Genomic DNA, 57,671 nt, shown 5'->3' on the forward strand with positions numbered 1-57,671 from the left:
AACGGTCCGATGGCTCCTTCACCGTAACCAAGCAGGATCGTGTCCACGATACCCTGACGGTCAATCAGCGCATCCAGCGCACGACGAACATTGAGGTCCTTCATACTTTCCCGCTGCATGTTCATCGTTAGCTGATGCACGCGGAACGTCGATGTAGACTCAACCGTCATGCCATCTATCGCTTTGAGCGATTCGAGACTCTCCACTTCTGGGCGGTATACGATATCTACCTGTCCAGATTTGAGTGCAAGTGTGCGGGCATTGGCATCTTCATTGAATGAGAACGTGATGGAATCCAGTGGCGATGCTCCGTCCCAGTATTCATCATATCGATCCAATTCCAGCTTGCTGCCTGGGGTAAAAGAAGTCAGTTTGAACGGGCCCGTACCAATCGGCTTTTTCACAACGTCCGGCTCACTTACGTCGATGATCGCCGTGTTGGGGTTCACCAGTTCCGAAGCGAACTCCGGGAACGGCTGCGTTGTGGTGATCTCCAGCTTGTCGCCCTCGGCTTCAATTGTATCGATCTTCAGCGCGTTCTGGATGGCTACATTCTCTTCCAGTGCACGTTCAAGGGATGCCTTAACGGATTCGCCCGTCATTGGCTTGCCGTTCTGGAAGGTCACATCATCTCGCAAGTCGATCGTCCAGTGCTGTCCGTCTTCGCTCTCCCAGCTCTCGGCGAGCCATGGAGCCACTGTCAGATTCTCCTCATCGAGACGCACCAAAGTCTCTGTAATGCCCGCACGCAGCGGCACGTAGCTGGAATCCACATGTGGATCTAGTGAACTGGTGGAGAAGTTATATAGGAAGTGAACATTTTTATTATCCGTGGATGGTTGCGCAGCGGGACTGGACTCAGATGATCCGCAGGCGCTCAACAGTCCAGCGCTCAAGGCCAAGGAGACCAGCGCTAACAGTGGCGTCTTTTTATTCAAGGTAATGCCCCTCTCTTAATCGTAATCATTATCATTTGAACAATGAGTATTATCATATCGTAATGATTACGTTTTGACAAGAGTTATGTTGGACGTGAAACGAGAAAAAATCCGACTCTCGGATGAGAGCGGATTCTTCATGTTTTTTGTTACATATGAGGACTTTATTATGGTTTATTTCCTTTGCGATCCGGGACTGTTTACAGGTGATACCATGCAAGATTTTCTCGAAGAGTTACAACCCAGTTTCGTAGTTTTCCAGCATATGTGACCAGTAAGCTTCGACATTATTCATTGCTATCGGATCAATCTTCTCAAAATAACCACGAAGTGCTCTAGCATACTCATCTGAGGTATATGTACCTTCCAGTCTCATTTTAGTTGCCAGTTCATTTCTAATTAGATGAAACAAAAAGAAGGTTCCCAAATTCTTATTGAGTATATATACGTTGGATTTATCCAATGATGATGTTGTGAAAAACATATCGCTCCCTTGTTTTAGATAGAGACCATACGAGTCACGCATACCATAACTTGCAAAGTGACCAATCTGAATATATTCCTCTCCTTCAATAACTTTCACTTGGAAAGCTCCAGACTCATAAAAGGAAAAATCATCATATTGTTCTGGAACTCCTATGTCGACTAAAAAATGAGCATTCTCTTCACTTATTCCCAAATCTTTTAGATTAGTAAAGTCATAATTAATTATTTCCGTGTCATAGTAGTCCTTTATCTCAACGATATCAAAATTCATGCTCTCACTCCTCTAACCTTTTTAATGCTTGAGCTAGAGCTATACGACTTATCTAAGAAATCACTGGTGCGACCAGGCCTCCAGTCCCTCATCACTTATATCAATTGGTGCCTGTTTAGACATGTATTCGGCATTTGCTAGAGGAAAAGCATAACCACCTGTAATAATCTCACCATGCTTTCTTCTAATGGTTCCTCCCCTTTCGATTAAAAGAATCAAAGGTTCATACAAATCATGAAACTCCAGCGCAATTTCATTCCCGGAATCAACTAATAACAGCCATTCCAAATATGATTCACACATTCCTTTTAGGAAACTGTTTTTCAATTCCTTTAACTGAGGACATTTTTCAGTTATATCCAGATCAACCTCATATCCGAACGCACGGGAAGCGTTGAAGAAGGGATACGATGTTTTCAAATGGTATGTAGTGGTCAAGATTGCTGCTCTTCTAATATACTCCTGTAATAATGCCATGTTTGAGGGCTCATCTGTTCCACCGGAAGTACTCCAATTGATGCTGTTTATCCTTTCTATACCTTTATATAATTGATTCATTAATACCTCCCCCTATAGAGACAACTACTCAATTCTAATAAATTCCCACATCAAGCTATCACCCTCAGAACATATACAGAATTGTACTTTCACTAATAAATGCGCTAGGCAATATATCTAGTAAATTTTCAATTCTACCTGTCATATAATCTAACTCACTCCCGTTTAAATGTTCCTTTGCCCACTCACTTAATCGTTTTAACTCAACCACAGCAGCTTCTAATTGGTGAAAATATATTTTAGATCCATCCCGAATCAGGATTATTCCTAATTCATGTATTGCTGCCTCCCAGTACTCATCATAAAATTTCTGAGTAGCAATATTCTCACTGAGTGTAAGCTCACTATTCCGGTCTTCTATATCACCGTTATATCTATATAGACCTACGGACAATATTCTCCCCCCTTTGATCAACATGATCCTATTCGATGTCGCTAATATCTTGCACTGAAATGTTTAAATGTCTCCAATACTTAAGAGGATAAGCTGAACTACCTACAACCATTTCACCTTGTCTTATGATGAAACTCCAACCTCGTTCAAAGAGTTTTAGCATTGGTTCGTAGAGGTCGAGGTATTGAATTGCTTCGTCCACTCCCTGATCTGCTAATTCGGAGACTTCTAAATAACCGCAGCAAATTACCTTCACATAGGGGTTTTGTATTGTGTCCAGTTTGGAACAGGCTCGATATACTTTTTCATCAATGTCTTTTCCAAGAATTTTAGCAAAACTAAATAGGGGATATTGATCTATTGAAATATCCATCTCATTTAATAATTGATTAACGCGTCTAAGATATTCTTCAACCAGAACATGAGACGATTCTAGTGAACTATTTTCGGTATTCTCAAATGAAATAGATGACAAACGTTCAATAGCTGTGGTTAGTAGATGCCCCATGTTTTTCTCCCCTCTCGATCGATTATTAAATCTACTCAAAGTTCCTTAAAAGGTAACGACTAAATAACGCAGCCCTATCAGCTGCGTTATCGTTTGAATTTATGTTCCATGATCTCAATCAGTCGTATTCAATATACGCGCTACTACCGTTCGTTTTGGCTAATTCTAAAAATGTTGATATCTGATGTGCTACTTCTGGGAGAGTAGGAACAATATTCTTAACGTTCTCTATTTGCTCACCAGTTACTTTACTTACATTGAAGGATTTAAATAAATGAATAGCTGAATCTAGGTCCTGTATTTCCCATGGACTTTCCTCATACCAACCTTCATGGGCATAGTATTCTTGTAGAATACCATTGTCAGTAGACTCATACTGGCACATAAAATCCAATAATGTCTCAAAATATCCATTCCACATTTTTAGAATATTTTTCTCCGTAGAGTTTTCAAATAAAATTAGTATTTCCGGTTGTCCCTCGTATCCCACATAATAAACGTCATTAACTTTTTCTTCTTTCATCGTATTACTCCTTCCAATGTCCTTGATCTAAAATCCGGACTTGTTCCGGTGTGGCAGTACCTGTTTTTCTTGCAGCAATTGCATCATACCACTTGTATCCCTCAACCCACTCGTTCTCTCCAATCTTGTAAAAAGACTGTGGCTTACTACCTCCACTACCTGGAATTGTCCTTTGAATTACCCAGGTGTTTCCTTGATCAATAGGAGCACCAGATGTCCTAGTGTGCCACCTAACCTCATACTTATATGTCCCATCATTCCATTTGTATGTTATCTGTTCGTAACCATCATTCATTGATTTAGCTTTCATATTCGCACTTTCAGGAATCTCTATTGGAGCAGTTTGTGCATATCTTTTCGAAATAGCTAATTGTTCATCTGAATTCATATCAGAGAATTTCTTATTAGTTTCACTTTTTCCATTAGAAGTTCCGACATGGCTTTTACCTGATTTAGCCTTAGCAGCCTCAATATGCTGCTTAATCTTCGCCACAGCAGGATTAGAAGAAGGCAATCGAAACGGACCTTTGCCGCCCGGCATGCTCCCACGAACCATCTGAATCCCCATGAAAATCTGACTGAACTTCAGAGACGCAACCATCATCTGAGCATATTTATCTGATACAGGCTCTCCCGTCGTAGGATGAATGCCCATCTCAAACGCCTTGATCTGTAACGCAAAAATATCTTCTCCAGGCGGTTCAACGTTCACAGCTTGCATACGATTAAAGTCCAGATGTCCCTGATCCCTCTGATAAGCCTGAAGAGCAGCCTGATCCGCAACACCATTCTCGTTGACAGGCATCCAGACCAGTTTATTGAACATATTGATTTGCGCCATCCGATAGCCCTTGTCACCCGAACCGGAATCACCCGTTGATTTGGTCATCATAGCTGGGGCACCGACTGCTCCAAACGCACCACCCAGACTTCCCTTCTGAGCATCTGCATCTTGGAAACGAGTGGCGATATCCTTCAATTCCTTGGATGTGTTCACCATACTCTCCAGCGCTTTATCCAGTATAGGTCGTGACTGCTCGAACTCATAGTAAAATCGCTCCTGCGTCGCGCCCATCCACATCATCTGAACGAACATGATCTGTCTCGTCAGATCACTTCGTATACTCTCTAACTGCTGTCTGGCTTGATCCACCTGATTCGATACGTGATGTAGTTGTTCAGGGGTAACTTTGATTGTACTCATAATGTTTCTCCGCTCATTCAAAATAGGATTATCCTATGTTAGCAGAAGTGTAATATGTAAACTATCCGGCTAACATCCTGATTTCACCATGGTAAAAACACAAGCTGTGCTCCTCCTCGGTGCTATGGTCCTATATGCATATACCCACTTCAAGGCATATCCTACCAGTTTCAGTAAATGCCCCTCCTACTTCATTTCCTCCAACATCACCCGATATCGTCCAATCTGCTCCGCCGTCGCCTCTTCCCGCGATGATTCCAACAATGCCGTGCACCTTATAAAATACCGATCCATCCCAAGCTTATCCGCTAACCGAATTGCCTGCAAAATGAACTCCACGGACTCCTGTGGTCTTCCCATCCACTGTTCATACAAAGCCCGCTGATAACAGTAATGGCACATATCATCGTTGTTTGAAGAATCCATTTCTTTGCCAACACTCTGTATCTGATCCTCGAACACATGTAAAACCCGATCAATCTGCCATCTATGCCGCACTGCTGCTTCCGTAATCACTTTCAGACCTACCAACCATTCCTCCGGATGCTCAAGCAAAAAGTTCACAAACTCCTCCAGCAGCTGCACCTGCCCGGCTTCAATCTCAAGAGCATACCGATTCACCTGCGCCTTATGCCTGAATTCCTGCACCACCTGCATACCTACCTCATCTAGATCCTCCATCCATCCCAAATCTGCATATTGATCGATACATGCTCGCGCCTGATCTACCTGTCCCATCTTCTGGTGAGCCATACCCCGCATTAGGTGACTGAACCCATAATAGTAGACCAAGGGCCGCTCGATGTTTATATATGGTGCAGGCACTCCCTTTGACCGATACTCCTGCCGCTCTTCATGGATGGACTGCACACATTGATATAACATGTCCGCCCTCTCCATCACCTTGTTCCAATTTTCAAAAGCCACAGCCATGTCCAACATTTCAACAATGATGTCCGGTTTGAGTGATCTTAGGATAGATTTCCGCAAAGATAATCCTCCTTCTATGTAGGTTTAGGGATATTAAAACAAGCCAATTTTACGGTAACACAAAACATTATGTTCGATTTGCTTTTAGAAACTCCAAAGAAGTAGTACAATAAAATAAACATAATACTTAATCGCAGTTTTTTCAATATATTTTACCGCCTTTATGTCCCTGCTAAATACATCAATACTCTCCTAACCTTTAGGAGAGGTGGTTAATATGACAAAATTACGGAATTCGATTGGAGAACGGATTAGAGCAATCCGTAAGGCGAAAGGCTTGACACAACAACAACTTGCTGAACTTTCAGGGTTAGATGATGCATATATAGGGTCTGTAGAGCGTGGGGAGAGGAACTTTTCAGTTGATACGTTAGAGAAAATTACTATAGGATTAAAAGTCTCAGTTTACCAACTTTTTTTTGATACCAGTAATATCAATAAAGAAGATTTAGATCACCATAATGCTATCGCTGAGTACACTAGTATTATCAGTGATATTAAACCCGAACAACTTAAGATTCTGAGAAATATCATAAATGAGTTAAAAGCGGCGTTTCATTAATCTTTCTTTTATCTGAAGCTAGCGAAATAGGCCCTTTCGGGCCAACCGCTGCCGCATAGGCACTGTTATTTTTAATTGTTTTACTCTAGTACTTTTTTCCAATATGCATTTTTAGCCTGAACGCTTATAATCTCATTCTTTAAATATATCGATTACCGTGGAGGTGAATGTTTACTATCAGTTATAGAAGACAAAATCCTCGACATGTAACTGGATTTCTTTGGTTTAAATGCACTCACAAAAAGTTCTTTCAATTCATCAGACTGAGAATCAAAACTACAATTATTCATATCAATATTATCTAGAGATACAATATTTGTTATAAATGAATATTTAAAATAACAACTCACAAAAGATATATGTGCCCCCTCTCCTTCTCTCCACTCCAATCTTCTCATTGTACAATCAGCAAATACCGAATTCTCAAAAATGATTTTTTCAAAAAGACACCCCTGGAAAGATGTTTTACTAATGTTTATATTTTTCCAATTACCACCAATAGTTACTTTATTTAATTCGCATTCATAAATATTAGTTTTTTCCACTTTCATTCCGTAAAGACGTGCTTGGGCCCAAGTACATTTTTTTATAAAAACATTTTCTAAAAAAGCACCATTAAATCGAATATCAATTCCTCTACACTCACTAAAAGTCGACTGAACTAGGGATGATTTAGAGTAATTCGTTCGGTCAATTCTGCAATTATTCAATTCAACTTTGTTACTATGGGAATTTGTAAAATTAGAGTCAGTTAGATCACAATTAATAAATTTCACATTATTTAATATGCTTTCTTTAAAAGAAGAGTGGTGAAAAATACATTCCTCGAAAACAACATTATCTAATCTCATCCTCTCGAGTTTTATACCCGGTAAATATGCAGAATGAATAATTATATTATTTTTTGTTCTCTCTTCTAAACTAGAAGTACAAGCATTTATTAATTTTTCCATGGCTTGAACTAATTCCTTAATAGCTTGGTGACATCTCTTCCATTCACCAATAATATGTTTTTTATCTCTTTTCTTGACAGAATATTCGCTTAAGCTTTCAGTATACTGTTCAATACGCCATTGATTTTCTTTATCTTCTTTGAAATTTAAAAACGAATTTTTATGCCAATTTATCCACTCATGCTTATCTAGCATAAAAAGATTAATAAGTCTTTCTCGATCACCTTCATGTATATAATGACTAGCTGCCAACATTATTTGGTTTTCATGTAAATGGCGACTCTCCTCAGCGAGTAATGGAATAGCTAGCTCAGGAAACCTCTGGAGAGCAATGACGGCTGCTTCCCTTACAGCAGGAATTGGATCGAATTTAAGAACGTTAATTATATACCTAAGAGAAATCTCATATTCCCCTAGTGCTTGAACTGCACCTATCCTTACAGGAATACTCCCACTTCCTAATTCCTTCAACATTGCTGAAATTCTATCTTTCTCATTTTTCTCAGTTTGGATGTTCATACTATTTATTGTATTCTTATGAGCATTTCTTGTAGCATAATAAGTTATAAGTAATGAGACAATCGCAATTAATGAAGTAATCATTTGTAACATCGGATTCCAGTAAATTGCTCCCTTTTCACGTTTGATTTTTTCAGTTTCCTCTCGGAGCTTTTCACTCTCAATTTTCAGTTTACTAGTTTCTTGATTTAATTTCTGAATCTCACTTAAGTTTTTTTCTTCAACATTTGATACTTTTAAATTCGTAGCATGTATGTAAGAAGAACTAGGGAAAAGAAGGAACAATAATATTATGAATAATGAAATCCTATAAAAAAAAGTACAACGCAATTTGACCATTAATAAAATCCTCCATTCATCATTATTAATACCTTTTATCGTAACTAGAATATTATAGATAAGATTTTTTATCTTTACTATAATAATATAGAAGGACTGGAGGAGTTCACTTGGCTATTAGAAGAATAAAAATTAATAACTTTAAATCGTTACGCAGTGTTGATATTACTCTGAACAACATCAGCTGTTTATTAGGTGAAAATGGATCAGGAAAATCTAACTTTCTCAAAGCCGTTCATTATTTCTATTTGAATATGACAGCATCTAATTTCCAGACAAACTTACACGATAAACATAATCCCTATGTCGAAGATATGGAGATCACCATCTGGTTTGACTTCAAGAGAATTATTTCAATAGCTAAAAGCCATCGAAGCGCACATCGTATATACAATCATGAGTTTAAACCATTCTTCCGTAAGATTTTATCTATGCACAAGTCAATTGGAGATGACAATGAATTAATTTCATTAACTTTAACACAAAGAAAACGTGAAGGGATAATTTGGAGTTTACCTTATGAATCCCGGGTGATTCTAAAAAACTTGTTTCCAGTTTATTTTGTTAACGCTCGGCACATCAATCTTACAAATTGGGACGAGCTATGGGAGACAATCGGTGATCTTGGTACATTGGAAATCAAGGACAGACCTATTTTAAAAATAAAACAAGCATTAGAGGAATGCCTTGGGACACAATACAAGAAAATTGCTGGGCAACTAGAAAACGAGTTAAACACTGCAAACTTAGAGTTAGATTCCTTCCGACCTAAATTGATGTTTTCACACTTATATCAGCTCCAGTTAGGCGGGCATTCATTTCGATATCGAAATGAGGAACTAGATTACTACTCAGATGGTTTAAATTCATATAACTACATCAAGCTTTTATCTAGGATGGTCATTCAATTATCTGAGCTTCGGCTAAAGGAACCTCTAATTATTTTAGACGAACCAGAGACTGGATTACACCCACGGTTTTTAGACGATCTTAGTAAAACAATTTCACAAGATATAGGCTTTACTGGATTTTTAATTGCGACCCACTCGCCTAGAATAATAAGAAACTTACTAAATATTAAAGATGATAAAAGCACTTTGTATCACATTCAATTGAAGGATCAATACACTTCAATTGGTCAAATGAAAGGCTTTACGGATAATAGAGAAATCCAAACGTTCACCGAACAAGAAGCAAGCTTTTACTTTGCAAAAGCTATTTTATTTGTTGAGGGTGTAACCGAGTTGGAGCTTTTTTCAAATACCGAATTAATTAATCTTTTTCCAAAAATGAAAGATATAGACATTTTTCCTTTTAGCGGGAATTCTGTCAGACTTAAATCTATACATCCTGCCGAAAAAAATATCAGCATACCCTACTTAATCCTTACGGATATGGACAAAATAATGCAATTTGAACCTACTTCAAACCATTTTAGCCCATGCAATGATACACCATTTCTTAATCCTCTTAAAAATGTGTTAGCACACAAAAAAGAAATGTTCTACTACTCAAATAGGAAAATACAAACTTATGGAAAGAGGAAGCAAATCGAAGGTTTAATGAGAAACTGTGAATATTATCCAGATCCACACTGGGGAACTATTGAAAGTCCTTATTTTCACAAACTCAGAAATTCAATAAAAGAATACTGCATACTACATCATGTTTTTCCAGTTTCGACAACTGTTGAAGGGCTTCTGATAAATTCAAATAATTACTCTTATGTATGGGAATATATCTGTCATTCAGAGAAAAACCCTCAAAAACTAAATGATTTAAATACTATTTTTAATTACTCAGAGAAACCTTCTTATAAAACAACAATTCTCCGAATGTTGTATGGAGGAAAAGCGGATCATAACTTAACTAATAGGCAGAGATACGGAGAATCAAAATCTCCTAAATTCGAACCTGCAAAGGAAATTTACGAGAAAATAAGTAAGTATAGCTACGGAAAGACTAGTGGGTGGGTAACAACATTCTTAAATTATGTATTCTTAAACGTCATCAACAAAGCTTCAGGTAATGAACGGGAACAGCTCTTTAAAGCTATTTTCCCAGAGCTATACAATTTAATCTCAATTATGATAAAATTGAAGAAGGATTAGGAAGATTGGGTAGTAAGCGTGAATATATATATGTATTCCGCTCCTTGTTGTTATGAAACCAAGGGTTAATTGCTACAAATATAAAGTCTGAGTTTGCAGATATAATCTATCTCAAGTGTATAAATCAATGACACACGACTCGCCTAGAATATAATTTCGCTACGCGAGGCATTGGGCAGGTACCCATCTTCCTATCTCCTAGTTAGAAAGGTGATTCTAATTCATATTTTCAAAGAAAGCTTTTTTTTCGGACATATCCTTAAAACAAGGGAGCACTTAATAGAATCCTGTATAAGTAATAAAAGTGATTTCTATTACAAGAAAGTTATTGCTAAAAAACGGAGTGGATTTAGGACTCTGCATTGCTTAAGGGAAGGTTCAGATTTACATAAGCTACAAACAGAACTTACTCAAAATTTCTTAAATAAGATACCTCTTCCAAACTATGTTTGTGGTTTCGTTTCGGGGAAATCTTATCGGGATTACTTATCCCCACATATAAGACAAGCAGATGAAAAAAAACGTTACTACCTTCGACTGGACATTAAAGACTTTTTTTCAAGTCTGTATAAGGAAAATATTCTTTCTATGTTAAAGTCATATTTTCGTCTTGATCCATCTAGAAATGAACAACTATTAGAATATATAGCCGAACTATCGACTTTGGACGGAGTTTTACCACAAGGTGCCATCAGCTCTCCAGCTCTATCTAATGTTCTATTTCGGAAAATGGATATTAGAATAAATAAGTATTGTAAACAAAAGGGCTACACTTATACTCGATATGGTGATGATCTTCTATTTTCGTCTCTTACAGAAGATCTTCATAGCCAATCTACAATATTTTTAATATCTTCCATCTTAGAATCTGGAGGATTTATTCTAAATAAGAAGAAAATTCGTAAAGGAATAAATGAAATTTCTCTTAACGGCTTTGTAGTAGGGTCCAATTTACGTGTTTCTCGTAGCAAGCGAGTAGATATTGGTAATATATTGTATTTATATGCCACCCACAATCCTACTGACACTAAGCAATTAATTGATATTTTAAATTCAGATTCTTTTAAGTACCGCTCCAAAGACACTGATGATGATTTATATTTTAGCAGTGAAAATGCCCTTATTCATTATCTTTCAGGGTACAGAGCAATGTTAATTGGTTGGTTACCAGAAAACAGGAACCACATGCACTATATAGAAGCCTCTCGAACAATTACACAATTAGAAGACCTTCTTATTAAAATACACAATATGAAGTAGCTCCCTTATCAGGAGCTACTTTTCTCATTATTTAATAAGAATTTGTTACTTATAACTACAGCACTTATCCGCTCAACCCGCATTGGCTACCTCTAACATGGCTCGAATTTATATTTTGGTCGCTGAAATAATTTTTAGTGAATTTACCCATAATCTATTTAATTAAATACTTTTGACCATATATCCGATTCAAACAACCCCCCGCTCAAACTCCGCAAACTCCACTCTGTTCCGCCCATTCTGCTTCGCCTGATACAGTGCCTTATCCACCGCAGCGAATAGCTGAGTCAAATACCCCTCCGGATTGTCCGGCACATGCTCCACTTCAAAGTCCTCAAAGGACAGAATCCCAATACTAATCGTAATGGATACCTGCATAATCTCGTGATCCACCGTAATGTGGTTGGACTCCACAGCTAATCTCACGCGCTCCGCGATTTGATTTGCCAGATCATGCTCCGTGTGCGGAAGGTAGATCATGAACTCTTCCCCGCCATAACGCGTCAGGATATCGGTGCTGCGAATGGATTGTTTGACCGCCTCTGCCGTGTGGACGAGCACTTCATCACCGATGACATGTCCATAGCGATCATTGATCGCTTTGAAGTAGTCGATATCGAGCAGCAGGAGTGAAAATGGTGTTTTGTATTGAATATTGGTAATGACCTCATGATTCAGGTGTTGCGTCAGATAACGACGGTTGTAACAGTTGGTTAAACTGTCCGTCAGCGCGAGTTCCTCCAGTTTGCGATTGGCCTCAGATAACTCCTGACGGATCAAGTCTAGCGCCTGATTACGCTCCTGAAGCGTCTCGTTCTGGCGATTCATCTCTTTCACATAGAAACGCTCCTGTGAGACATCCTGGAACGTAAGGATATGACCGATCGGCACAAGAGCCGAATCCACAATCGGAGACGATTGCAGGATAAAGTGCCGGATGTTGTTGTCCCGCTCCACGATCACTTCAACCTGAGAGAGGGTATTTTCTTTTTTCTTATAATGATTCACGAACTCCCGACAGCTGCCCACAACTTGAACAGACTCCAGAAATACCTCCATATCAAAAGAATCCCCCACATGCAGATCCATAAAGGATCGTGAGGCTTTGTTCGCTTCAACTATGACTTCATTCTCATCCAGTACCAGGATGCCATATGGAATCGTATTGATCACGTCCTCATGCGCGATGGAGACCAGATCGAACACATTGTATCTTTTGATCACATAGACGAAGAACAGGTCCGACAGAAAGATCCCCAGCGAAGTCATGCCAGGAATGATGGGCAACCAGCGGGCTAGAACCACATTCAGGATCGCATCAATCGTTGCAAACACAGCCAAGACCAAGATGCCCCATAGGGTGATCCGCACCTGTTTTTTGATCATGGCAGACGTCTGCGATGAATACACCGCCCGGAACAGAACGACGAGAGACGTCAAGAAATAGCTCACCAGAATAACCATCACAACCCAGAACCAAGGGCCGTAAGCACGCTCGATGTACCCGCCCTCCAATGGAATGACGAATTCGTTCCATGGGTTGGCGACCACACCTATAGCCCCGATTACCGCAGGGACAAATAGCATAAAGGTTCCTTTTGCACTCAAACGCTCCGCGTAACCGGTAATAAAGATCGTCAGTAGAAGCCACCCGCTCCCAAGCAGAGAGACCGCAACGAAAGACAACGTAACATAGAACAACTGCAGACCAGAATCATCCGTAAGCGTACTGGCAAATTGACAGAAAGGCCAGAGCATCATCAACCCGTGAAACAAAAAGTACACCTTATGTAAGTTCGTAATTCTAACCGTAGCAAACACATATACACCTACACCGAACAATAGGACGAATAAAAAGAGATCATACCATACTAATGGGTTCACGAATCTTCTCCTTCTTAGATGCTACAATGACAACGTGATTGCTCATAATTCTATGTGATACCTATATAAAACTTCAATAAACACCTATACAATACCGCTACGTCAAACATTGGTTAATTTAACCATATCTTATCACACCACCATAAGGGTGAGTAGCCCATACACTGGAAGTCTGACCAACCTCTGATCGAAATCCTGATCTATTTTGCGTTTTTGTGAAGGAATCTGACTGTTCCACAAAAAAACCGCCCATATCCAAACGAGCGGCCGGCCAGCAATTGGTTTGATTCAAATGACCCATATCTTTAGCGGAGTTCATCTCTCCGGCAGTAGTACTTCACCTTCTGATCAGGAACATCTACTCTTCCCGTATCTTGGCTATGGCTTGTTCATGATCAAGTCAACGTTCGCCTTCAACGATCTGCTTCTCAGCGATCAACAGCTCCAATTGTTGCTTATAACGTGCCTCGTTTCTGAGATATGCTTCATGACTCATTCCGACCAGATCAGCTTCATATTTAGGGGAATAAAAGGGTTCATTGTCTGAGAATAAGTCTGGATTTTCCTTCAGCAACTCCGTAATTACCTCTGACGTCTTAACCGCATCGCACACTCTAACAACGGCATCCCCAAGTTGTCCTTTATGCATCGCACCTTCGCGAACCAGTACCTCATCTATTTTCCAGAAATGCTCCGACCATGGCAACCCACTATGTCTGCGGGACGGTACTGAAATCTGGCTTCCATCCGGTAAAACCGTATACAGCATCTCATGCTCGTCCGTCATTCTGCCAGGGATGTCCACCCACTCTTCGACGCCATGGATAAATGTATTGCGCTTCAAGTCAACGCCTACTAACAAGATTGTCGCTTTCCGATCGAGCAGTTTCCCCCATGCTGAACCTCTCGCACACGGTGTATCGAAGAGATGATCATCCTTCGTAAATACTTCTGCGTCCCTTCCCAGTGCTGCTACCGAGTGTGTAGGATGCCACGAACGAACCACGCCCGGACGTTTACGGAAAAGCTCAGGCAGAATGCCTACGCAGCATACAGAATTTTCCACGTGGAACATTGGGTTATCCGCATTAATGGTAGACCACGTATGAGTGGGAAGCACCAACAATCCGTCTTCCATGTAATCGCTAACGGCATCCAACACCGTATCTGCTCCACCTTCAACCTCGCCCAAACTCTTCATTGAAGAGTGCATAAGCAACGTACCTTGGCGATCCAAACCAAGCTGCTCCAGTTGCTGCATCAAGCTTTCTTTTGTGTACATATCCTTTCCTTACCTCCTTCATTTCTTATCCCTTTTCGATGGAAAATTAAACACATGTTCAGCTCATTATCATGCTTCTCAGCATAACAAACAAAGGGCCGAGGGTTAACCCCCGGCCACAGAGAAAAAATTGTATACGTTCAGGGCAGTAGCTGCCAATCCACTTTTACTTAATAATAACGTACTCCAGATTCACCAGCTTCGCATATGTCACGATCTGATCTGTCGTCAGGTTCAAGGATACAACCGTATGGTGACCGCCACCATTTTCGATCCATGCTTTAACGCCATCCTGGAAGTTCGGCTTCACGCTCCACAATACACGCGCTACCGGCAGGTTAGGTGCTGGAACGGTAGGCTCGAATGCAGATACTTCATTAATCAGCAATTTGTAGTGGGTACCGAAGTCTGCCATGGATACTACTACACCCTCGCCTGCTTTACCGTCGAATACAAGGCGTGCCGGATCTTCGCGATCGCCAATCCCCAGTGGGGACACGATGATTCTCGGTTTCGTGCTGGCCAGTGTAGGATCTACTTCAAGCATGTGGGATTGCAGGATTGCTTCCTGTCCAGCAGCCATCTCGTAGGTGTAATCTTCCATGAAGCCTGTGTTCTCGTTATGGGCCATGATTTTCAGCAAACGATCCAGTGCAGCCGTTTTCCAGTCACCCTCACCGGCAAATCCATACCCTTGCGCCATCAGGCGTTGCACTGCCAGACCCGGAAGCTGTTTCATGCCATGCAGATCTTCGAAGTTCGTCGTGAAGGCACTGTAACCACCTTCGTCCAGGAAACGTTTGATCGCAATCTCATAGCTTGCTTGCACACGTACACTGGCTTCCCAAGCTTCCTTGCTGTTCGTACCATAATCGAATTCGTAGAGGTCTTTATACTGAGCAATCAGATCATCGATTTCCTGCTCCGTTACGGCGTTCACGTATTGCACGAGGTCGCCAATGCCGAAGTAATCAACCGTCCATCCGAATTGGATCTGTGCTTCCACTTTATCGCCTTCGGTCACGCCAACGTTGCGCATGTTATCTCCGAAGCGAGCGACTTTGAGGTTGAAGCCTTCGTTAAAGGCAACCGCTACGTCCATCCAGTCTGCAACCTGTTGTTGCACTTCCGGGCGCTCCCAGTAGCCAACAACGATTTTGTTTTGTTTTTTCAAACGAGCATTAATAAAGCCATATTCGCGGTCACCATGTGCCGCTTGGTTCAAGTTCATGAAATCCATATCGATGGTTGCCCACGGAATGCTTTCGTTGAATTGGGTTGCCAAGTGCAGCAAAGGTTTTTGCAGCAATTTTGTACCACGAATCCACATTTTCGCCGGGGAGAAGGTATGCATCCATGTGATGACACCTGCTACTTCGTCGCGATAGTTGACTTCTTTCATGATGCTCGTGATTTTATCTGCGGTTACCGCCAGATCCTGCAATACAAGCGGGTACGGCAGTACGCCGCTGGCATTAAGGGCATCCGTGATTTTCTGTGCGTTGGCCTTTACTTCGCCCAGTGCTTCTTCTCCGTACAAGTGCTGTGAACCGACCACAAACCAGAATTCTTTTGCTGCTGACATATAATCATCCTCATTTCATTATTTTATAGTTGAACAATATGGGTTTACACTTTGCCACTCCGATTACATTACCATCTTCCGATCGCTGGTTATCCCCGGATTTATTTGATTCCCTTTTCTAAAGGAAAAATCTGGGGATAAAAGTGAACACTCCGATTCTCCAGCTTTCTTCTGTCTTCTCCGTTATCGTGTAAAAGTTTTATACAACTTCGTTGGCAGTAGTAGCATAAGACCTATTCGATTGGATTAGTGTCCTCCGATCGATACATAATCAGATTACTTCTGTCCGTAATACGCGTCTTTGCCGTGTTTGCGCAGATAGTGTTTATCCAGGATGCCTTGTGGCAGTTCCTTCGCGAAGTTGTTCAACTGCCGCGCGTACAGGTTCATTTTGCACACTTCCTCCAGTACAACGCTGTTCACCACCGCTGACTTGGCATCTTTCCCCCACGTAAACGGTGCGTGACCATGGAGCAACACTGCCGGAACCGCCATCACATCAATTCCACGCTGTTCGAACGTTTCAATAATGACACGTCCTGTCTCCGCTTCGTATCCGCGATCCACCTCTTCCTGGTTCAGGAAACGTGCGCAAGGCACCGCTCCATAGAACGTGTCCGCATGTGTGGTTCCCATTACAGGAACATCAAGTCCGGCTTGCGCCCAGATGGTCGCCCACGTGGAGTGTGTATGCACAATGCCACCAATCTCCGAGTAATGCTTATATAGTACGGCATGTGTTGCAGTGTCCGAGGAAGGTCTCATCTCACCCTCCACCACGTTACCGTCCAGATCAACCACAACCATGTCGCTTGCTTTCATCACATCGTAGCTAACGCCACTTGGTTTAATGACGAACAGACCGCTTTCCCGATCGATTGCGCTAACGTTACCCCAAGTGAATTTTACAAGTCCATGCTTGGGCAGTTCCAGATTCGCCTGGAATACCTCTTCTTTCAGTTGTTCTAACATGTTATTCCCTCCCGTTCTCTACCAGATGGTTTACAGCTGCATGCTCAATTGCGAGCCCACTCCGGTAGCGTTCGATAAATGCTTCAAACCCTTTCACATCCGATGCATCTGGCGCCACTTCGACTCCCTCAACATCGTTGAAGACCTTCTGCTCCAGGAACACATCCAGGCTCTCCTCTTGATCCTTGTTAATCATGTACGAAGCCAGAAGTGCCATGCCCCATGCGCCGCCTTCACCAGCGGTAGACATTACCGAGACCGGTACGTTCATCGCAGCAGCTACAATCCGTTGTCCGACGACAGGGGTCTTGAACAGACCACCGTGAGCCAAAATACTATCAATGGCTACATTCTCTTCCTCTGTCAAAATGTCCATACCTAGCTTGAGTGCACCGAATGCACTGAACAGATGTGTCCGCATGAAGTTCGCCAGATTGAAGTTGCTTTCCGGCGAGCGGACGAATAATGGACGGCCTTTCTCAAGTCCCGTAATGTTCTCACCGGAGTAGTAACCGTAGCTGAGCAAGCCACCACCATCTGGGTCTGCCTCCAAGGCTTTGTTAAACAACACGCTGAACAACTTGCCGTTATCCACTTCGTATCCCATCGCTTGAGAAAACTCACGGAACAGTCCCACCCAGGCGTTGATATCACTGGAACAGTTGTTGGCATGTACCATCCCTACTGGACTGCCATCCGGCGTGGTGACCATATCGATCTCCGGATACACTTTGGATAGTTCCTTCTCCAGTACGATCATGGCAAATACCGAGGTGCCGACCGAGATGTTCCCCGTGCGTTTCTTCACGCTATTCGTTGCCACCATACCCGTTCCGGCATCGCCCTCTGGCGGGCAGAGCAGAATGCCTGCTTGCAGATCTTGCGAAGGGTCAAGCAACTTGGCTCCCGCTTCTGTCAATGCACCTGCATTCTCACCAGCGAGATATACCTTCGGAAGCAGGTCCTCGACCTTCCACGGATAACCTTTGCCTGCGATCCGTTCATCGAACTGTTGGATCATGGATGGTTGGTAATTATGTGTAGCCTCGTCAATTGGGAAAATGCCTGAAGCATCGCCGATGCCAATCGCCTTATTGCCTGTCAGCAACCAATGGATGTACCCAGCCAAAGTAGTCAGATGATCGATCTGAGGTACGTGTACCTCTTCGTTTAAGATGGCTTGGTACAAGTGGGCAATGCTCCAGCGTTCAGGAATATTGAATTGCAGAAGTTCCGTCAGCTCCCTAGCAGCTGCTCCCGTCGTTGCGTTACGCCAGGTGCGGAAAGGTACCAGCAGTTCGCCCGCGCTATCCAATGCCACATATCCGTGCATCATGGCCGAGAACCCGATCGAACCGACCGTTCGCAGCGTAATTCCATATTTCTGTTCCACATCTTGCTTCATCTCACGATAAGCCGTCTGCAGACCTGTGATGATATCTTCCTGGTTGTACGTCCAATATCCGTCTTTCAGAAGGTTCTCCCATTCATAACTGCCTGACGCGATGGTCTCAAAACGCTCGTCAATCAACACCGCCTTAATCCGCGTGGATCCAAATTCAATTCCGAGCGAAGTAGCGCCATTAGTAATGGCTTCTTTCAAGTCCAATTGACTCATAATCACGTGTATCCCCTCTCCGGTTGTGATTTCACATCCCTAAGGATGCATATATAAGGTGAAGCTTCTACTTATGCAGTAACTACTCATGAATTTTGTATAAGAGGTTGTTCAAAAATCTGTGTTTTCAAAGAATGCGCTTTCCTTTTCTGACAGCCTTAGTATATTTTTTGTACGTACATTTGTCAATAATATATAATAGTTATACTTACAAAGGACACATATTGTACTCTAACTGACCATTCAAAGGTCTTATACAGCTATAAAGTGGCTATGCTGTAAGGTACACCTCTTTGCAAAAAGGCCGGATATGTACGGTTTATTTCGAAAAATATGCTGTTTTATATGCATTCAAAGTGAATCATGCTAAAATATGTACGTACAACTATTTGAACAACAACGTTGATATAGATGAGTAACGATGAAAGAAGTGGACTACGTGAAGCCAAAATACCAGGTCATCATTGATGATATAAAGAGTCATATCCTCTCGGGGGCATATAGCATAGGCGAACAGATTCCAACCGAGCTGGCATTACAGGAAAGCTACAATGTAAGTCGCCAGACGGTGCGGAAGGCCATTTTGGAGTTATCAAACGAAGGATTTTTACGAAGCGAAAAGGGTTCAGGAACTTACGTTAGTAATCAGTATCGATCACGATCAGGCGGCAATACGTCAAAGAAAACCATTGGCGTAATCACAACATACATCTCGGATTACATCTTTCCTTCCATTATCCGCGGTATTGAGAGTCGTCTGAATGAGGACAACTACTCGCTACTGCTCGCCAGCACCAATAATGATGTGTCACAGGAGAAAAAAGCACTCGAAATGATGCTCTCCTACGGTGTGGATGGCCTGATTGTCGAACCGACCAAAAGTAATCTGTATAATCCCAATATTGCATACTACCTGTCATTCAAGGAGCAGGATGTACCGTTTACGATGATTAATGCCTTTTATGAAGAGCTGGAGGTTCCGTTCTTCTGTCTGGATGACGTGCAATCCAGTTATCTCGCCACACGTGAATTGATCGCCAAAGGTCATACCCAGATCGGCATTATTGCGAAAATGGATGATTTGCAGGGTAAGTACAGGATGAAGGGGTATATCAAAGCACTTGGTGAAGCGAAGTTACGGTTCCATCCTGATCAAGTGCTTTCCTTTGATACCGCATCGAAACCGGAGTTATCCTCCAATGTAGCAACGTATCTGGATGAAAACAGAGATTCGCTGACCGCAATCGTCTGTTACAACGATGAAGTAGGTCTTGAAGTTGTGCACGCCTGTAGGCAACTGGGCATCTCGATCCCGGATGAGTTATCCATCATTGGACAGGACAATTCGTATATCGCCAAGAACGCCAACATCCGGCTCACCACACTAACTCATCCGCAAGAGCAGATGGGCCGTGATGCTGCCGACTGGGTAATCAAGAATCTGCAAGGCAAAAAGGATCTGCCAACGAACACCTACTATCAGCCGGTGCTGGTTGAGGGGGAGACGGTGAAGGAGATCGAAGTGGAGTAATATTGGTGGGCAAATGGAAAAGCGAGAAAGTTGTTACCGAGCGTTCCTATCCAACATACCGAAAGAAGGCCGTCAGAATGATCTGCGGCCTTCTTTGTTTTTGTTCCATATAATGAGGGATTAACCTTTTCCGATATAAATAATTTAATCTGCTTTAGCCGAGACAGAACTTACTGCGCCTGATCCGTATCATCGCTTACCAAACTTACAACGACGCCTTTCTTCTCCAGTTGCTCTACTACCTGCTCAGCACGATCATTTAACGGATTGTTCGCCAGATACACCTCTGTCAGATGCGGGATGGTATCGAGCACTGCAATATCCTTAATGAGGTTATCTTCTACATATAGATACTCCAAGGTCGGATGATTTTTTAAAGGTGTCAGATCCTGAATTTTATTATCATTCATAATGACCCATTCCAGCTTTAATTTCTGAAGAGGACTCAGATCGGTCACCTGATTACCACTGGCAAGTAGACTTCTCAGTTTAGGCATATTTTTTAATGGAGCCAGGCTTTTGATTTTGTTATCATCCATAACCAGATTTTGCAGATTGGTCAGACCTGATAGTGGCGAGATATCTGTAATCTGATTTCCTTCAACAGCTAAGAACGTTAATTTCTTTAACTTGTTGAGAGGTTTGATATTTTTTATATTTTGTCCGGGCAAGAATAGATCCGTCATATTAACCGCGTATTCAAGACCTTGCAGGTTAGAAATCTTGCTTTTCGTTTCCATAGCATATATGGATTTTAATTTCTTCAAATCGCCAGCCTTTATTTCCTTCTTAGCCGATAGCTTCAAATCTGCTCGAATAACTTTGGCCAGGACTGGGTCCTTAATAAGCGACGACGAAGCCAGCGCACTCGTTGTTGGTAATAGCACAAAAACCATACATAAAACGATCAACCTTTTGATGAATTGATTATGCATATAGAATCTCCCTACATTATTTAATACTAGAAATATACCATGATCTGGGATGAAATGAATGGATACTGCCTTTATCCCGGGCAGGATTCCAACACCTAGGATCTCAAGTACGTGTAAGAACGATCTGATCCCCGGAACGGGTTATTTTTACGTTGAATCTTCATGAAAGTTGTAAAGTATGTACTAACTTTCCGCTCCAATTTAGACGAATGACAGCTTATATGGATGATTTATATACATTAGAATAAGTATAGACCCTTAAAAAGGCAGTGATTTCGATGTTATTTCAACGAGACAAATGGCTGCAGTATCGCACACTCCACAGTGTGCCCTTACTTGCCGAGCGGTTACCCGAGACACAGCTTCTTGAGAAGGAATCGTTAACACATATGCTGCAACACTACCCAAGCTTGGTTCTGAAACCTTGCAATGGAAGCTATGGAAGGGATATCGTGTTCATTAAACGTCAGCGTTCTAATACCTATCGAATTCAGAATGAGAATCATACCATTACCCTGTTGAATACAGATCAGCTGCTCGAATGGCTCGACAAATCCTATAAAGATCGCACCTACATTGTCCAGCAACGCCTGCAATTGGCTCGAATTCGCAACAAACCGTTTGATCTTCGGATCATGGTTCAACGCAAAAGGGAAGCGCCCTCGAAGTGGAAAGTAACTGGCGCTTATGCCAAGGTCGCATCGCGAGGATATCTAGTCACGAATGTGACCAGCCGTACCTTGCCTGCGCTTAAGGCACTGCAACTTGCAGGTGTCGGAGGCCGGACTTTGCTGGTCCAGGCAGAACGAACTGCACTCCTCGCTGCCAAACAGTTGGCAGAACACAACCCTGATCTTAGACAAGTCGGCTTTGACATTGGAATCGATCAGAAAGCTCGGATTTGGATTATTGAAGGGAATTATCAACCCGACTTGCGCCCTTTTCGGCGCTTGAAAGATTCCTCCATGTATCGCCGCATATTATGGTATCAGAAGCATTGATTTGCCACCTCATGATAAGGAAACGACTCGCCCTTAGTAGACTGGGCGAGTCGTTGCTTTGGGTTGAATGGGAGCTACTGCTCAGATTACGTTCATATCCTGAATTCTTATTTCCGGCAACCTCGTCTCGGTGTACTTACTACACGTGTAACCTGGAAACGGTTTGGTCCTACCTGTATGATGGCAAACTGGCTGTAAGACGTGCCCGAGGACGTATATGGTTCAGCTTCGATGTTGCCACTCAGTGTTCTAACCGTTGCCGTAATTCTTGTCACCAAGCACACCCCACGTGAAGAAGCCTGCCAAGTCTCATCACGCTGTACAACATAGTTGTCATCGCTGCAAAAGAGAGATGCATACTCTACTTTTCCTGAAGCATTAAATGATGTGGAATTGTATATTCGAACCAGGGGATAACTCCGTACTCTTCTATTTCCCATTCTCAAAACCTCCTTTAATTTGATAGTTTAGTAAATGCAATAGATTGAGATTTGGTCAGGGATAGAAGTGGACAAGGTTGAAAAAGTGTGTTTGTCCGATGGTTAAGAGGGGAATTTTCGCTTGACTATTTGCCCTGGATCACAAGTCCATATTTACTGAATATCCACGATTGGCTCAAATCATGCATCGCATCATGGCTTATACGTACAGAGGGCTTCTGCACCTTCATCGCATCTGTGTCCTGTGCCGAGAAGCGAAGCGGCTTTGTTATTCTTTGGATAGAGTCTCTAATCTCATCGAAAAACGCATAGGTCAGCGGCATATGATCCCGGATATCCTCATATATATAGTATTTTCCTTTTTCGTCTTCCAAATTAACCTGAACGCCTTTCGGAAATGAAAGCATGATGTACGGCAGTTCATCCTCTGCCCATTGTGCGTGATATGGGAAAGAAACACCTTCATTTCTCACAAAAAATCCTGAACTTTCCTGATCGGACGCAACAGAAATGGAATATATAAAGAAGGGACGAACATCATTTCTCTGTTCTCCTGCCACATAATACTGATAGAACGTCTGATACGCCTCATACACCTGACTATAATCATGCTCTGTCCGGGCAGCATTGGTATGACGGAATTGCACCTGTCTCTGCTCGAAAATCTGTAATAGACCTTTCAACTCTTCAGGAGTGATGAAAAACTTCAGTTTATAGAATCCACCATTCTTTAATTTGTCCATTTCTTTTCGCTCACCGTCCTATATATGTATCTTATTTCCATTATAGTGATGCACAAATTAGCCGTACAGATTATTATCCGTACGGCTAATTTCGAGTTGTTCGGCTCTGCGAATTTGGGATTGTTAAGGTTTAACTACAGAGAGAAGAGACTCATTTCCCTCAGAGATCACCGTCACATCTGGTGCAAACGTTGCATCACTGACATGTAGTGTTTCTCCAAGCTCCATCGTGCTAATGTCAAATTCAATCGACGTTGGCAAGTGTCTCGGCAATGCCTCCACTTCAATAGAAGCTAATTGAACTTGTACAACTCCGCCCTGTTTTGTGCCAATCGGTGTGCCGTTGAACTTGACAGGAATTTTAGTGCGCATGATCTCATGGGTCTGCACCTGTTGAAAATCCACATGAATCAAATCTCGTGTAACCGAGTCACGTTGGAGGTCTTCCAATAATACGGTCACTGAGTCTTTACCTTCAAACTGCAACTCAATAAAACCAGTTGCCCCTTGCTTCAACCATTTTTGAAAATCTATTGTTGGAATATGAACCATCTCATTCTCCGTATTTCTTCCAAAAACAATGCCTGGCAAACGCCCGGATTTACGTAGGTCCCTAAGTCGGGAAGAATTTAATGGAATGCGTTTTTCCGCTTGAAAAGTAGTAGTCATGCTATGTTCGCTCCTCTTTATTAAATGATATTTTTACATTTTTCATACACATCCAACCATCCCCTGTTGGGGCTAAAGAGAGAAACATAGCATCACCACCTCCAAATACCATCCATTTGATTTTAAAATACATTTAATGTAAGCTCCCATGATATACATGAAGGCACTCTACTCGGAGGAGTAGAATGCCTTTGGGATGCCTCAACCCTATCATAGAAACACTTTTTTGTCGATCAACCTGAAGTATATGATAGAGTATCGTCTACCTCATCCCGACGCCATAGGGAAAAAGGAAAAGGGGCTCTTCCTTTACCAGGAAGAACCCCTTTGATTATAAGGTTTAAATAAGTTCTACATTATGAAGCTTTAGCTGCAACTGTTTTCTCAATTAATGCTTTGGCATCATTAGTAGTAAGGCCTTGTTTTGGTTGAAGTGATTTTTGATCTATTCCACCAAGAATACCTTTATTAATCAGTTTTACCATAGGTTTCATTGCATAGGTAGACACGGACTTACCATCTTCGAAACTAGCAATAATCGTGGCAGTCTCTTTATCGGTCGCTTGACCTTTTACCAATTTAGCAAGAATTGTAGCAGCTTCCTCGCGTGTGATATCCCGATCAGGATAGAAGTTTCCACCGTAGCCCTGGATGAATCCAGCATGCGTAGCTTCAGCAATCGCATCTGCATAGGTCGCATCAACCGCTACATCCTTGAATGCAGGTGCTGTAGTTACTTCATTTAATTTCAACATATCCACCAACGCACTTACAAATTCAGCACGAGAAATGACTTCTGTAGTCGCAGGTGTTTCTGTTGGCTCAGTAGATGCAGCCACGTTAGTGATACGTCCTTCATTTTTGGCTTCAATGTTACCGCCTTTAAATGTTTTGACAATGTAGTCGTAGAATACATCCAGATCGATCGGACCTGCCAAGGATGATTTGGCATCCATCAGCACTTTATAGTTGTCTCCGCCTGCAGCCATGAAGTTGTTAACGACAGCCGTATATGTTTTTGCAGGATCAATGGCTGTGCCGTCTTCCAGACTAAGACCCGTAATGCGCTCTGCAACAGGCTTGTTGAAATCTGCAGCGTATTTCAAACCCGAGATTTGTAGTGTCTTGGTGTTTGGTGTACCGTCAGCATTGGTACCCCATTGCTGTTGCAACAAGGTTTTAACCTGTTCGCCAGTCAGCTCCAGTTTCACTAATGTATTACCGAATGGTTGAATTTTCGCAAGATCAGCAAAGGTTACATCGCCTTTTGGCAGATCGGCACGAATACCACCTGGATTCATAAATGCGAAGTCAGCAGCGCTTGCTTTATCCCCAAAGTCAGCATCACGCATTGCATCTGCAATCAGGTTGCCCAGAGGCGCTTCATTATTGTAGGCATCTGTACGCAAAACAGAACCATCTGTTGTGCCCACTGGCTTCGTCAGTTCAGGGTGCTTGTCCAATGATTTCTTGATAATTGCCAATGTTTCAGGGTCTTCTTTTACACCCTCTTGGAGAGTCGTTGTAACCGTAGCTGATTTTTCAGTTACATCCCCCGTTGCAGGATCAATCATCAGCTTGATATCTTCAAAAGCCGTACCATAAGAATACGCTTGAACGATCAGCTTTCCGTTCACTTCACCGTTAGCCAAAGCATGATTGTCACCTGCAACGATTACGTCAACAGGGGAATCTGCTGGTAAAGCTTTTGCCAGATCAGCTGCTTCTCCAGTCGTTACGCCTTCTTTAGTGGTTGCTGGATCATGTGCCAACACGATGATCGTTTCTACACCTTGATCTTGCAATTCTTTTGCATATTTATTAACGGCTTCAACTTCTTCTTCCGGACTTAAGAAACGCACACCAGCTGTACCCGATGGGGATACTTTGCCAGGTGTTGATTTGGTCACTAGTCCGATGAATCCAATTTTGACTCCGCCTACTTCTTTGATTACATAAGGCTTGATCAGTGTTTTTCCGGTAGCGGTTTCAATGACGTTTGCATTAACGTAATCAAATTTTGCACCAGCATGTGTTACCTTACCTTCTTTTGGATCCAGGCCACCAAAGATCTGTGCCTTCAAAGCAGCAACACCTTGGTCAAATTCATGATTCCCCAGAGACCCTACATCAAATCCCATCATATTCATCCATTCCATGGTAGGCTCGTCGCGATCCATAGATGAGACCGGAGCCGATGCACCAACAGAATCTCCATTATGGAAGAGTAGGGAGTTTTCATATTTGGCTTGAGCTTCTTTCAGGTAGGTTGCTAGAATTGGAGCCGATCCTGCCTTTTTATCACCAACGATCGATGTGGTATCTAACTGACCATGAAAATCATTGATTCCAATCAAGTGTACTTCTACATCATTGCCTGCGGCAGAGACTGAACCTGCTGCCCCCAGTAGTTGTGTGAGTAATAGTGCAGTAGTAGCGATACGAATTGTGCTTTTGCCCAGAACGTTTTTCCAAGACATGAATTACATAACCCCTCTCCAATTATCGATCCTGAGATATTTTACCATAGTTCAATTCAGAAAAGTCATAGAAAATATCAAATGGTTGTAAAAATATTTGGGAGAATGATAGAGAAGAGGTGTGTTTACTACTGGCTAAACATAAAGGCACCCCGCAGGGTGCCCTTATTACCTTCATATAACGGCTCATAAAAAATAGAGATCGAGATATTGCTCGGTTAACTATAATTCTTTATGCTCTAACATGTTCATTAATAGAACAACGGCCTCTGCTCTAGTGGTTGGTGATTTAGGTATGAAATTATTGTTTCCCATTCCTTCGACAAGGCCAAGTTCCTTCAGCGCGGCCACAGAGGTTTTTGCCCACACAGGAATAGATTTATCATCTGAAAAAAATGTTGCAGCATTGCCTGTAGTGGGTACCTTAAGCGCATTCGCAACCATCATGGCCATCTCGACACGTGTGATATTGGCATTCGGCCGGAACGTGTCGTCGGGATAACCGCTAAGAATGCCCTCCTGCACTGCTTGCGAGACTGCCCATTTGGCCCAAGATCCGATTTCCGTTGTATCTGAGAATACCAGTTCTGCCCCAGCTTTTTGTGAATTCAACGCGTTCATCAGCATGACTGAGAACTCAGCACGTGTAACGTTCTTCCCCGGACTAAACGTTCCATCGGGATATCCGGTGATTATACCGCTGCTTAACGCTTGTTGAATTCTTGCTTCAGCCCAATGTCCCGAGATGTCGCTAAAGTCCAATCCCGTCGCCGGTTCAACTGGAGTATTCAAGATGGGCTTTCCACTAGTTTGATCAACAACAAGGACAGCATACTTCGTGAAGTGATTGACCTCGACTGTGATTTGATTCCCTTGAATAATACCTCCATCTACTTTCTCCCATGTCTTGTTCACTTCATCAAAATAAAAAACAGCTGCCGAATGATGACGCTCAAGACCTGTTGAATCAAATGTAAACGTCAGTTTTATCGGTATGAGGAAGTTCTCCGTAAAATTCTTCATAAGTTCAAATACCGGGCTGGCCAGAATTTCTTTATGTGTTAGCAAAGGTTCCGTATTGGAAACTTTATCAATGGATAAAGTCAGCTCACGAGATGATGCCCCTGCTGGAATTGAGATTTCAATCTCTTTGCCCAGGCTAACCAACCCTGACTTACCAATCGGAACGGTTATTTTACCTGTTGTTGATTTGACTATATTGTCTATCGGGGCGATTGGTAAAGAAGGACTGCTCGGACTTGTTGTTTGTACTGGCTGTACAGTAAAAACAGAGTACGGATTCGACTCCGTTATTCCCTGTCCTGCGTTACCTGCACCATTGGACACTCCCGTATTTTGAAGGGTGATGACATTGACCGATTTGTTCACATTCGCATGCGGGGTTAACGTTGCTGTCCACGTCACTCCCCCATCGGTTGAACGGACAGTAGTCAGTGTACCGCTTGCAATCGTCAGATCTGTGTTATCAAAACCTGACACTGCCTCAGAGAATGTGATTGTTACCAAGGATGTTTTGCCAAGAGTCAGCGTTCCATCAGCTACAACAATCGTTGCCGTTGGTCGGGAGGTATAGACTGCGTAATTATTCGAAGTAGTCGTTCCTGTGCCTGCGTTGCCTGCCATATCGCTAATGCCCGAATTATCAAGCGTGATGACATTGGTTCCATCATCAATTCCTACAGTTGGTATCAATGTCGCAGTCCATGTAATCCCCTCATCAGATGTATGCACAGTACTCAGCGTACCATTTGCAACGGTCAGGTCCTCATTAGTAAATCCTGTAATTGCTTCCGAAAATGTAAAGGTGACCTCTGATGTCTTGTCGGCAGTCAGAATCATATCGGCGACGTTAATGGTTGCTGTCGGTCTGACCGTATCAATGGCGAAGGTATTGGAATCCGTTGTACCTGTACCTGATATGCCGCCCTGATTCACTACACCCGTATTATGGAGTGTAATCTTGTTCGTTCCCGCAGTGATGCCGGCGGTAGGAGTAAATTTTGCTGTATACGTAATATTGTCATTCGTAGCCAGATTGGTAATAGTTCCATTCGTCACCACAAGGTCGGCTAGCGTAAAACCGGTCACTGCTTCAGAGAAGGTGAAGGTCACATCAGACATCTTGCCAATATTCAACGTTGTCTCGGCTACGACAATCGTTGCCGTTGGCCGGGCGGTATAGATCTCATAATTATTCGAAGGCGTTGTCCCCGTACCCGTATTGCCCGCAATATCACGAATACCGGTATTATCAAGCGTGATAATGTTGGTCGCATCGGTGATACCAATATCTGGCGTTAATGTCGCGGTCCATGTTATACCTCCATCGGAGGAACTAAGGCCTCTCACCGTACCATTCTCTACTAATAGGTCGGCAACGTTAAAGCCGGTCACTGTTTCGGAAAATGCGATGGTGATCAGTGATGTCTTCCCAGCGGTTAGAGCCGTATCGGCTACAACAATGGTTGCTGTCGGTCTTAATGTATCAATAGTATAATTACTCGAAGTGGACGTGCCCACACCTACAATACCGTCTAGATTCATCACACCTTCGTTGTTCAGGGTTATGACGTTGGTCGCATCTGTAATATCTGGTTTAGGTGTGAGAGTTGCCGTCCACGTATAACCTCCATCCGAAGAGACCGGTGCAGTCAGTGTGCCGCTTTCCGGAACCGTTAAGTCTCCATTGTCCAACCCTTGTACCGGTTCTGAGAACGTAAAGAATACCTTTGCGGTGCTGCCAATTCCCAGCAGCGCATATTCCATCGAAATTGTTGATGTTGGAGCCGCAGCATACACCTTATCTGATGCTTTGAGACACAACAATCCTGCCATTAGGGATACCACCAGAACAATAATTCCAATCTTCTTCCTTAAATACATATGCTCCTCCTCTTAACGCTCTCTGGACTACTCAATAAAATCAATTCCCTCTTAAATACTTCAAATTTAATCTAATCAATTCGACACATACGTTCGAATTCCTATACCCACAAATAAAAATATATCATTTCCCAAGCAGATGTCTTCCTCTATTGAATAGATAGATTTTCATAGAAAATAATGTATTTTATCTTTTTAGTTGCTATAATGGAATAAAAAGTAATATATTTGAAGCAATCACCTACATAGTCAGCTGAATAACAAGTTTCCATTGAGCTCTCAACCCCTCCACTCCAGGCAACACATCCATTTACATATAGTGCATTCAAGCCACTAATTTTGTCTATTAAAGGAGGTGAACCGGAGAGCGCTGTATATCTGATTTCCCTTTAATTATCATTGGGGGATGTGTTGATTGCTCTTTCACCACTCCTAACCGAACACTGCGTCGCCATATGCATGATCTGTAAGAGTTTATGGTATTACGTATGAAGTCTCAACCATTCTAAGGAATATAGGAGTGTGTCCAATGAATCATTTATTTTTCCCCAAATCTTTTCGAGTTTTTTTGGCTTGCTTGTTGATTCTTGCATTTGCCGTACCAGCGACCGCTTCTGCCGGCTATCTTGGAGATAAGCTCACGATCGGCCAAAGTATGGCTAAGGGAGACTATCTCACTTCGCAGGATGGCAGATTTTCAGCCATTTGGCAGAATGACGGGAATTTTGTCATCTATCAGAATGGTTCTTCTCTTTGGAGTAGCGGTACCAGTAACAGTGGGGCTCTTTCGTTCAAGTTTGAACCACAATACGGAAAACCTGTCATGTATAAATATGGCATGAAATATCAAGATGTGTACCAATATGGTTATCGTTATGGTTTCAACCCGGCTACAGGTAAATACGAATATTATACTGGTTGGGGATGGGATAAAGTTTTGGTGATTGATACTTCTGTACAGGTAGCTGCTTGGTCTCCCAACACCACCTCATGGATTCCAGGTCATCATGGGGGCAGCTTACCATCTAACACAACAGGTGACACACTAGTCATGCAAAGTGATGGTAATCTAGTTCTCTATAACACAACTCTGACCAATGACTATTATCCAAATAGTTGGATTCCTGTCTGGGCTTCGAATACGGGCGGTCGCTAAAAGGTAAATGGATGGGCACGGAATAACTATAGTACAATGAGCCGCATACTTTGCGGCTCTTTTCTGGTATCTAACGTTTTCCGATCCACTCACCAACTTGTATGCACCTCACCGGATAGTAAAAAAATCTGAGGAATCTATTCGATTCCTCAGATTAGCTCAAGATAGCGTGCACATTCTATTAAGTTCAAGTATGTTCACGATGCAAGATTACCACAGATCTTCGGGGATGTACTTCAGCATCGTTTCGGAGCCATCTTCATTGATCTTAAACGTATGGGTTCTCGTTGCTTCCTCAACATGTCCAAATGACCATTTGTCCAAACGGTTGTCTGGATATGAAGGTTCCGCTCCAGTCAGAGGACCTCTATACAGCATTCCGTTAATCATCTTAACGGCTTCCTCTCGGGTAATCTGACTTCCAGGTTGGAAGGAAGCATCTTTATACCCTGATACGATACCGAAACGAAAAACTTCATCGATGGACTGCTCCGCCCAGTTCCCCTCAATATCTGTAAACGAACTGATTCTCAAGATATGGTCCATCTTCAGCTCTTTGGCAACACCAAGATAACGCGCAATGGCTGTTGCCAGCTCTGCTCTTGTAATGGGCTGATCCGGTCTGAATGTATGATCCGCATAGCCTTTAAATATTCCTTTATTTGCAACAGCTTCGATATAATCGGCACCCCAGTAATCTGTAGCAACATCACTGTACAGCTCGACGTGTCGAACCTCATCTTGCAAATGAAGCGTCCGGGCAAAAATAGCTGCAATCTCTGCACGAGTGATGAGCTTTTCCGGTTTCACCTTACCGTCTGGGTACCCCATAATATAACGGTCATGTTTGTGCTCATAACGATTAGAGTACAACATCACTTTAATCAAGGACGTATCGTCTTGTGTATTTATAAGCGTAAGCTTATGATCTGAGCCGACCTCTGCCGTAACAGAAGCATAGATCTCGCCTTCTGTCATTTCGTTAACCTTTAATTTAAACGTCAGTTGGCCACGCGTGTCTCCCGCCAGCTTACCAACATTCCATTTTATTTCTTGGCCTGTAACGATGCCACCGTTTGCATCAACTAAACTCATTCCCGCCGGAATCGTAGATTTAACATACAATCCATCAGCCTCAGTTAACGATTTATTGCCGTAAATCACCGTAAAGGTTAGAATATCGCCTTCTCTGCCCTTCATTTTGTCCGCAAGAATGGCTGTGGCAAAGTCGATTGGCTTGGTCGTTATGGTTGTCGGAGGCTCCGTCGTTGTGACTGGCGGCTTGACGGGATCAGGCGTTACCACCGGAGAGCCCCCTCCGTTGGATGTCGGCAGTGGCGTCATGCTAAAGTCGTACAGCACAATTTCCGTACCTACATGAATTAGCGGCTGGTTCGTATCGACAACTCTGCTATCAAAGTCCTTATAACCTGCTTTGGTCGCGGTTAAGTAGTAATCTGTATGCGGAAACACCATGAACGCATACTGCCCAGTCGCATCGCTCGTCTGTGGGTTCGCGTTATCCGCTGGTGGGAAATTGACCACAGGTGGCAAGTTGACCACCGTTCCGTTACTGTAATGAAGCGTAACGATTGCACCGGATATTGGACGACCGGTTACGGAATCGGTAATTGTACCGTATGGGTCAATGAGTACCTCACTAATACTGATTTGTCCGTCTGAACTGATTTCAATATCAGCATGGCCGACAACAACAGGTTGTGTTCCACCGCCCGGAAGCGGAATGTTATAGATGACATTAGCAATGTAGCTGCCCTTAAGCACACTGTCGATATTGAATATTCCATCAGAGTCAACTTGGCCTGAATGAGCCCCATTGCCGTCATTGATTATAACCGTGTAACCGCCGCCCACTGTTCCGTTGAGTGCCAGGGATCCACCCTGCGATGTTTCCACCAAGACAACACCAGAGACTGTTTTATTCCCCTCAAAGGATCGGCCATCCACACTAGCGTTTACTGGAACACTCTGATTAAACGTGACGGATTTTTTCTGCCCGCCGATTTCTACTTGCTTCGTAATGGATACATCGTACGTCACATTACCCTGTGGTATAGCCAGGGTGTATGCCCCGTCACCTGCAGTAACTGCAACAGCATAAAAATCAGTAATGCCGTCACCGTCAAAATCTTTGCTTACTTTGATTAAAGCCCCTTTTACAGGGTGACCTGCCTGGTCTGTGACAATGCCCGTAATAACACCAGGGGTGATGGCAATATAGATGGTGTCACTCACATGGAGACCTCTAGGTTTATCGTCAACCGTTGCCGTCAGCGGTATGTCCGCAGACCCCGTACCACCAAGAACTGCCGCGGTGAAGGTTGTAGTTGCGATGCCATCGGCATCCGTTAAGACACTTACTGTGTTGGAGTTTCCAATAAAATGACCATACGTTGTATCTGGCACATCAAATACGACTTCAATCCCTGCCTGAGGATGACCTTCTTTATCAGTCACTACCGACTTAAAGATGGATGTAGATGTACCGTTACCAAGTATCGACGATGGGTTGGCTGTCAACGTTATTTCGAACTCCACAAGCTCGAAGTCCTGAATAACAACCCCGTTCCCATTGCCGTTGATCGTAGATACGGAAACTTCTCTATGAGCACGGCTATACTTGTCGCTAATCACTTCTAACATATATTTATTGATCACAACATCTTCAAAGGTGTACTTGCCATCTGAACCCGATGTGACCCGTCCCTTCTCTTTACCTGCAAGGTCACGTAGAATCACTGTCGCGCCTGAGATCGGATTCCCGGTTTTTTTATCCATGACCGTTCCGGCAATGCTCGGGTTGGTCATTGTGATTGTCACCGTCGCTATATTGGACTGACCTGTTCCGTCAGAGGCTTGATAGGTGAACGTTATACTGCCGGAAGCTCCTTCTTTTGCCTCGAACGTGAAGGAACCGTCCGAACTGGCAGTCAGCGTACCTTTGCTTGCGTCGCTAATTGAACTGATATTCACTGCAATGAGGGTATCATTCCCTGCGCTAGTATCGTTGGATAAGATTCCGTTTTCTACCGGGACAGTCAACGTATTTCCTCTGACAACCTGATAGCTGTCATTCTTGGCAACAGGTACCGCTCTGAATTTTGCATAATAGTCTCCAGCTGCATGAACAGTAAAGGTATACGCCGCAGCTGTACTTACTGGACTGCCTGTACCTTCTTCATTGTCATACCAACCTGTGAATGAATAGCCTACAGCCGGATTAGCCGTAATTATAGCTGTTTCGCCTAATCCATAAGTATCATCACCCGAAGTCGTGCCGCCATCATTCCCAATGACATGCGTAGTGATTGGCATCGTAATTGTGATCGTCACCGTCGCTACACTCGAATGAACAGTTCCGTCAAAGGCTTGGTACGTAAACGTCACCTTACCGAATGTGTTCTCCTCCGCACTGAACGTGAACGATCCGTCTGGGTCCACATTCAGCGTGCCCATACTTGGATCGCTGATGGAGCTGATATTCATTACGGTGAGCGGATGATCCTCATCATCCTTATCATTCGAGAGCAAACCTGTCTCGACTGGAACGGTGAGTGTATCCCCACTCTTTATGCGATAATTATCATTTTCTGCCACAGGCTCATGTGTAGAAACGGGTAGCGTAATCGTGATTGTCACCGTAGCTTCATTCGAAAGGGCAATTCCATTATCAGCTTGGTAGGTGAACGTCACAGTACCAGACGCTTCGCTATCCGCCACGAACGTAAATGAGCCATCTGAATTCACATTAAGATCGCCTTTGCTCGGATCACTGATTGAGCCGATATTCACCGCCGTAAGTGGACGATTACCCGCATCTGTATCGTTCAGTAAGATACCCTCTGCCACCGGAACGGTGAGCGTATCTCCCCGCAAGACACTATAAGTGTCATTTTCAGCGAAAGGCAGTGTATCAAATTTAGCATAATAGTCTTCATCCGTCTGAACGGTAAACGTATAGGCTGAATCCATACTTACTGGAGTACCTGTGCCTGCTGTGTTGTCATACCATCCCACGAATATATAGCCTTGATCCGGGCTAGCTGTAAGTGTCGCTGAATCACCGATATTATAGGTGTTATCCCCTGCAGTCGTCCCACCAACAGTTCCGATGACATGTGTAGTGATTACTGCTGTTGTTACATCCGTTACATTGGTAGTTACTGTATTGGAACCCAGGTTCAATCCCGTTATTACAGCATTATCGCTGACTAATGTCTGCTGCGTGCTTGGTGCCGTTATAGTAAACGTGAGCACTTTGCTTCCGTTCGCGGGAACATCAATTCCCGTTTGAGTTTGACCGTCACTGGTGACGCTGAGTCCTGTTTTTGCCGTATTGGTATAGTTATAAATGGTGACTGTATAGTCCATAGAACCGTTCGTTTGAACTGTAGCTGGACCTTTCTTGTCGATTCCTATCATCAGATCAAGTCTACCATTGTTTCCAAGTTTCATCGTCGCCTTGCCCTGGTTCAGCGACTCCTCGGTTACGTACGATGCACCGATTCCATCTGTTTTGGAGATCGTCTGCTTATTCGTTAAAGCAAGATAATAAGGGCTGTCCGTAGGCGGGAAGAAATAAGCTGCTGTCTTGGCCCCATCGATAGCATTACCCGAGTTGAGATAGCGGGATATTTCCCCGACTTGATTTGGTGATACCTGAAAAGTCGGTTTTACTTTATAGCTGAGCTTAAAAGAACCTTCTGTTGGTGGACTATACTCCCCAGACTGTGGGTTGGTCCGGTTTTTGAACCGGTAAATATGCTTCTGCATATCTTCAGCGTCAATATACCAGGTCAGACTGCTCACGCCTGCTACCGTCTTGATGACAGCCCTGCTCCCGTAGCCAGCAAACTGGTAGGCTGTTCCTCCGGTTATGGTCGTAGTTGTATCCACCGCTGCAACAGCATCCCCGATTCTCAAGGTGGACAGATCCACGCTAAAGTCCTCGCTGATTTCGTCTGTGACCACGATGGCACTGGCTATATCAGCCGTCTCTGAGCCAAGATCGGTAGTCTCCGGTATATTCAGAAGTGGAAGTATGGTTGTAGTAGCTTCTACATCATTGGCCAATCCAGCAAAAGCTGAGCTGACGATGTCATAGGTCGGAGCAAATGTATAATAATTGCTGTAGACAAAGGAATCTGCGTAGTTAAAACCATTTGGCCCTTGGGCCGCATACGTTTTCAACCTTTCATACGTGTTCTTTGCCGTACCATAGTTATAATCACTATCTTCTTTATGATCGTTAACTCTTTTCGGGTCAAGACCCGCCCATGCGTAGACTGGCTGGCTACCACTATATGGTCCATTAATTGCCGTAGTGGAACCCAGTCCAACCGTATACACTTTGGCCTGAGTGGATTCTCCTCCATTATAGGCAGTGTACTGACTATCCAGGAGACCCTTCATATAAGCGCCGGTGAGTATAGTCAGCGCTGCGATCTCCGGATCGCCTGTATTGGCCAGACTGGTACCGGCAGCAGCTGGCACATATTTGGTACCATCAGTGCCACTCTGATTATAGTTTGTGATCGTTGTAGCTTCGGTTAATGCATTGTTATAATCCGTTTCAAATGATTTGCCTTTTGGCGAAGAATACCATGCCTTCTTGGCATGAATCGCCGCCCCGTCCGATAGAAGGAACAAATACGGCTGGCGCTTAGGTCCCGCACCCTTGGTTCCCACATTTCTCATCGTCTTCGAAACGCCATACATGATGCCATCCTGTGTTGGTGTTCCTGCCCCCAACGAAACTGCCGATTGTGTTCCAACAGCACCGCCATCCTTGGTCAGATTACTGTTCACCGTGATGGTTTGGTTCGTTGCATATTTCAAATAATCTTCCGCTCCATGTCCTGAACTAAAATTGTAATGTCCTAGTTCCATAAACGTGCCGAGGTGGTTGGCGTTAGCCGATCCTCCAAACCAATAAACGGCAACGCGGTTATTGGGATTGGCATCCATGACTGTGCGGATTGCATCATTGGCAGCCTTGGCCATCGCCTCGACACGATAGTATACACCGGGTCCACCTGCTGTTTCCGCTATTTCTCTGCCATTCATATTGCCCATAGACGAACTCATGTCCAATATGAAGGTTACATCTGCCGCAGGACCGTCAGCACTGCCGCTCCCTCCGACACCTGGATTGGTCGAATTTGCCGTCATATATTCTTGTGCTAGCGCTGACAATTTCACATTGAAACTGCCATCACCCTCTGCTGTGACGCTCTTGTCCGTCCAGATACGCCCGTCTGATGCAGCTGAACCAAAACCGCTAGGCGGCGTATCCGTCACCGGGTCAGCAGTTAACTTGACCTGGTATTGACCGTAATTCGTCTCCGCCATAGTTGGCGCGATTGCCGCATTGGCCACTGAGCCGTCCAAAGGGGCCAAACCACTAACCCCAAACATTAGACACACCGTAAGCAGAATTGAAATACATTTTTTAATACCGTTGTTCATCCTTATTTCCTCCGTACAAAAATGAAATGTAAAATATACTGCATCCTAATACAGCAAAGTCCTTGTGCTTCTTCGTCTACAACCCACACTGTTCAAAAACGATCTATTGCAACGTTTATTACCTTCTTCCCGTCTCCAGATTTATTGCGATTTTTAGTATAATCATTTACTCTAAACAAAAACTGAACAAGAACGTGATGACAGTTGTTTTTACCTGATGGAATTACAAAAATTGAAGTGGTAATAGTAGAATTGGAAGAATAGAGGATGTATGATTGCGAGAATTTATTCTTACATAGCATGAAGAGGAATTAATTAGTGAATTGAAAATATAAAACGCCATAGCTCTGCTTTCTTAAAATTTAAAATTGTACAACATGACGAAAACGCAAACGGGACAAAGCAGGATGAATCTCTGCTTTGTCCCGTTTGAACGTATCGGTGTTCATTCTTTTCACCGATGTATATTTTTAAGGGCTTTTGAGACAGCCCCGCGATTATATAAAATTTCAAGGAGGAAATGTAGAATTAGCTTAATGCTTTTACCAAAGATTCTCCAAATTCTTTAGCACCATCTGGACCATCACCAGTGATAATATCATCATGAGCAACAACATGTTTTTCAACATATGTTACTTTATTCGCTTTTAATTGATCTTTTTGTACATCTACTGGATAACAAGTAGCCTCTCTTCCGGTAAGTAAACCGGTTTTAGCTACAGTAACCGCACCTGCACAGATTCCTGTTACAAGAACTTTATCCGTGTACGCTTGTTTCAAGTAATCTTGTAATTCTTGATTCCCCCATAGATGATCGTTCGTGCCGGATCCACCAATAACGGATACAACATCATAATCAGAAGCAATAACGTCTGAGAAAATGACCTCAGCAGTTGCTTTACCTTCATAATCCCCTATGATTTCACCTGTTTTTGTACTTGCAATGGTCACATCAATTCCGTTGCTTTCCAATTCGGCTTTTGGTTGAAATAATTCGTCCTCATTGAAACGTTCTGGTGGTATAATAAAGAGTGCTTTTTTACTCATTTGTAGTTCCTCCTAGGTAGTGAAAAAGATTTGCCGGTAAGACGACTATTTCATTCTACTGCTTGTTTTCTTCACTGTGAAGAATGCACTTTTGTGTAAGAAGGTTACCTACAGGTTACAATTGATAGGAATAAGGGGGTACGAGCCTATGCCAGATACTTTTAGAGATGAAGTTAAAGAAAAGATCATAAATGGTGATTATAATTGTGAAAAAGAACTTACCTTATCCATTCTAAGTGGTAAATGGAAAATTGTTATTTTATGGCATTTAGGTGTAGAAGGACCCTATCGGTTTAGTGATCTGCAAAGGCTTTTTCCAAAAATATCTCATAAAATTTTAACGAATCAATTAAGAGAACTGATGGAAGATGGAATAGTTCATCGCGAGGTTTATCCAGAAGTTCCACCCAAAGTGGAATATTCCATGACTGAATTGGGAATGACTCTACTTCCTATCGTTGAAATGATGTATGAATGGGGAAAAAATCGGATAGCAGAAATCATAAAAGAAATAGATATTCCGGAATCAAACAATTAAGCCTCCACTCATCGTTCCTTCCTTTATATGATCTCCCTGGCGTTACTTTTCAAATCAATTCGTTTAATTGGCCTTCACCTCTGTATTCAACTAAAATTCATTTATGCTTAAGACCTTAAGGCTAGTGATCATTTCAATATAGTACTAATAAAGGGCATACTAATAAGGAAAGGATGTGGTTCATCATGACTACAATGAAGGCGGTAGGATTAACTCGTTACCTTCCAATTGACGATCCCCAAAGCCTGGTGGACATAGTTGTAGAAAAACCAAAAGCAACAGGTCGTGACATTTTGGTCAAAGTTGCGGCCATATCGGTCAATCCTGTAGATACAAAGGTACGAGCTCCTAAGGAAAGAGTGGAGGAAAACCCTAAAATTCTAGGTTGGGATGTAGCAGGGGTCGTGGAAGAGACAGGACCGGACTGTTCATTGTTTCGTCCCGGAGATGAAGTTTTTTATGCTGGCAGTATTGCACGACAAGGCGGAAACAGTGAATACCATCTGGTCGATGAACGAATCGTCGGGCGCAAACCTGTTTCCTTAAGTTTTGTGGAAGCCGCCGCTCTTCCCCTAACCTCCATTACAGCTTGGGAAGCATTATTCACCCGAATGTCTATTTCCCAAGATCCGGGCCTCAATAAAGGAAAGACTCTGCTGATCATTGGTGCAGCCGGGGGTGTAGGTTCCATTGCCACTCAGCTTGCAAAACAAGCGGGGCTTACTGTAGTCGGAACTGCTTCCCGATCGGAAACGGTTAACTGGGTTAAATCGATGGGCGCGGACTATACCATTAATCACCATGAACCGCTCCTTCCACAACTTCAAGCAATTGGATTTACAAACGTTCCGTATATTTTTTGCCTGAATGCGTTGGAAAAACACTGGGCCGGTATTAGCGAAGCTATCTCTCCGCAAGGCGTTGTAAGCGCAATTGATGATCCACCCTCTCCACTGGACCTCAAATTGCTTAAGCAAAAAAGCGTCACCTTCGTATGGGAGTTTATGTTTACTCGCGCTATTTACGAAACAGATGACATGATTGAGCAGCATTTATTGCTTAATCGTATTGCTGATGCTGTGGACCATCAAAAATTAAAGACAACACTGACCGAGGTTCTTGGACCCATCTCAGCAGAGAATCTCCGTCAAGCCCACAAATTTTTGGAGAGCAATAGGACGATCGGTAAAATTGTAATTAGAAGGTTTTATTTGAAAACCTGTTTGCAGAGAGTATTAAAAAATGAGGTTTCTCAATAAATCTGTGATTCGATAATTGCAATTAGAGATAAATATTAAGGCCATCCTTTTGTGGGATGGCCCTTTCTTTTCTGGTTTTTGCTAAAGTAACGTACCCGAAGCGTCTGGCTTGCCTTAACTAATAAATATTGATCTCTGGACACAACCCCACGAAATAGGGATTTCATATAATAATGGAGTAGCAATATCAGAAAAAACACGAATGCATAATCCTCACTCTCCAATTCCATAATAGATCCATTCGTGCAGAATTCAAAGCATGTTATTACAGGAGGGCGATTATGAAAGCTGTAACATTCGGTGGAATGAAGAACATGCAAGTGAAGCAGGTCCCGGATCCAACGATTCAGAAAAACGACGGGATTATCGTCAGGGTCACCTCGACCGCCATATGCGGTTCCGATCTTCATATATACCAGGGGGCGATTCAAGCGCAACCCGGATACGTGGTTGGACATGAACCGATGGGCATTGTCGAAGAAGTGGGCCCCGAGGTGACAAAAGTCAAAAAAGGGGACCGGGTTGTGCTCCCGTTCAATATCTCGTGTGGGAGCTGTCATTACTGCCAGCATGAAATGGAGAGCCAATGCGACAACTCCAACCCCAATCCCCAAGTGGATACGGGAGCTTACTTTGGATTTACCGAACGTTACGGGAATTATTCGGGCGGACAAGCCGAATTGCTATACGTGCCGTACGGCAATTTTATGCCCTTCGTTATTCCGGAGTCATGCGAATTGGAGGATGAGAATCTCCTCTTCCTATCCGACGTACTGCCGACAGCCTATTGGAGCGTGGACAATGGCGGCGTGAAGAAGGGAGATACGGTGGTGGTACTCGGCTGTGGCCCTGTGGGCTTGATGGCACAAAAATTCGCCTGGATGAAAGGAGCTAAACGGGTCATTGCGGTCGACAATCTTCCGTACCGACTGAACCATGCCAAAAAAATGAATAATGTCGAAATCTTCAACTTTGAAGATTTCGAAGACATGGGGCTGCATATAAAAGAAATAACGAGCGGGGGTGCGGATGTCGTCATCGATTGCGTTGGAATGGACGGCAAGAAGACCCCCTTGGAGGAGGAAGAGCAGAAGGCCAAGCTGGTTGGCGGAACGCTCAGCCCGATCAACATCGCGATGAATGCGGTACGGAAATTCGGCACGATTCAGATTACGGGGGTATACGGTTCTAAATACAACCAGTTTATGTTCGGAAACATTTGGGAACGAAACGTAAAGTTGACCATGGGACAGGCGCCCGTGATTCATTACATGCCGATGCTGTATCAAAAAATTGTGGCAGGCGAGTTCGATCCCACGGAGATCATCACGCATAAAGTGCCGCTCGATCAGGCGCATAATGCGTATAACACTTTCTATAACCATGCGGATGAGTGCATTAAATTCATCCTGAAGCCTTAGATGATGGCATGAAAAGAGGGGCTGTTCCACGGGGCATTGTACCCTGATGGACAGCTCTCCATGTTAACTTGTACTCATAACGGGTATGTACCTTTCTTTATTGCTTGCCAAGAACGGCTCTTTGGAGACCGTTCTTTTTTTCTGTCTCTAGATATCGCTGGACAACAACAATAGCATGTTCGTTTTTTTTAATTTAAGAAGATCGTAAACTGCTTTATACGCCATCAAACCTGAAACGTAATGCGGTTTGAAATGCAAATTAACGGTTGTATAATTTTTCCGATTACAGAGCAAGATAACACGACATGATTTTGATTACTTTAAGGAAGGAGAAACAGACTATGGCGGAAGAATATGATCCTCAAATGAAAAATCATTACATGTCCACATGGCTTGATGAATTAAAAGAGAAATTAAACCATATGGATGATGCCGAAGTTGTTGAGCACAGCATGGGTCCCAGTGCTTCAGTCCATCTTTTGTACATAAATACGTTAATCAATCAAGAACGTTTAAACGAGGTGATTATTCAGCCACTTCATCGATCTGACGGCAATTCGCTTTCTTCCTGCTTAACCAACTCCAAACTTTCAGAAGTTATATCGATCGAAGATGCAGAGCAAAAAATAATGCAAGGATTCATTCTTCTATATGATTCAGTCAACAATCAATGGTTAAGTGTGCAACTGGAAAACCCTCTTGGTCGTGCAGTAGAACCTTCCGAAACGGAAACGGTTATATATGGAGCGAAAGACAGCTTCAGTGAACAAATCGATAAAAACATTACCATGTTGCGCAGGCGTTTACCTATAACGACATTAAAAACGGAAAGCTTCACTATCGGTTCATTAAGTAAAACGAAGGTCGTGTTAATGTACATAGACGGATTAACTAATCCAGAATTTGTTTCCCTCGCAAGAGATAAAATTAATAGTGTGGATTTTGATCAATTTTTAGACTCCTCTCAGCTTGCAGCTTTTATTGAAGATCATAATCATACGGTCTTTCCACAGTTTCTACAAACGGATCGGCCGGATGCATGCGCCTACGCATTAGGTGAGGGAAAGTTGACAATATTAGTCTCCAATTCACCGTTTGCCCTAGTGTGTCCTATTACTTTATTTCATCTATTCCAATCACCAGAAGACTACTTTCTTCGTTGGCCGATAGCCAGTTTTTTACGTTTAATCCGGTATGGGAGTTTTATTGTTTCTTTGACGATGATTCCTTTTTATGTTGCGTTAACGACATTTCATTACCAAATGGTTCCACTTCCGATTCTTTTCGTATTATTGGAATCGAGAAGCAAATTGCCCTTTACTCCGTTTGTGGAAGGATTATTCATGATCGTAACGCTGGAAATCATCAAAGAAGCGAGCTTGCGAATGCCGACCAAAACCAGTCAAACGCTAGGGGTTATCGGTGGTATCGTCATTGGACAAGCGGCTGTCGAAGCAGGCTTTGCAAGTAAGGTGTTAATTGTATTGATGGGTATATCGGCTATTGCTTTCTTTTTAGTTCCCAATTATCAAATGACAAAATCCATGGTGCTGTTGCAAGTTGTTCTTCTTATCCTTGCTTCGTTTCTTGGGTTGCCGGGAATCGTAATCGGGCTGATTGGGATTCTTGCACATCTCCATGGATTAACGTCATTAGGTCAACCTTATTTAGCCCCGATTTCTCCTTTTCATGGGAAGGATTGGATCGATCTCTTTATCCGCGGCCCTTTAATTTGGATGAAAACACGTCCGAAATATCTAAAACCACTGCGGAAATCGCGGAAGGAGATGAAGAAGTGAGAAGTTTATTCTTATACAATCGAACTTCCCCTATTGGTGGAATTTATTTTCTTTTTTTGGTCAATCGCATGCAAATGCATTATTTTATTTTAATCATGCCCGTTTATTTGGTCCATTCGTATATGGTTTGGGGAATTGTCGTGATGGGACTGCTGTCCCAACTTAACTTGATGATGATGTCCAAATGGTTTAATTCCAGTTATGCAGCGAAGGGCTATCAAGGATTTTTGCAGCTTTTTGGCAAACGGGCAGTTCAGGTTTTCGCGATACTTGGTTTTTTGATCATATTGTTCAAAATTTCAATCATCACACTGGGATACGTTGAAATGCTCCATAGTTTTATATATCCATCAATGAATAAAAAATGGTTGATCCTAATGATTCTTTTGATCAGTTTATTTGTGGCTTCACATGGAATGGAAAAAACATTGCGTTTTGTCATCATCGCCTTTCTTTGCGGGGCTTGGATCGTAATCATGTTTATTCCTTTTTTCTTTCCGCCGATTGCAAATTACCGCGATTTGTATCCTCTTATCCCCACTGAATGGTCGGGACAATCATGGCAGGGTTTGCTGTTTATTTGGTCGGCCTTTTCCGGTCCAGTATATCTGGTCTTTATGGTTCCATGGTTAAGCTCCAATAAAAAAATATCGAAATATCTGGTGATTGGAAACATGCTGACGATCATAGAATTTTCATTATTGTTCATTGCTTCGGTATTGTTTTACGGTTCCAACTTCTTAAGCAAGATCAATTTTCCAATAGGATATATGGGAAGTTACATTCAAACGAGCGGTTTAGAACGAATCGATCACATCCTTATCTCCTTCCATATGTTTAATTATGTGTTTGACATTTCAATTCTTCTGTTGTGTTTATATGGAGCCGGAAGAGTCTTTATGAGAAAAATGAACAAAGGCGCGACTCGGATCGGATTTTTGTCGAGTTGGTTCATCATTTTGATAAGCATCATCTTAATGGATCAATGGTTATGGGAAACGATTCCGGGTCAAAAGATGTTACTGAACATTCAAATCTGGCTCGGCGCATTCATTTATTTACTTGTTCCTGCGATCCTTTTCACTGCAGTTAAACGAAAGGAGAGTATGTAGCTATGCTACCGTACAAGCACTATGGTTTATTAGCGAGTGTATGTCTTATGTGGATGGCGGGCTGTTCTTCTCCTTATGTCGAGAACAACTTAATAGAGGAGATCGCTCCGGTGGTGTTCTGGTCGATTGGCGAGGGAACAGAAGGAAAGTTGAAAATCAGCACTTTAGTTCCACCACTCATTCAAGAAAAAAAGCGTCTTCTCTCCAAGGAAGTTGATCTGTTAAAGCAGGGAGGCAGGGAATTTAATTTAATTTATTATCAGGAATTGAAGCAGGGGCAGCTACGAATGTTATTAATCAATGAGGAGCTGGCAAAAAAGGGAGGCATTGAAAAGATGATCAATACGATATTGGTTGATCCCGATATTTCAACGCGTGTCTACTTGTTGATTGTCAGAGGCGATTTTGATGAATACATAAAAAATCAATTGACGAAGCAAGAAAACCAAGATTATTTTCTTTATCGGATGTTAAAACATTACGAGAAACATAACCAAGGTGAAATGAGCATCGTCGATATTCATCAATTTATGAAGATGTTATACTCCCCTCTTAAGGATCCGATCCTGCCCGTTTTTCATTCCGATAAGAACAATTTCGATTACCTAGGAACAGCCTTATTCCAAAACGATAAAGAAGTCATGGTCATTCAAGACTTGGACGACAACATTTTTCAACTTCTGGATAATGATCATTTCCTAAAAGTCTTGGCCATTCCAAAGTTATCTATCAGTTTAGGACGTGTTCGATCCAATGTTCGCATGAAATTATCAGAGGACTATTCAACCTTGTCCTTGCATGTGGGATTGCAAGGAAGAATGGAGGAATATCAGGGAGAATTGGATATTCAAAGTGAGAAACAATTGGAACAGTTAATTCATGAAGTTAAGGTCTACCTTGAGGAACAAACGTCAGATTTAATAAAAAGAATGCAACGGTGGAAAGTGGATCCCTTAGAAGTCGGAACCCATTCGCTTAAGCCATTTTCTAAAGAAATAACGGAAGAGCAATGGTTGAAGTATTGGGAAAATATGAAAATTAATGTTGACTACGAAATCAAAGTACATCCTTTAATTAATGGATCGGTTCAAGTGAGGTAGCGGCCGATGCTACTAACCTTCTCCCCGTTACTTCGCAGTGTCTGGGAGGAAAGAAGCTTCCACTGCTACACGGAATCTTAACCGCTACAAAGACTGCATTCTTCTGGAATGCAGTCAACACCTCCTGGTGCTCTATTCGTCAAACACTGATTATAAGGATGAGGCGCTTAGAGTCTTATTTTTACGCAATAGGAGTACCATTAGGTATTGTTGCCTCCTCCACTAAAGTCTTTAACCGCTCACGAAAATATCTGTCACGCTTTCCAGACAGAACTTAATAAGTTCCGTGCGGTGTTGCATTTTACTGCGCTGGGCGGAACGGTTGCAGGAGTCGAATTCCTTGCTCAATGGATCCCTCCATCAGCTCTAAGAGCTGAGGCACCAGTTCCTGCATCCGGGGGGCGCTTAGGTGCCGATCGAGGGCATCCCGGTTTACCCAGCGCTCGTAGATGATGAATGTGCCCGGCTGACCTTCTACCTCGTGAGCCTCATAGTCAATGTTGCCCAGGTCGTTGCGTGACGGAGTGACAGCAGCAGCCATGAATGCCTTCATCTCGGCTTCTCTCCCTGCCTTGGCTCTCGCCTCCCAGAGTACAGTAACGTAACGGTTCTTTGTATCGTTCATGCTAATTCCTCCTAATGTATAAACACTTCGTATAGCTTTTTGTCCAAGTGGGTATGTGAAAATGCCCATTACTGCAGTTTCATCTGACTGCGGAGCATCCGGTCGAGAAGTTTGTCTGGGAGAATACGGACCAGTCGAGTCAGCAGTGCCGAATCGGAACCGACCGTATAGCGGGTGCGGGGCTTTCTTTCGTGGATTGCGCGTGAAATCACTGCTGCCACTTTCTCAGGGCGAATACCGTCCTTTGCCCACGTTTCAGCCTGAGCCTTCACGGCGTCAAAGAGACGATCATGACGATGGTGCTGGTCCGGTGTCATCAACTTGGCCAGCCGGTCCGCTGTCGTAATCCCTTGTTCCGACAGGCCAGTGCTAACACCACCCGGAGTGATCATAATCACCTTGAGACCAAAAGAGGACATCTCCCTGCGAAGACTGTCATTGATCGCTTCCATAGCATACTTTGCAGCCGAATAAATTCCGAAACCAGGCATGGAGATCTTGCCTCCAACCGAACCAATATTGACCACGCGACCGCCGCTGTTCAGCAAGGCCGGGGTAAGTGCCTGAATAACCGCCACCTGTCCGATCACACTGACTTCAAACTGGCGACGAAATTCATCAAGCGGAACCATTTCAAGAGGTGCATTAACGGCGATGCCGGCATTGTTGACCACTGCCCGCAAAGGGCGACCAAGCGGATCTTGCTCCACCCGTTCAGCCAGCGCCTTTAGTGAGTCGATATTGGTAACATCGACGATCACCGGCTCGATATTTTTGCGTTTGATTTTGTCGGCGTCTTCCTGACGACGAACCCCCGCCAAAACGTGAAATCCTTCAGCGGCCAGCTGCTCCGCGGTAGCCCTACCGATGCCGCTGGACGTACCTGTGACCATGACCAGTTCTTGCGTTTTGAATGACATGATAACCCTCCTAGGTTTGATAAGATATGGATCATGGTATAGCGGTGCTATACGAACATTATAGCAGCGCTATACAAAAATGTCTATAGCAGTGCTATATTTTTTTTGAAGTGTTGTCCTGCTGCCCGAACATCGTTTTGACGGGCTTGGCGTGATGCACTCGAAGCTCACGAAGTACTATGGCGGGAGGGGTTGAGATTTATCGTTGCGTTGAACTTATGGAAATGGGGGTGCGTTTAATGTCGCATTATCCAAACATAAAAAAGATCGCCATCCTCCTGGAAGTCCAGGTTGGATAAGCGATCTTTCTTTTACTTCTTCTAAATTAGGGCTTTGCCTGAAGTCCCCAGGCTCTGTCATCGAATCCCTCATTTTGAATCGGCGTCCGGCCTTTGGATCAATATGATCTGCATTACGCTTTCCCGAATGAGATCAACGACATCGGGTTGGGGTGGGGATGCCTTACGAATCTGGGCCGTCACATACAGCCAAGAGGCCGTATTGGCGGAAGCCCAGACCAGATCTGCCGCAGCCTGGGCTGAAACAGCCAGTTTGCCTTCAACGGCGACTCTCTGAACATTGTGCACTAGTGCTTGGTACGAGTGATCTGCCGCCTCAATATGGGCGCCCTCGAGCAACCTCCCCATCATCGCCGCATAAATCCGAGGACGGGTTGCCGCGAATCGCACATAGTCATCCCATCCTTGACGAAGAGCCATCTCTGGAATGGGGGACTCCACTGCGGCAATCTTGCTATCAAATAACTGTTTGAACGCTTCCACTATAGCTGCACTCAGGAGACCATCGGCATTGCCGAAATGGTGGTAGAGTGTAGGAGCCGTAACCTGAGCGATTGCAGTTACGGCTCGCGTCGTAAATTGGGCTCCGCCATCCTCCTCGAGTACCTTAAGAGCTGCTGCCAATATTTTGTCATATGTGTTCATATGTCCATTATATCAGTGCTATACTCGTATGTCCATGACGAAGGTTGTACACCTGTGACCAAAGTCTTCGGGTGTTATCAGGCTTAATAAGATAAGCTTATGTTCATACTTCGAAAAATAAATGTGATAGACTACTAGAAGGAGAATTGCCGTTTTATACTAAAGAAACGCTACATAACTGAATGCAGGCAGGTCTTACGATAAACATAGTCAGAAAGGAAATCCCATGAATAGTTCCTTGAAGCAACTCATAAAATCACCCGCATTTCCCGGTGGAATCATAACCATTCTGATATTTTCTCTGAATCACTTTCAATTCGAACTTGTTGATAAATTTCTGCTTTTTGCGGCTTTAGTCATTGTGCCTCTTGTGATTTTACTTTTGAACCATGACGCAAAGAATACATATCAACGAGTGATTTATGCTGCTATGAAATGGCTTCAATTTCCCGCTGCGCTTCTTACTCTAGCTTCGATAATGAGTAGTAAGATATGGGGGCTAGAAAGTACCACAATCCCAGGGATTCTGTCCCTTGGGTGGCTACTGTTCACCCTGCTGCTTGGCATCTATGGCTTGACCACGATTGTGATCTCTAAAGGAAAAGCGGCGGAAGTAGCGATTGGCGCGGGGCTCGTTTATTTTTTTATCGGGGGCATTTGGTTTACCTTATATCAATATCAATTGGACCTCTTCCAAGCTAATCCGGCAACGCACGCGTTAAGCTCGGTTCACTTTCATTTTTCATCTGCAATCGTTCCCATTTTTATTGGTGCACTGGGACGCATCATGACGAAGAAAAGCTGGTATCCCTGGGTCGTTGCCATTGATATCATCGGACCAGTCTTGATTGCTACGGGTATGATTTTCTCCAAGCCGATTGAATACATTGGTGTCGCTTTGTTCGCCTGCAATATTGTGGTTTACACCGCTTATCTCCTTGCTTACTTGAGGAAAAATGCTTTGGATATTAAGGCAGCCTTCTTCTTAGGCCTTTCTTGCCTAGCCTTTTACACGGTTGTTGTCATTTCCATCTTCTATCCGTTACTGAAAAATATGTACTCCTTAACCATACTCGATTTTATTCCTATCTATGGATCTCTGCATGCGTTTGGTTTTGTCTTATGTGGACTAATTGGTTGGGTGTTTATGGTAGACTCCATTAAGGAAAAGGCTAACCAATCGGCTTCATAGGAGTAGTTTAGTCAGGTTCGTGCTATAATAGTGATCACATAAATAACATTCATCATTCTGCCGAGATGGCGATGATTAAGGAGATTGAATTTTGACGAACAACCATGATATTGGAGCAGTGAACGAATTACCGGAGAACTTTGAAGAGCTCAAACGAGCGGCTAATCGGACTTCAAGCTGGAGAGACAGACTGAATGCGGTGAATGAATTGGGAAACTGGGATACAGCCCCTACCATTAAGTTGCTTCAGCATGTTTTGAAAAATGATCAAGTGTTCCAGGTGCGTGAAGCCGCATATTCCAAGCTGAAACAGTTGGATGAAGATGTACAAATGCCCGCCAAAAACAAAGGTGAGCTGTTTAAAGGTACTAACAAAATTTTGCTGCGGATCAAAAAAAGCCTTCCTGAAGGTCACACATTTGAGGAATTCAAGGAAAAACTGCAAAAGACACGTCTGGATCTCTATGATACTTACGAGGGCGACAAAGATGCTGAGTTCGACGCCTGGCTCCATGGCATTTGGGAGACACTAGGTAGAAGATAGCCGCTGTTCACCGTATAATAGCTGAGCACGTACAAAGGGGCTGTCTCAAAAGCCCTTAAAAAGCGTATTGGCAAAAAGAAATAACACTCATACGTTCAAAAAAAGGACCAGCAGAGGTTTATCCTGCTCTGTCCTTTTTTTGTTTTTCCGTCATTGCGGCTTTTTTAAGCAGATTGTGGGCAAGGCAAAGCCACCCGACCTCCATGCTTACTTTTTTCATTTATAAAAATACTGACTTCAATCACTCGATCTATGCGATCTATCCATAATCTCTCCGCACCGCACACTTACCCGCGCAGTTTTAGAAATACCTGATAGCTGCGTTCAGCACAGGAAGAGATCGACACCGGATCAAACCCAACCAGATCCGCATACAGCGTATCGTTCAAAGGAGCTGTCCAGGACGCAGGTAACTGTGCTGCACCAAGGCGCGCCCCCATGATTGACCCAACCGTAGCTCCATTACAATCGGTGTCGAGCCCACCATAGACAGACGTGACAACCGCCTTCTCAAAATCATTGCCTGCAAACACCAGCGATGCTGCGACCAGTGCAGCATTGTTGTTCGTGTGTACCGCATCATAATGACTAAACGTATCCCAGATCCGACTGACCAATTCCCGCTCATTCCGAGCCGAGAGACCAATCTCCACACCTTGAAGCACATCTGTGGTCAGACGGCTTGTCTGTGGAATTTCACTGAGTCCGATCTCCACAATACGCTCGCTGCTATTCTCCACAAACGCCGCAGCAATCATCGCCGCATTCAGCATCTCACCATAAATACCATTCTTGACATGAGAAAAGGAGGCATCTCGCCAGCCGAGTTCGGCTGCCAGTTCAGGTCGTCCGGCAACACCATATGCCAATCCGTCAGCGCGGATTGCAGCTCCGATCCACTCCCGGTATGGATTGAGATGCATACGCACTCGCTCCTGGCGCTGCGCCCAATCGGCAGGTTTATCCGATTTCAGATGCGAGGTCTCCTGGGCGAAATTCATATATGCTTGTGTCTCCGCTGTACATACCTGGCTGTATGTGAGACGTTGATGCCACAGTTTCCCGATATCCCAGGAATCCCAGTCCAGTCCCTTTTCCTCCAGTAACAGCAAGCCCAGAATGGTGTAGCGAATGTCATCATCGCTTTCCATAAAGCTAATTTTCTCCCGAACACTCAAAGGGCCCAGCTCTGTCAAACTCAGCCCGTACTCCTGCTCCGCACGGGAATGTTCTGGAGTATATCCTCGAATAGGCCAGGCATCCGCACCTTTGAACCAAAGCTCAATATTTTCCCAGCCTGGGCGTCCAGCCTTACCATACAGATAATCCGGATGCTCCAATGGCTTCCCAAGGGCACATCCAACGCTCCGCCCAAGCCAAGCTCCATAGAATTTATCTCTCCATACGTCCTCACTCCAGTCGGCTTGAAGCTCGCGAGGTCCCTCTGGGCGCAAAGCACGAATGTCCTCCAGACTCGAGGGTTCTGCAAAAGGAAACTCAGCCGATACCTGAAGTTCCATCAGTTCCTGGTAGAGTTGCAGCAGCTTGCTCTCCTGATCAGCGGCATCCTCCCATTTTTGCATAAATCCCTGAGTGTCACAGCCTTCCTCACGACGTTGAAGAAGTTCAAGTCGCACCGTCTCTCGCAGATCAGTCCAGCCTGCCATATTAAGAATCCCCTTGTGGCAATTGCTGTACACGAGCGTCCAATATAGCAAGTGCATCATAGATAAGACGAATGAAGGCATCACGATTAACATCCAGCAGTACGTTCACATTAGGCTCGCGATCTGTCTTGGTGCGTAAGTCACCCACGGTCATCCCGCGTGTATACGTTCCCTGAGTTTCAATCGTCACATCCAGCATTTTGCTTTCGAATAGATCAGGCTGCAGCAGCCAAGCAATGGCACAAGGATCATGCAGCGCATTGCCGTGGTAACCCATCTTTTTGCCGTAAATGGAGTAGAAGTCGAGCAACTCTCCAACCATCACCGAAACGGGGCCACGTGTTTTCAGCGCCTCAATTTCCTCGTCAAAGATAGCCGCTTTATCCGTCACATCCAGTCCACTCATTGTAATAGGAATTCCCGATTCAAATACAATATGGGCTGCTTCCGGATCAACGTAGATGTTAAACTCTGCTGTACGTGTCACATTCCCATAGGCAATGCCTCCACCCATCATCGAGATGCCAGCAATCCGTGATTTCAGTTCAGGATACGCACGAATCAGGGTAGCAATATTGGTTAACGGACCAATAGGCACGAGAGTTATCGGCTCATCCGAGGACAGCAACAGATCTCGTATAAATTCTACAGCGCCTACCTCGATTGCCCGAAAGCGACTTGGCGGAAGTACTGGGCCATCCATTCCCGATTCGCCGTGAGCCTCCTCTCCGGTTACCAATGCACCCAGCAACGGTCCTTTGGCACCTTTTGCTACGGGGATGTCTGATCCGACAAAACTGAGAATTTTGAGCGCATTATTCGTAATCTTCTCCAGGGTCTGGTTTCCACCCACTGTTGTAATACCCTTGATTTCCAGCTGCTCAGGGTGAGCCAGCGCCAGCAAAATAGCAATTGCGTCGTCGTGTCCAGGGTCGCAGTCAATAATAATAGGTATCGTCATCGTTCTCTCCTCAGTTCGTTTTTTGTGCGAGCTTGCGTCTCTTCTTGCGTGTCTCAGCAATCGCATAAACAATTAGTCCGATCACGGTAGCCACATAAGGCAAAGTACCGATTAACTCGGCCGGTATCTTGAGCACTTGCAGTGCATTGGCCAGCGCCTCCGCTCCACCAAAGAGCAGTGAAGTCAAGGCCGTACCTACCGTTGTACTGCGTCCCATGGACTCCGCTGCGATAGCAATCCAGCCCCGGCCAGCAATCATATCTCTGGTGAACAAAGACAAATATCCCATCGACATGTAGGCCCCGCCCAAGCTGGCGAAGAATCCACTCAGCAGTAAAGCCATATATTGAATTTTCACGACACTGATGCCGACCGATTGTGCCGCATGCGGATTCTCACCGACCGAGCGAATTTGCAGACCAAGTGGTGTCCGTTTTAATAAATAATAGACAGCAATAACGGCTAGAATGGAAGCATACGTCAGAATGTGGTGCCCTGACAGTATAGGGCCAAGCACCGGAATCTGTTGCAACAGTGGGATGTCTATACTAGGCAGCACCTTGCTTGGTAAAGACGTAGATGAACCTTTGTCGCCACTAAGCAAGTATAGTAAGAACACCGTCCCTCCTGATGCAAACATATTGATCGCAACGCCGCCGAGAATAATATGTGTCTTGAATTTAAGGGTGAAAAAAGCAAGCATTCCGGCAATTGCCGTTCCCGACAGCACTGCACCAAGTAATCCGATCCAGGCACTGGCCGTGTAGGAACTGACCACAACTCCAGCCAGCGCAGATACCAGCATAATGCCTTCCATACCGATGTTGATAATCCCCGCTCGATTAGAGATCAGGGCACCTAAAGCTGCGAACAGGATCGGCGTTGTAACCCGTAGTACAGAGAAGGCAAAGTCCGTTGTGAGAATGACGTTCAGCAGGCTATTCATGCAGCTTGGCCTCCTTCAGCAGCATCCGATTCTTCCAGAATTTCAAGAACTGCTCCGCAGAAATCAGCAAAATAATGACCGCTTGAATAATAGAGATCATCTCGGAAGGCACATCCGACAAACGAGCCATCAGATCCGCACCGATACGAATATAGGCCAGAAAGAGCGCAGCGCCGATGACGGACAGTGGATTGTTCTTTGCCAGCATGGCCACAAGTGCACCATCCAGTCCATATCCCGGCAATGCCGTCCATTGGAAGCGATTATACATCCCAAGCACCTCGACTGATCCACCCATACCAGCGATAAAACCGGCAATTAAATGCACCAGAATGATGACTTTTGCTGTCTTCATACCGGAGTATCCGGCAAATTCGCGGTTGGCTCCTGTCATGCGCAGCTCATATCCCCATTTCGTGCGATACATGAAATAGTGAGCAAGAACAATCAACGCCAGCACAATAATAAGCCCGGTATGCAGCCGTGTGCCTGGCAATATTTTGTCCAACTGTGCGGTCTCCGCAAATTTATAAGATACATTCGAGAATGCTTTGGCATCCCGCAAATGATAGTTCAACAGATACAAGCCAATTCCAAAGAAGATGCTATTAAACATCAGGGAAGTCACAAGTTCATTGGCATTCCATTTGGCCTTGAGATAACCAGGAATAGCCGAGAGCAGTGCGCCTACAATTGAACCTGCTCCAATCGCCACAATCGGGTGCATTATTCCGTTCATGCTTAGATGAATAGCCAGAATAGCTGCAACAATGCCTGAGATATAAAAGATACCTTCCGCGCCCAGATTGAACATGTTTGTTTTAAACAGAAGTGACACCGACAGCCCTGTGAACATGAGCGGGATTGCCATTTCCAGAACATTGCCCATGCGGCTTAAGGTGGATAGCGGCTCAAACAGGAAGATACGAATAGTCTCTACAGGCTGGCTGCTCACCAGAGAGATAATAATAAATGCAATGGCTAACGCTATGAGAATCACTGCTGCCGTGCGGTATACTTCAAAATATTTTAATCGGATCATGGGGAAGCCTCCTCCTCATACTGCTCTTGCTGCTCACGAATCCCAAGCATGTAGAGACCCAGCTCCTCTTCGCTGACGCTTGACGGCGAATCTAGCCGTGCGGCAATCTTGCCGTCATATAACACAAGCAGTGTATCGCTCATTTCCAGAATTTCATTCAAATCAGCCGACACGAGCACAATGGCACAACCTGCATCCCGCAGCTCCAGCAATTTCTGATGAATAAACTGTGCCGCTCCAATGTCCACACCGCGCGTAGGCTGCTCTGCAATGAGCAGATCCGGGTCGGTTGAGCATTCACGGGCAACGACCACCTTCTGCATATTGCCCCCGGACAACATACCAATGGGTTGAGACGGGCCGGAGCAACGAACCTTGAATTCCTCGACCAGAGAACTTGCCAGCTTCTGAATGGATGACATGCGGAGAAGCGGACCTTGATTCAGGGATTTCGAACGATACCGGGTAGAGATCAGGTTGTCTGCAATACTTGCCTCACCGGCCGATCCCTGGCGCATCCGATCTTCCGGAATGTAGGAGACACCTAGCCCACGAATCTCGCCGATACGGAGTGAACGAATGTCCCTTCCCTTCATTTCAACTTTGCCGCCTGCATAACGGTTAGCCAAACTTCCCGTCAGTGCTTCAACGAGCTGACTTTGTCCATTACCTTCCACACCGGCAATACCGACGATCTCTCCTGCGCGAACATGAAAGCTGATATCCGACAGCAGCGCCTTGCCTTCCGGATCAACTGCCCCTAAATTTTGCACAGACAGTACAGGCTCGCCATAACTCTTCTGCGTTTTGTCATACTTGAGCACAACATCTCGTCCAACCATCAGCCGTGATATCTCCTGCTCCGTGACATCGGCAATGTTAAACACGCCTTCGGTACGCCCACCACGTAAAATGGTAATTCTATCGCAAATCGCTTTCACTTCTTTCAGCTTGTGCGAGATGAATACAATCGTATGTCCCTTCTCCTTCAGCAGCTTCAACTCCCGGAACAATTCCTCTGTTTCCTGCGGTGTTAACACCGCTGTAGGTTCATCCAGAATGAGTATTTCTGCACCGCGCAGCAGCGCCTTCAAAATCTCTACCTTTTGCTTCATGCCTACGCTCAAATCCTCAACTTTGGCCCGAGGATTCACGGACAAGTTATACTTGCGAGCCGTTTCCTCCGTCATGCGGACAGCTTCCGCATAATGAATGCCAACACCACGTCTGGGTTCCATGCCAAGCACCATATTCTCTGCAACGGTGAAGGAAGGAACGAGCATGAAATGCTGATGCACCATACCGATTCCGAGCGCAATGGCATCCTGTGGATTGCCCAGCTTGATCTGTTTTCCTTTTAACAGAATCTCGCCTTCACTCGGCTCCTCCATGCCAAACATCATCTTCATCAATGTAGACTTGCCCGCTCCGTTCTCCCCGGCGATGGCATGAATCTCTCCCTCCTGCAAGGAGAACTGAACATTCTTGTTAGCGACTACCCCATTGGGGTAAACTTTAGATATATTTCGCATTTCCAACAGTGCGCCGGACATGTAGGTTGCTCCTCTCTACGGGCAGTTTGCACAAAAAATGTACAGCCGAAAATGCATCCATTTGCATGACTACATCTCCAGCTGTACAACAATAAACACGGTTATTTCTCTATGATGATGCTTTAGAAAAGGAAAGCTTATGGCTTCACGCTATTACGGATCGCTTCGATCTCTGATGTCTCCATGCCCATTGCATTGGATACGGTAATTTCTTTGTTTTCGAGTTTCTTCTTGATCTCTTCTACCTTCGCTTGCAGATCAGCAGGGAATACACTTGTATAAACATCATTCTCGGCAATGCCAACACCGTTCTCTACAAAGCCCATCACCTGACGTTTTCCTGTCTCCAGCTTGCCGTCTTTCGCCTGGGTCACTGCTTCCAATATCGCTGTATCAATTTTTTTGATCGCAGAGGTAATGATAAGGTTAGCCTTGGCGGGGTCTGTCTCTTGCAGTAATGCGGCCTGATCAGAGTCGACGCCGATGGCATACCTGGATTTTTCCTTGGCTGCATCAAAGATGCCCAGCCCTGTACCGCCCGCGACGTTGAAAATCACATCAACCCCCGAGTTATATTGAATAAGGGAGAGCTCTTTTCCTTTGGCCGGATTGACGAAATCGCCAGCATAAGATACAGCGACCTTAATATTCGGGTCTACGTACTTAGCTCCCTCAATGTAACCGACGAGGAAAGCATTGATACCGGGAATGTCCATACCGCCCAGGAAACCGATCAGGTTGTCCTTGTTGGCATTCGGCATGTCCGACTTGGTTGTGAGCGCCGCAACCGCTCCCGCCAGGAAGGATACTTCATTTGTAGAATAGGACATATTATAAACATTTGCCGGGGCATCCTCGATGTCTGTATCGTAGTTGATGAACGTTTTATCCGAATGCTGCTCCGCAGCCGCATTAAACATTTCTGTAATTTCAGAACCACCTGAAATCACGATGTCCCAATCCTCAGCAGAAATATCGTTAAACGTTGGCTCCCACTTCGTTTTGTCTGTACCCATCTCAATGACCTTGGTACGAGCGCCCAGTTCGGACTTAACTAACTCCAGACCATGGTTAGCAGCGTCGAAGAAAGATTTGTCTCCCAGTGTGCCTGGAATCAGCAATACCACTTTCAGTTGATCGGCCTGCTCGCCACCGTTGTCCGTTCCTGCTGAACCCGTTTCACCAGTTGTACCCTTCGTACCTCCACAAGCGGACAGAAGCAACAACAACGCTACCATACAAATTACCAACGCATTCTTCTTCATGTTCTTTACTCACACCCCTGTTTGTTGTTAAAATCATGGATAATCTGTAGTGCTTACAGCCCAGATTTATAAATCAGGTAATTCACAACCCAATTCTGAAATGTAATGCGTTTTCTTTACTGCTATAACCGAACGTATAAACAATTACTTTCGTTTAACATTCGTTTATGAGTATGATCATAACAAAATCAAGCCATTATATTTATATGATTTCGGTCGCTTTTTTGTACGATTCGGCTAATTGTCGAAATTAGGGGGAAACAATAATGGATCAAGTTCTATATGTTGTCAGAGCCGAACATGCCCGGTTCACACACATCATCCCTCATCACCATGAATGTTATGAGTTGATTTATTATTTTAAAGGAAATGGGACATCCATGATTGGAGAGCATAGCTACCATTTTCAGGCTGGAACCTATGCACTCATT

General features: G+C 43.9%; 47 protein-coding genes (2 of these 47 running past the window's edge). 15 read left to right on the forward strand and 32 right to left on the reverse strand.

Going from position 1 to position 57,671, the window contains the following annotated elements:
- The 8 genes from nikA to MKY85_RS29555 all read right to left on the reverse strand — a co-directional run.
- On the reverse strand, positions 1-938 hold the 5' portion of the coding sequence (gene nikA / locus MKY85_RS29520; protein WP_342571471.1) for a nickel ABC transporter substrate-binding protein. The gene continues 613 nt to the left of window position 1, outside the view; 938 of the gene's 1,551 nt are visible here — the first part of the coding sequence; the start codon lies at positions 936-938; its stop codon lies beyond the left edge, outside the window.
- A 235-nt stretch (positions 939-1,173) separates the two neighbouring features.
- Positions 1,174-1,695, reverse strand: a complete 522-nt coding sequence (locus MKY85_RS29525) for an SUKH-4 family immunity protein (RefSeq protein WP_342571472.1) — start codon at positions 1,693-1,695, stop codon at positions 1,174-1,176.
- A 60-nt stretch (positions 1,696-1,755) separates the two neighbouring features.
- The gene (locus tag MKY85_RS29530; RefSeq protein WP_342571473.1) at positions 1,756-2,253 is read right to left on the reverse strand and encodes a hypothetical protein; all 498 of its coding nucleotides are present in this window, start codon (positions 2,251-2,253) and stop codon (positions 1,756-1,758) included.
- Positions 2,254-2,317: 64 nt separating this feature from the next.
- Positions 2,318-2,647, reverse strand: a complete 330-nt coding sequence (locus MKY85_RS29535) for a hypothetical protein (RefSeq protein WP_278297557.1) — start codon at positions 2,645-2,647, stop codon at positions 2,318-2,320.
- Between the two features lie 28 nt (positions 2,648-2,675).
- Positions 2,676-3,155, reverse strand: a complete 480-nt coding sequence (locus MKY85_RS29540; RefSeq protein WP_278297556.1) for a hypothetical protein — start codon at positions 3,153-3,155, stop codon at positions 2,676-2,678.
- A gap of 118 nt (positions 3,156-3,273) precedes the next feature.
- On the reverse strand, positions 3,274-3,678 hold the full coding sequence (locus tag MKY85_RS29545) for a hypothetical protein (protein ID WP_278297555.1): 405 nt from the start codon (positions 3,676-3,678) through the stop codon (positions 3,274-3,276).
- A gap of 4 nt (positions 3,679-3,682) precedes the next feature.
- Positions 3,683-4,882 carry a WXG100 family type VII secretion target gene (locus MKY85_RS29550; protein ID WP_342571474.1) on the reverse strand — a complete coding sequence of 400 codons (1,200 nt, stop codon included), beginning with the start codon at positions 4,880-4,882 and terminating at the stop codon, positions 3,683-3,685.
- A gap of 186 nt (positions 4,883-5,068) precedes the next feature.
- Positions 5,069-5,872 (reverse strand): DNA-binding protein, encoded by an 804-nt coding sequence (locus tag MKY85_RS29555; RefSeq protein WP_342571475.1) that lies wholly within the window; start codon positions 5,870-5,872, stop codon positions 5,069-5,071.
- A 217-nt stretch (positions 5,873-6,089) separates the two neighbouring features.
- On the opposite strand from MKY85_RS29555, the gene MKY85_RS29560 reads away from it, so the two are divergent.
- On the forward strand, positions 6,090-6,434 hold the full coding sequence (locus MKY85_RS29560) for a helix-turn-helix transcriptional regulator (RefSeq protein WP_342571476.1): 345 nt from the start codon (positions 6,090-6,092) through the stop codon (positions 6,432-6,434).
- Positions 6,435-6,586: 152 nt separating this feature from the next.
- Here the strand turns inward: MKY85_RS29560 and MKY85_RS29565 are convergent, their stop codons facing one another.
- Complete coding sequence (locus MKY85_RS29565; RefSeq protein ID WP_342571477.1) at positions 6,587-8,245, reverse strand: pentapeptide repeat-containing protein; 1,659 nt, start codon at positions 8,243-8,245, stop codon at positions 6,587-6,589.
- A 110-nt stretch (positions 8,246-8,355) separates the two neighbouring features.
- Between MKY85_RS29565 and MKY85_RS29570 the strand changes: the two genes are divergently transcribed.
- Entirely contained in the window at positions 8,356-10,356 is a 2,001-nt protein-coding gene (locus tag MKY85_RS29570) for a retron Eco8 family effector endonuclease (protein WP_342571478.1), read from the forward strand.
- A 210-nt stretch (positions 10,357-10,566) separates the two neighbouring features.
- Entirely contained in the window at positions 10,567-11,616 is a 1,050-nt protein-coding gene (locus tag MKY85_RS29575) for a reverse transcriptase family protein (RefSeq protein WP_342571479.1), read from the forward strand.
- Between the two features lie 189 nt (positions 11,617-11,805).
- Here MKY85_RS29575 and MKY85_RS29580 read toward each other — a convergent pair whose 3' ends face one another.
- The 5 genes from MKY85_RS29580 to MKY85_RS29600 form a co-directional block, all read right to left on the reverse strand.
- Positions 11,806-13,500: a diguanylate cyclase gene (locus MKY85_RS29580; protein WP_342571480.1), complete on the reverse strand. Its 1,695-nt coding sequence runs from the start codon at positions 13,498-13,500 to the stop codon at positions 11,806-11,808.
- Positions 13,501-13,900: 400 nt separating this feature from the next.
- Positions 13,901-14,782, reverse strand: a complete 882-nt coding sequence (locus MKY85_RS29585; RefSeq protein WP_342571481.1) for an AAC(3) family N-acetyltransferase — start codon at positions 14,780-14,782, stop codon at positions 13,901-13,903.
- 166 nt (positions 14,783-14,948) lie between these two features.
- Positions 14,949-16,367, reverse strand: a complete 1,419-nt coding sequence (gene araA, locus MKY85_RS29590; protein WP_278297547.1) for an L-arabinose isomerase — start codon at positions 16,365-16,367, stop codon at positions 14,949-14,951.
- 276 nt (positions 16,368-16,643) lie between these two features.
- Positions 16,644-17,339: an L-ribulose-5-phosphate 4-epimerase gene (locus MKY85_RS29595; protein WP_215077148.1), complete on the reverse strand. Its 696-nt coding sequence runs from the start codon at positions 17,337-17,339 to the stop codon at positions 16,644-16,646.
- A gap of 1 nt (position 17,340) precedes the next feature.
- Positions 17,341-18,957 (reverse strand): FGGY-family carbohydrate kinase, encoded by a 1,617-nt coding sequence (locus tag MKY85_RS29600; RefSeq protein ID WP_342571482.1) that lies wholly within the window; start codon positions 18,955-18,957, stop codon positions 17,341-17,343.
- A gap of 439 nt (positions 18,958-19,396) precedes the next feature.
- Here MKY85_RS29600 and MKY85_RS29605 point away from each other — a divergent pair, with 439 nt between their 5' ends.
- Positions 19,397-20,488: a GntR family transcriptional regulator gene (locus MKY85_RS29605; protein ID WP_342573509.1), complete on the forward strand. Its 1,092-nt coding sequence runs from the start codon at positions 19,397-19,399 to the stop codon at positions 20,486-20,488.
- A 170-nt stretch (positions 20,489-20,658) separates the two neighbouring features.
- Here the strand turns inward: MKY85_RS29605 and MKY85_RS29610 are convergent, their stop codons facing one another.
- Positions 20,659-21,423, reverse strand: a complete 765-nt coding sequence (locus MKY85_RS29610) for a leucine-rich repeat domain-containing protein (protein ID WP_342571483.1) — start codon at positions 21,421-21,423, stop codon at positions 20,659-20,661.
- A 278-nt stretch (positions 21,424-21,701) separates the two neighbouring features.
- Between MKY85_RS29610 and MKY85_RS29615 the strand changes: the two genes are divergently transcribed.
- The gene (locus tag MKY85_RS29615; protein WP_342571484.1) at positions 21,702-22,424 is read left to right on the forward strand and encodes a YheC/YheD family protein; all 723 of its coding nucleotides are present in this window, start codon (positions 21,702-21,704) and stop codon (positions 22,422-22,424) included.
- 107 nt (positions 22,425-22,531) lie between these two features.
- Here MKY85_RS29615 and MKY85_RS29620 read toward each other — a convergent pair whose 3' ends face one another.
- From MKY85_RS29620 to MKY85_RS29645, 6 genes are all read right to left on the reverse strand, one after another.
- The gene (locus tag MKY85_RS29620) at positions 22,532-22,864 is read right to left on the reverse strand and encodes a hypothetical protein (protein WP_342571485.1); all 333 of its coding nucleotides are present in this window, start codon (positions 22,862-22,864) and stop codon (positions 22,532-22,534) included.
- 125 nt (positions 22,865-22,989) lie between these two features.
- Entirely contained in the window at positions 22,990-23,607 is a 618-nt protein-coding gene (locus MKY85_RS29625; RefSeq protein WP_342571486.1) for a hypothetical protein, read from the reverse strand.
- Positions 23,608-23,730: 123 nt separating this feature from the next.
- Positions 23,731-24,276 carry a 50S ribosomal protein L25 gene (locus MKY85_RS29630; RefSeq protein ID WP_339238835.1) on the reverse strand — a complete coding sequence of 182 codons (546 nt, stop codon included), beginning with the start codon at positions 24,274-24,276 and terminating at the stop codon, positions 23,731-23,733.
- A 1-nt stretch (position 24,277) separates the two neighbouring features.
- Entirely contained in the window at positions 24,278-24,409 is a 132-nt protein-coding gene (locus MKY85_RS29635) for a hypothetical protein (protein ID WP_339258074.1), read from the reverse strand.
- A 223-nt stretch (positions 24,410-24,632) separates the two neighbouring features.
- Positions 24,633-26,756, reverse strand: a complete 2,124-nt coding sequence (locus MKY85_RS29640) for a 5'-nucleotidase C-terminal domain-containing protein (protein WP_342571487.1) — start codon at positions 26,754-26,756, stop codon at positions 24,633-24,635.
- Between the two features lie 222 nt (positions 26,757-26,978).
- Complete coding sequence (locus MKY85_RS29645) at positions 26,979-29,660, reverse strand: Ig-like domain-containing protein (RefSeq protein WP_342571488.1); 2,682 nt, start codon at positions 29,658-29,660, stop codon at positions 26,979-26,981.
- A gap of 529 nt (positions 29,661-30,189) precedes the next feature.
- On the opposite strand from MKY85_RS29645, the gene MKY85_RS29650 reads away from it, so the two are divergent.
- A complete protein-coding gene (locus MKY85_RS29650) occupies positions 30,190-30,816 on the forward strand; it encodes a hypothetical protein (protein ID WP_253442194.1) in 627 nt (208 codons plus the stop codon).
- Between the two features lie 210 nt (positions 30,817-31,026).
- Here the strand turns inward: MKY85_RS29650 and MKY85_RS29655 are convergent, their stop codons facing one another.
- Positions 31,027-37,305: an Ig-like domain-containing protein gene (locus tag MKY85_RS29655; protein ID WP_342571489.1), complete on the reverse strand. Its 6,279-nt coding sequence runs from the start codon at positions 37,303-37,305 to the stop codon at positions 31,027-31,029.
- A gap of 528 nt (positions 37,306-37,833) precedes the next feature.
- On the reverse strand, positions 37,834-38,352 hold the full coding sequence (locus MKY85_RS29660; RefSeq protein ID WP_339238842.1) for a DJ-1/PfpI family protein: 519 nt from the start codon (positions 38,350-38,352) through the stop codon (positions 37,834-37,836).
- Positions 38,353-38,500: 148 nt separating this feature from the next.
- Here MKY85_RS29660 and MKY85_RS29665 point away from each other — a divergent pair, with 148 nt between their 5' ends.
- From MKY85_RS29665 to MKY85_RS29690, 6 genes are all read left to right on the forward strand, one after another.
- Positions 38,501-38,890 (forward strand): helix-turn-helix domain-containing protein, encoded by a 390-nt coding sequence (locus MKY85_RS29665; protein WP_253442200.1) that lies wholly within the window; start codon positions 38,501-38,503, stop codon positions 38,888-38,890.
- Positions 38,891-39,075: 185 nt separating this feature from the next.
- Complete coding sequence (locus MKY85_RS29670) at positions 39,076-40,149, forward strand: zinc-binding alcohol dehydrogenase family protein (protein ID WP_342571490.1); 1,074 nt, start codon at positions 39,076-39,078, stop codon at positions 40,147-40,149.
- A gap of 281 nt (positions 40,150-40,430) precedes the next feature.
- On the forward strand, positions 40,431-41,570 hold the full coding sequence (locus tag MKY85_RS29675) for a zinc-dependent alcohol dehydrogenase (protein WP_253442204.1): 1,140 nt from the start codon (positions 40,431-40,433) through the stop codon (positions 41,568-41,570).
- Positions 41,571-41,911: 341 nt separating this feature from the next.
- Positions 41,912-43,369, forward strand: a complete 1,458-nt coding sequence (locus tag MKY85_RS29680; protein WP_339238845.1) for a spore germination protein — start codon at positions 41,912-41,914, stop codon at positions 43,367-43,369.
- Complete coding sequence (locus tag MKY85_RS29685; RefSeq protein WP_339238846.1) at positions 43,366-44,481, forward strand: GerAB/ArcD/ProY family transporter; 1,116 nt, start codon at positions 43,366-43,368, stop codon at positions 44,479-44,481. The genes MKY85_RS29680 and MKY85_RS29685 overlap by 4 nt, the downstream gene beginning before the upstream one ends.
- A 2-nt stretch (positions 44,482-44,483) precedes the next feature.
- Complete coding sequence (locus MKY85_RS29690; RefSeq protein ID WP_339238848.1) at positions 44,484-45,581, forward strand: Ger(x)C family spore germination C-terminal domain-containing protein; 1,098 nt, start codon at positions 44,484-44,486, stop codon at positions 45,579-45,581.
- 301 nt (positions 45,582-45,882) lie between these two features.
- Here the strand turns inward: MKY85_RS29690 and MKY85_RS29695 are convergent, their stop codons facing one another.
- The 3 genes from MKY85_RS29695 to MKY85_RS29705 form a co-directional block, all read right to left on the reverse strand.
- A complete protein-coding gene (locus MKY85_RS29695) occupies positions 45,883-46,275 on the reverse strand; it encodes a putative quinol monooxygenase (RefSeq protein ID WP_339258088.1) in 393 nt (130 codons plus the stop codon).
- A complete protein-coding gene (locus MKY85_RS29700) occupies positions 46,275-47,126 on the reverse strand; it encodes an SDR family oxidoreductase (RefSeq protein WP_253442214.1) in 852 nt (283 codons plus the stop codon). The genes MKY85_RS29695 and MKY85_RS29700 overlap by 1 nt, the downstream gene beginning before the upstream one ends.
- A 368-nt stretch (positions 47,127-47,494) precedes the next feature.
- Complete coding sequence (locus MKY85_RS29705; RefSeq protein WP_339258092.1) at positions 47,495-48,070, reverse strand: TetR/AcrR family transcriptional regulator; 576 nt, start codon at positions 48,068-48,070, stop codon at positions 47,495-47,497.
- 226 nt (positions 48,071-48,296) lie between these two features.
- Between MKY85_RS29705 and MKY85_RS29710 the strand changes: the two genes are divergently transcribed.
- The gene (locus MKY85_RS29710; protein WP_342571491.1) at positions 48,297-49,262 is read left to right on the forward strand and encodes a YndJ family transporter; all 966 of its coding nucleotides are present in this window, start codon (positions 48,297-48,299) and stop codon (positions 49,260-49,262) included.
- A 91-nt stretch (positions 49,263-49,353) separates the two neighbouring features.
- On the forward strand, positions 49,354-49,806 hold the full coding sequence (locus tag MKY85_RS29715; protein WP_339258096.1) for a HEAT repeat domain-containing protein: 453 nt from the start codon (positions 49,354-49,356) through the stop codon (positions 49,804-49,806).
- 287 nt (positions 49,807-50,093) lie between these two features.
- Here the strand turns inward: MKY85_RS29715 and MKY85_RS29720 are convergent, their stop codons facing one another.
- The 6 genes from MKY85_RS29720 to MKY85_RS29745 form a co-directional block, all read right to left on the reverse strand.
- Complete coding sequence (locus tag MKY85_RS29720) at positions 50,094-51,473, reverse strand: ADP-ribosylglycohydrolase family protein (protein ID WP_342571492.1); 1,380 nt, start codon at positions 51,471-51,473, stop codon at positions 50,094-50,096.
- Position 51,474: 1 nt separating this feature from the next.
- Complete coding sequence (locus MKY85_RS29725; protein ID WP_342571493.1) at positions 51,475-52,434, reverse strand: nucleoside hydrolase; 960 nt, start codon at positions 52,432-52,434, stop codon at positions 51,475-51,477.
- Between the two features lie 10 nt (positions 52,435-52,444).
- Complete coding sequence (locus MKY85_RS29730; RefSeq protein WP_342571494.1) at positions 52,445-53,380, reverse strand: ABC transporter permease; 936 nt, start codon at positions 53,378-53,380, stop codon at positions 52,445-52,447.
- Positions 53,373-54,422: an ABC transporter permease gene (locus tag MKY85_RS29735; RefSeq protein WP_342571495.1), complete on the reverse strand. Its 1,050-nt coding sequence runs from the start codon at positions 54,420-54,422 to the stop codon at positions 53,373-53,375. Before MKY85_RS29735 ends, MKY85_RS29730 begins: the two co-directional genes overlap by 8 nt.
- Complete coding sequence (locus MKY85_RS29740; protein ID WP_342571496.1) at positions 54,419-55,975, reverse strand: ABC transporter ATP-binding protein; 1,557 nt, start codon at positions 55,973-55,975, stop codon at positions 54,419-54,421. The genes MKY85_RS29735 and MKY85_RS29740 overlap by 4 nt, the downstream gene beginning before the upstream one ends.
- A 137-nt stretch (positions 55,976-56,112) precedes the next feature.
- Positions 56,113-57,240, reverse strand: coding sequence for a BMP family ABC transporter substrate-binding protein (locus MKY85_RS29745; protein WP_342571497.1), 1,128 nt, complete (start codon positions 57,238-57,240; stop codon positions 56,113-56,115).
- Positions 57,241-57,506: 266 nt separating this feature from the next.
- Here MKY85_RS29745 and MKY85_RS29750 point away from each other — a divergent pair, with 266 nt between their 5' ends.
- Positions 57,507-57,671, forward strand: partial view of an AraC family transcriptional regulator gene (locus tag MKY85_RS29750; protein ID WP_342571498.1) — the beginning only. The gene runs 597 nt beyond the window's last position; 165 of the gene's 762 nt are visible here — the first part of the coding sequence; the start codon lies at positions 57,507-57,509; the stop codon falls past the right edge of the window.

The sequence above is a fragment of the Paenibacillus sp. FSL R5-0749 genome (genome assembly GCF_038595085.1).
Classification (GTDB): Bacteria; Bacillota; Bacilli; order Paenibacillales; family Paenibacillaceae; genus Paenibacillus.

What these genes read in the sequence shown, in the direction of transcription:
- MKY85_RS29525 (WP_342571472.1), bottom strand. Translation starts at nt 1,695, where the DNA reads ATGAATTTTGATATCGTTGAGATAAAGGACTACTATGACACGGAAATA.
- MKY85_RS29530 (WP_342571473.1), bottom strand. Translation starts at nt 2,253, where the DNA reads ATGAATCAATTATATAAAGGTATAGAAAGGATAAACAGCATCAATTGG.
- MKY85_RS29540 (WP_278297556.1), bottom strand. Translation starts at nt 3,155, where the DNA reads ATGGGGCATCTACTAACCACAGCTATTGAACGTTTGTCATCTATTTCA.
- MKY85_RS29545 (WP_278297555.1), bottom strand. Translation starts at nt 3,678, where the DNA reads ATGAAAGAAGAAAAAGTTAATGACGTTTATTATGTGGGATACGAGGGA.
- MKY85_RS29550 (WP_342571474.1), bottom strand. Translation starts at nt 4,882, where the DNA reads ATGAGTACAATCAAAGTTACCCCTGAACAACTACATCACGTATCGAAT.
- MKY85_RS29560 (WP_342571476.1), top strand. Translation starts at nt 6,090, where the DNA reads ATGACAAAATTACGGAATTCGATTGGAGAACGGATTAGAGCAATCCGT.
- MKY85_RS29565 (WP_342571477.1), bottom strand. Translation starts at nt 8,245, where the DNA reads ATGGTCAAATTGCGTTGTACTTTTTTTTATAGGATTTCATTATTCATA.
- MKY85_RS29585 (WP_342571481.1), bottom strand. Translation starts at nt 14,782, where the DNA reads ATGTACACAAAAGAAAGCTTGATGCAGCAACTGGAGCAGCTTGGTTTG.
- araA (WP_278297547.1), bottom strand. Translation starts at nt 16,367, where the DNA reads ATGTCAGCAGCAAAAGAATTCTGGTTTGTGGTCGGTTCACAGCACTTG.
- MKY85_RS29595 (WP_215077148.1), bottom strand. Translation starts at nt 17,339, where the DNA reads ATGTTAGAACAACTGAAAGAAGAGGTATTCCAGGCGAATCTGGAACTG.
- MKY85_RS29600 (WP_342571482.1), bottom strand. Translation starts at nt 18,957, where the DNA reads ATGAGTCAATTGGACTTGAAAGAAGCCATTACTAATGGCGCTACTTCG.
- MKY85_RS29610 (WP_342571483.1), bottom strand. Translation starts at nt 21,423, where the DNA reads ATGCATAATCAATTCATCAAAAGGTTGATCGTTTTATGTATGGTTTTT.
- MKY85_RS29615 (WP_342571484.1), top strand. Translation starts at nt 21,702, where the DNA reads ATGTTATTTCAACGAGACAAATGGCTGCAGTATCGCACACTCCACAGT.
- MKY85_RS29620 (WP_342571485.1), bottom strand. Translation starts at nt 22,864, where the DNA reads ATGGGAAATAGAAGAGTACGGAGTTATCCCCTGGTTCGAATATACAAT.
- MKY85_RS29625 (WP_342571486.1), bottom strand. Translation starts at nt 23,607, where the DNA reads ATGGACAAATTAAAGAATGGTGGATTCTATAAACTGAAGTTTTTCATC.
- MKY85_RS29630 (WP_339238835.1), bottom strand. Translation starts at nt 24,276, where the DNA reads ATGACTACTACTTTTCAAGCGGAAAAACGCATTCCATTAAATTCTTCC.
- MKY85_RS29635 (WP_339258074.1), bottom strand. Translation starts at nt 24,409, where the DNA reads ATGTATTTTAAAATCAAATGGATGGTATTTGGAGGTGGTGATGCTATG.
- MKY85_RS29640 (WP_342571487.1), bottom strand. Translation starts at nt 26,756, where the DNA reads ATGTCTTGGAAAAACGTTCTGGGCAAAAGCACAATTCGTATCGCTACT.
- MKY85_RS29645 (WP_342571488.1), bottom strand. Translation starts at nt 29,660, where the DNA reads ATGTATTTAAGGAAGAAGATTGGAATTATTGTTCTGGTGGTATCCCTA.
- MKY85_RS29650 (WP_253442194.1), top strand. Translation starts at nt 30,190, where the DNA reads ATGAATCATTTATTTTTCCCCAAATCTTTTCGAGTTTTTTTGGCTTGC.
- MKY85_RS29655 (WP_342571489.1), bottom strand. Translation starts at nt 37,305, where the DNA reads ATGAACAACGGTATTAAAAAATGTATTTCAATTCTGCTTACGGTGTGT.
- MKY85_RS29660 (WP_339238842.1), bottom strand. Translation starts at nt 38,352, where the DNA reads ATGAGTAAAAAAGCACTCTTTATTATACCACCAGAACGTTTCAATGAG.
- MKY85_RS29665 (WP_253442200.1), top strand. Translation starts at nt 38,501, where the DNA reads ATGCCAGATACTTTTAGAGATGAAGTTAAAGAAAAGATCATAAATGGT.
- MKY85_RS29670 (WP_342571490.1), top strand. Translation starts at nt 39,076, where the DNA reads ATGACTACAATGAAGGCGGTAGGATTAACTCGTTACCTTCCAATTGAC.
- MKY85_RS29675 (WP_253442204.1), top strand. Translation starts at nt 40,431, where the DNA reads ATGAAAGCTGTAACATTCGGTGGAATGAAGAACATGCAAGTGAAGCAG.
- MKY85_RS29680 (WP_339238845.1), top strand. Translation starts at nt 41,912, where the DNA reads ATGGCGGAAGAATATGATCCTCAAATGAAAAATCATTACATGTCCACA.
- MKY85_RS29690 (WP_339238848.1), top strand. Translation starts at nt 44,484, where the DNA reads ATGCTACCGTACAAGCACTATGGTTTATTAGCGAGTGTATGTCTTATG.
- MKY85_RS29695 (WP_339258088.1), bottom strand. Translation starts at nt 46,275, where the DNA reads ATGGGCATTTTCACATACCCACTTGGACAAAAAGCTATACGAAGTGTT.
- MKY85_RS29700 (WP_253442214.1), bottom strand. Translation starts at nt 47,126, where the DNA reads ATGTCATTCAAAACGCAAGAACTGGTCATGGTCACAGGTACGTCCAGC.
- MKY85_RS29705 (WP_339258092.1), bottom strand. Translation starts at nt 48,070, where the DNA reads ATGAACACATATGACAAAATATTGGCAGCAGCTCTTAAGGTACTCGAG.
- MKY85_RS29710 (WP_342571491.1), top strand. Translation starts at nt 48,297, where the DNA reads ATGAATAGTTCCTTGAAGCAACTCATAAAATCACCCGCATTTCCCGGT.
- MKY85_RS29720 (WP_342571492.1), bottom strand. Translation starts at nt 51,473, where the DNA reads ATGGCAGGCTGGACTGATCTGCGAGAGACGGTGCGACTTGAACTTCTT.
- MKY85_RS29725 (WP_342571493.1), bottom strand. Translation starts at nt 52,434, where the DNA reads ATGACGATACCTATTATTATTGACTGCGACCCTGGACACGACGACGCA.
- MKY85_RS29730 (WP_342571494.1), bottom strand. Translation starts at nt 53,380, where the DNA reads ATGAATAGCCTGCTGAACGTCATTCTCACAACGGACTTTGCCTTCTCT.
- MKY85_RS29735 (WP_342571495.1), bottom strand. Translation starts at nt 54,422, where the DNA reads ATGATCCGATTAAAATATTTTGAAGTATACCGCACGGCAGCAGTGATT.
- MKY85_RS29740 (WP_342571496.1), bottom strand. Translation starts at nt 55,975, where the DNA reads ATGTCCGGCGCACTGTTGGAAATGCGAAATATATCTAAAGTTTACCCC.
- MKY85_RS29745 (WP_342571497.1), bottom strand. Translation starts at nt 57,240, where the DNA reads ATGAAGAAGAATGCGTTGGTAATTTGTATGGTAGCGTTGTTGTTGCTT.